Source organism: Streptomyces sp. NPDC031340 (genome assembly GCF_055569945.1).
This window is the reverse complement of record NZ_JBVIIE010000038.1, coordinates 1-41,067: the sequence shown is the minus strand read 5'-3', so window position 1 is coordinate 41,067 and position 41,067 is coordinate 1. Positions and strand designations below refer to the sequence as shown.

Here is a 41,067-nt window from a genome sequence, read left to right as displayed (position 1 = left end):
CGAGGGAAAGGGGTCAACACGCCGGTTCGGCGGGTGTGGGGTCCGCGGAGGGGGGGGGGGGTGGGAGGGGGGGGGGGGGGGGGGGGGGGGGGCGGGGGGGGGCCCCCCCCCCCCCCCCGCCGCAAGACCCTGCAGGTGCAGACGGGGCTTGTGGAGGACGCGTTGTGATGTCTCCGTGTCCGGACCGGCTCCCCGTGCGACGGTCCGCCGGCGGTGGGTCCTCGATGCGCTGGGGGAGGCACGGCTGCCGGAGGACCGCGGCGGTGACGGACGGGCCGGCGGGGACGGACGCGGTGGCGATCCCCTCAGGAGGCGGCCGGGGGACGCCAGTTGCGGGTGCGGCCCCGGGGGACGACCGCGGCCACGGCGGCGAGCAGGAGGACCGTCGCCAGGCCGCCGGCCGCGACCGCCAAGGAGCGGTCGCGGGGGGTGGGGTCGGTGGGGTGCGGCATCTGCGCGGGCGCCGGGGTCTGCCCGGCGGGCCTCGTGCGGTCCTGGACGAGGGACAGGGCCGCATACGGGTCGAGGCGGGGCACGTCCGACGGGTAGGCGGTGTCCAGCAGGCGGCGGGCGACCTCGGCCGCCGTGAGGTCGGGGTGGTAGGCGCGGACGAGAGCGGCGGCGCCGGCGACGCCCGCCGCGGCCAGCGAGGCACCGGAACCGATGTAATGGCCGGAGCCCTCGGGGCCGATGCTGACCATCGCGCCGCCGGGCGCGGACAGGTCGGGGTCGTGGGCGGGCGGCGCGTTCTCCTGCCGCGCGCCGTCCGGGCCGAAGTCCACCACGGCGAGCGCGGCGGGCACGGCGGCCGGCCAGTACGGGCCCTCGGGCATCTCGCCGTCGGGCCCCTTCTCCTCGCTGGGCACGGCGTCCGGTGCGGCCGGGGCGACGACCAGCGCGTCCTTCCGGGCGGCATGGGCGACCGCCGCGGTGAGTTCGGCCTTGCCGGTGCGCAGGGCCTGCCCGACGTAGATGACCCGTGCACCGCGGTCCGCCGCCGTCCGTATGCCGGCGGCCACGCGTTCCACGGAGGGCACTCCGCGGTCGTCGGTGCCGGACAGGGCGAGGATCTCCGCCTGCGGGGCGACCCCGCTGATGCCGCTGCCCTTCTCGGGTGCGGCGGCGATCAGGCCGGCGGCGAACGTGCCGTGGCCCACGCAGTCCGCGTCCGCCCCGCCCACGGCCTCCACTCTGCCGGACAGGCTGGGGACGCCGGAGGCGACCCCGGTGTCGACCACCGCGACGGTCACCCCGCCGCCGCGGGAGATCCGCTGGGCCCGGGACAGCCCGAGCGCCGTCTGCGACCAGGCCGCCCCGGCGGCCGTCTGCCCGGAGGCCCCGGTGCACGGGCTGCCCTCGCCGAGCCGGACGGGCAGCGGGGGCAGCAGCGTGGTCCCGGAATCGTCGGCACCGGGGCTCGCCGACGGTGCGGCCGGTGCGGCCGGGACGGCGGGGACGCCGAAGGCCGGCCCGCCCATGACCGGCAGGGCCACGGCGACCGCCAGCACGAGGCCCGCACTCCGGCCTTTCATGATATTCCGCATAGACCGCATGATATGCACACAAGATGCACGGCGCACAACGCCAACTACCGCACGGCACAAGGAGGTTCGAGGCGTGGCACGTCACATACTCACGGTTGGCCCGGAACGGTCGGACGGCTTCCGGACGATCGGTGAGGCACTGTCCCAGGCCCGTACCGGGGCGGTGATCCGGGTCCGTCCCGGCCGCTACGCCGAGAACCTCGTCATCAGGCACCGGGTGACGATCGTCGGCGAGGGCGAGGCGGGCACCGTCGAGCTCTGCCCGCGGGACGGCACCGCCGTCACCCTCATGGCCGACGCCGTGATGATCAGCGCCCTGACTCTCCAGGGCCGCGACAAGGAGGCCGCGGTCGTGGACGTACCGGCCGGTCAGGCCGCCCTCGACGACTGCACCGTGACCGGTGCCGGATGGACGGCGCTGCTGGTTCGCGGCAAGGGTTCACTGGCCGCCCGCGGCTGCCGGATCAGCAACCCCGGCGGCGCCGGGCTCGTCGACTCGTCGGAGTCCGAGAGCGTCGTCGACGGCTGCACGTTCGAGAACTTCGGCACCTCCGCCGTGGTCATCGGCGAGACCGCCGGCCCCCTGGTCCGCGACTGCCGCATCCGCGGCGCGCGGGCCAACGGCGTCCTGGCGAGCGGCGAGGCCCGGGGCACCGTGGAGGGCTGCGACATCTCCGGCACCGACAAGCCCGCCATCGCCCTGGAGGGCCACAGCTCGACCCGGGTGCTGCGGTGCGCCGTGCACCACACCTCGGTGGGCCTGCTGGTGACGAGCATGTCCCGCCCGGAGATCGAGGAGACGTCGTTCGAGTCCGTCTCCCAGAGCGGGATCGTGATCTCCGGCGGGGCCGACCCGATGCTGCGCGGGTGTGTCACCCGGCGCACCAAGCAGAGCGGGCTGCTCGTCCTGGACCGCTCACGCGGGACCCTGGAGCAGTGCTCCTTCCACGGCTCCGCCGAGGCCGCCGTACGGGTCGTCGAGGGCGGCGCCCCCCTGCTGCGGGACACGGTGGTGAGCGACTGCGCCGACACCGCCGGGGCGGTGCAGCTCGCGGACGACTCCAGAGCCGAGTTCGAACGCCTGGAGGTCCTGGACGCGGCCGGCGTCGGCATCTCGGTGCGCTCCGCCGCCGACCCCCTGCTGCGCCACGCCCGGATCACCGGCGCGGGCGGCCACGGCATCGAGTTCACCGACGACGGCCGCGGCCGGCTCGAACACTGCGAGATCCAGTCCGCCGGCGGCTGCGCGCTGAGCATCGACGACGACTCCGCTCCCGAGATCAGCGACACCGTGCTGAGCTCCGCCGCCCGCTCGGGCCTCCTCGTCGGCGAACACGGCCGGGGCACCCTGCGGGACTGCGAGATCGGCGACAGCGCCGAGGCGGGGGTCGGCGTGCGGGACGGCGCCGAGATCACCCTGCAGCGGGTCCGGGTGCACGGTTCGAGGGCCCACGGCGTCCAGGTGTCGCGCGGTGGCCGGGCCGTCCTCGACTCCTGCGAGATCACCGGCAGTACGGGCGACGGCGTACGGGTCGACAGCGCCGAACCGGTCGCCGTCACCCGGTGCGTCGTACGCGACAACCGCGGCGCGGGACTGCGTCAGAGCCGTGCGAGCGAGCGGCTCACGGTCGAACTGCTGACCAGCGCGGACAACGGCCTGCCGGACAGCTGGGGCGAGTCGGCCGAAACGGCCGGCGAGGACGGCGCTCCCGGCGGCTCCGGCAGGGAGCCGGAGCCCGAGGGCCCGCTGGCCGAGCTGGAGGCGCTCGTCGGTCTGGAGAACGTCAAGCACCAGGTGAACACGCTGGTCAACCTGAACCAGCTGGCGGAGCGCCGGCGGCGGCTGGGCATGCCGGTCCCGTCCATGAGCCGGCACCTGATCTTCGCCGGACCGCCCGGCACCGGCAAGACCACCGTCGCCCGCCTCTACGGCAGCATCCTCGCCGACCTGGGCGTGCTCAGGAGCGGACACCTGGTCGAGGTCGCCCGCGCCGATCTCGTCGCGCAGGTCATCGGCGGTACGGCCATCAAGACCACCGAGGCGTTCACCAGCGCGCTGGGCGGGGTGCTGTTCATCGACGAGGCCTACACCCTCACCGTCGAGGGAACGTCCAACGACTTCGGCCGCGAAGCCGTCGACACCCTGCTGAAACTCATGGAGGACCACCGCGACGACGTGGTCGTGGTGGCGGCCGGCTACTCCGAGCAGATGGAGTCGTTCCTGGCCGCCAACCCGGGTCTCGCCTCTCGGTTCACCCGCACCATCGAATTCGGCAACTACGCGGTGGACGAACTGGTGACGATCACCGAGAGCCTCTGCCACCGGCACCAGTTCGAGCTCGGGCCGCTGACCCGGGAGGCCCTCGTCGTGCGCTTCGAGCGGATGACGCGCGACGCGACCTTCGGCAACGGGCGTGCGGCGCGCGGCGTGTTCGAGGACATGGTGGACCGGCAGGCGCTCCGGCTCGCGGCCATGCCCGACCCCGCGGAGAACGACCTGACGCTGCTGCTGCCGCAGGACGTCGGCGACGCGGAGGCGGCGGCCGTCGGCGGTACGGCACAGGAGACCGGCGACGCCTCCGACCCGATGGCCGAACTCACCGAAATGGTGGGGCTCGCCGCCGTGAAACGGGAGGTCGCCGACCTGGTCAGTCTGCTCACCAATGCCCGGCAGCGGATCGCCGCGGGACTGCCCGCCCCCCGGATCAGCAACCACCTGGTCTTCAGCGGACCGCCCGGCACCGGCAAGACCACCGTCGCCCGGCTGTACGCGAGGCTCCTGCATTCGCTGGGGGTGCTCCCCCGTGACTCCCTGGTGGAGGTGGCGCGGGCGGATCTGGTGGGCCAGTACGTCGGCCACACCGCCCAGCGCACCAAGGACGTCTTCACCAGCGCGCTGGGCGGGGTGCTGTTCATCGACGAGGCCTACACCCTCACCCCCGAGGGCTCGTCGAACGACTTCGGCCGCGAAGCCGTCGACACCCTGCTGAAGCTGATGGAGGACCACCGCGACGAGATCGTGGTCGTCGTCGCCGGATACACCGAGGAGATGGAGCGCTTCCTCGCCTCCAACCCCGGTCTGACGTCCCGCTTCTCCAAGTTCGTGACGTTCGAGGACTACAGCACGGACGAGCTGGTCACCATCGTGTCCCGGCACGCCGCGGCCCTCGGGTACGAGTGCACCGAAGCGACCCTCGCCGCGCTGCGCGCCCATGTGGACGCCATCCCGCGCGACCGGTCCTTCGGCAACGCGCGGCTCGCCCGGCGTCTGCTGGAGACGATGATGACGAGCCAGGCCCGCCGGCTGGGCGTGGTGAGTTCGCCCAGCCTCGCCGACCTCACCACGCTGCTGCCGGAGGATCTGCCGCCGGCACTGCGGCGGGAGGCCGCCCTGTGACCGCCTGAGGACGAACGCCCGCCGGTCCTGATACCGGCGGGCGTTCGCCGCGCTGTCGCGGCCTCACACGGTGAACCTGACGGCCTCCAGCCAGTACTGCGGCTCCGTCGACCCGCCGAAGATCCAGCCCTGGGAGGACTCGCACGCCAGGCCGCCCCAGTCGTGCCCGCCGAGTTTGTGGTTCTGGCAGGCGGTGCCCGAGTCGACACCGATGGTGAAGCCGCTGAGGTTCGGCGCGTTCGAGGCGGCGCTTCCCAGGACCAGGTCCGTCCCGTCGACCGCGCCCGACCACCCGGTCGTCCATCCGTCCTTCTGGACGAACTCGTTGCCGTTCACCTTCTTCGCGTCGGCCACCGCGATGTTGATGGCCGTGATGGGCCGTCCCTTGCCCTCCTGGCCCGCGGTGGCCCCGTCGCACACGGGGTCGGTCCAGCCCACGCTCTTCACGTGAACCCGGTAGCAGATGTGCCGGCCGGGGTTCGAGGCGGCCAGCCGCTGCACGGCGTAGGCGGCGGTGTTCGGCGGAAGCTTGGGCGCCGTGTTCTCCTTCACCGGGTTCGCCGCCTTCTTCGGCGTCTCGGCCGGCTTGCTCGCCGGAGCCGAACTCGGCACCGTCTCCGCCTGGTGGGCGGCCGGGCTCGGCTCGGCGGACGGTTTCCCGGTCGACGGTCGCGGTGTCGGCGACGCCGGGGAGTAGTCGCCCTTCGGGTATTCCAGGGGATCTTCTTCGAGCAGCGTGTCGGACCCGTCGGCCACCGTCACGTGATCCTTCTTCTCCCGCGAGTCGTGCGTGGCCCAGATCAACAGCGGCACCGCGAGGAGGACGACGCCGGCGATGCCGGCGGCGGCGAGCAGGGGCTTCTTCGGGTTCCCGGACGGCGGTCCGTCCGCACCTGCGCCGTCCACGGCGGTTCCGCCGACACCGCGGGCCTCGGCGTCCGCGGCGGCCCGGACCGCGGTGGCCGGCCCGGCGAAGCTCTCGCTCTCCGTTTCCGGCCGCTCCTGCGCGGCGGACGCGACCGACGCGGTGGCCGTCGCGGCCGGTTCCCCGATGGCGGCGGGCGCGTCGGGGGCGGCCTCGCTCTCGGCGGCGGCCTCCTTCTGGGTGGCAGCCTCGCTCTCGGTGGTGTCCGGGGTCGTCGGGGCCGAGCCTGCCCTCTCCGCTCCCCCGGCCCCGCCCCGGCCCGGCTCCGGCGCGGCCGTACGCCGCGCGGCCGGTGCCAGCATCGGGCCGGGGTCGGCCGCCGCCGACCCGAGGGAGACGGCCCTGCGCACGGACGAACCGCCCCTGCCATCGGGCCTCTCGGAAGCGGGCGGCTTGCTCTGACTTGCCATCGTTCTCCTCGATCTGTACGGACTGTGAAGTCGCAGGCGGCCGTGCGTGCGACGCGGTACCCGCTCGCTATCCGTTCTGGCCGACGGGCCCGGAACAGCGTTCCGGCCACTGCGGGACGTCGCCGACGTGGAAGCCCTTGGCGAGTGCCTCTTCGAGGTGCGTGAGGGCCTTGAGATCCAGCCCGCTCAGTTCCTCCGACCCGTCCATGTAGGCGGTCGTGTTCCCGGGCAGCTCGCGCAGCAGCACGATGGGCGGGCCCTCGGGCGCGGTCCGTACGCCCAGCACGCGGAAGCCGGTCCCCGGCACGAAGACGATCTCTTCGTACGTCTCCCTGGAACCGCCCGGCCGGTCGAGCAGTTGTCGCACCTTGCGTCCGGTGACGGACCAGATCGCATAGCGCCCGGGGGCTCCGGCCGGGAGCGCCGATGATCCTGCCAGGGCGCTGACCGGTGCCGGATCGTGCAGCAGAGTACCGACCGCCGGTTCGGGGCCGTCCGCGTCCCCGCCGCGCAGCGCCACACCCCGATAGGAGGGCAGCCTGCGCAGAGCGGACGCCAGGCAGCCGGCGTAGGGCAGCAGGCGCCCCTCGCCGGTGTGCAGGTCCCGGATCAGCTCCCGGTGGTGCAGCGGCCCCTCTTCGGCGGTGAGGTAGGCGTGCGCGGCGATGAGGTCGGTCCGCGCCGCCTCCAGTTCGTGACCGCGCAGCGCGGGCATCCGGGTGAGCACCCGGGACACCGCGGCGGCGTGCCCCTCCCAGGAACCGGCAGCGAGGTCCCTGAACGCGGCACGCTCCGCGGCCCCGCTGACGTGCCCGGGCAGGAACGGGAGGACGGCACGGTACGGGGCGGGCGGTTCGGCGGCCCGCCTCAGCGGTCTCTTCACCGGCTCGGCAAGCGCGGCCCGGCCACCGTCCGGACCTGGACCGTCTCCCTCACCAGCGGCGCGCACCGCCCCGCCGACCCCGCCGCCGCCCGGTTCGCCATCGGCCCCGGTGCGCGCCCCGTCCGAGGAGGCGACCGCCGACCGGGCCCGCGCGGCTCCCGGACCGGCTCCGCCGTCCGGCGACGCCACGGGCGCGGAAACCCTCTGCCTGCTCCCGACATCGGCCCCGGTCTCCGGCGACGCGGCGGGCACGGCTCCTTCGCCGGGCCGCGCCTGCTGAGGGGGCTCCGAGGACGCGGTGGGCACGACCGCCCTGGGCTCCCTTTCCCCGGGCACGGCTTCCCCGGACACGACAGCCTTGGGCTCGACAGCCCCGGGCTCGGCTTCCCCGGGCACGACAGCCCCGGGCTCGGCTTCCCCGGGCACGACAGCCTCCGGAGGAGGTTCCGTGGGCGCACCTGCCGCGCCCCCGGGACCGGTGGCATCCGCATCGGTTTCGGCGGCCCCGCCTACCGGAAGGGAATCCGGCGCGGGAACAGGCCCGCCCTCCCGAAGGGACACCGGCGGCACAGGTGACCCGGCACCGGCGGCCGGCCGGCCGGGAGCACCCCCGTCCACGCGGGGACCCGGGGGCGCGACGGGCTCGGCCACCGGAGACTCGCCGGCCACACCGCTCACTTCGGCGGTCCCGCCGCCCCGGAGGGCATCGGGACGCGCGGCAGGCGTGGGCGCCGACACCCCGGGCCCGGCAGTCGGGAGGGCGACGTCCGTACCGGACGCATGCGGCGGCATCCCGCCGGCCGGTGAGAGCCGTCCGGGCTGCCCGGTCGTGACCGGCCGGCCGGCCGCCGTGCCGGGGCGCGGGGGCCGGCCGGTGGTGACGTAGCGGATGTTCGGCACGCCGTGTTCGGCGGCCAGGCGGCGCAGGGCGCCGTCGCCCGGCAGGAGTCTGCCGCGGACCAGCAGGGTGGTGCGGGACCGGATGTCGGTCCCGAGGCCGTGCAGGAGGCGGGACAGCGCGGGCAGCAGAGAGCCGTCCAACGGCTGTCCCGGCATGCCCAGTTCGATGGCGCACGTCTCCGGGTCGACGGTCGGTCCGAGCGGCCCGGGACGGGGGCCGTCCGGTGCCCACAGGGCGAGGCCGGCCCGGGTCACCGTGGCCTGCCAGCGGTCCGTCAGCCGTACCGTCCCGCGTTCGCCGCCGCCGAGTATCCAGTCGGGCGGGTGCACCTCCGTCGGCCTGGGTACGGCGGCCCGGCCCTTCGAGTCGACCGGCCCGCAGACCACGGACGACACGAACGGCCGCCAGCTCGGCCTGCCGTCCAGCCCGACCAACGTGGGCCGGGGAGGCGCTCCGGGCGGTGCGTGGTCGTCGAGCAGGGGCAGGCCGGTGAGTACCTCCACCTCGGCGGCCAGCAGGTCGGCGACCGACTGCCCGAGCCGCAGCAGGTCGCGCCGGCCGCCGGGCGCGAGCCGGGCGCGGGCGCGCTGCGCCTGCGGCAGCCCGGCGAGAACGGCGGCGACCTCGCCGGCGGCGACGTCCTCCGCCTGTGGGGCGCCGACCAGTACCGTGAGGCGCTCGAAGTCGACGGGCACGGAGTAACACAGGTCGTCGGGAGCCGGGCCCGGTGCCTGAGCCGGGCGGATCACCACGCCCGCCGGCACACGGTCCACGACACAGCCACCGGTGCGCTCGGGCACCGCACCCAGTGCGTCCTCCCAGGCGGGCGCCGGGGCGCGCCTGCCCAGCTTCCGGGGTTCCGCACCGGGCGCGAACCGCCACCAGCCGCACCCGGGGCGGGAGTCGCCGTGGACGAAGAGCGCGCCCCCGGGCGTGATCAGGACGGCCCCGTCCGGAGCCGTCACCTCCAGTTCCCAGGCGTCCGCGATCCGGCGGGCGACGCAGGGCCGCTCCGGCCGGTCGTCACCGGCGCCGGACATGACGAGCCGGACCCGCTCGGTGCCCCGTGCACGGAGGGAGTCCAGCAGCGCGCCCAGCCGTGCCCAGAGGTCGACGTCGGGCGCCCCGCCCCCGGCGGTGGAGCCCACGATCACCGTGACGACGTCCTTCTCCCTGCCTACGGCGCCCGCCACTTCGGCCACCATCTCCAGCGGGAACGAGTCGTCCTCGACCGAGCGCACGAGCAGCACGCCGTCGACGTCCTCGACGGGCGGGCCGCCGATGCCCCGGTTTCCGGTGCCGTTCGCCCCGTCGGCCGGGAGCGCCGTGCCGCGGCGGCCGGTACCGGAGCCGGACCTGCGTCCCCGGCCCGGCACCACGGAAGACCAGCGCCTCACGCGTCCGCCCCCCGGACCGGGTGAACGGCCTCGGTCAGCACCCGCGCGGTGGGGCCGGCGGGCGCGGCAGCGGCCGGCCGCTCCCCCGTACCGTCCTGGACCGAGTCCCGGACCGCGTCGCGTACCGCGGCCGGGTCCAGCAGCATGCTCACCGCGGCCGAGGGGTTCAGATACAGCACGTGCCCTTCGGGAACGCGCGCCAGAAGCTCCTCCACACCGACCAGCTCGAAGGCGAAGCGCCCCGTGGTGTGCAGGAACACCGACGAGGTGAACACCGGCACCACCGGCGTCCCGTCCGGCGCCGCCGCACCGAGCAGGCCGCCGCCCGGCCCCGTCAGCACGGCCACCTCGCGCCCCACCAGCGCGGCCGGCACCGCCTCGCCGGGCCCGTAGCCGGTCGACGCGAACTGGATGGCGCGGTCCACCTCGTCCTCCGGTTCGGGCCAGCCGAGCGCACGCGGGGAGGGCCGGTACTCGGGGTTGTCCTCCCATGCGACGATCTCGCCGTCGAGGCCGGACCGCCACCGTCCGGTCACGGCCCACTCCGGGGGCCTCCCCGCTCCGGACCACATCGGGTCGACCACCCCCAGCCAGTGGTCCGGGGCCAGGCGGCCCGCCTCACGTATGTCGTCCGGAACGGGCGGAAGCGCCTCGTCCTGCTGCGCCTCGTCCTGCTGGCTCATCGCTGTCCTCATTCGGTGAATCGGGGCGCCACCGCGGTCCGTACCGTGTCGTCCGGGTCGTCGTGCCGGAGGAGACGGCGCGCGGTAGCGGCGTCCGTGACGACTCCGGTGAGCAGTCCGGACCTCAGTACGGCGCGGACCGCTCCGGTGCCGCGTCCACCGGCCGTGACACCGATCAGCTCCGTGATGCCGCGGAGTTCGGCGGCACCGACCGCGATGGTGCGGGCGTTCACCTCGGTGGGCAGCACCTGGCCGACGGCGTCCAGGACGTGGCCGGCCACGTCGGCGCACGCTCCCGCCGCCCGCAGCGTCTCCCGCTCCCGCTCGGACATCGCGCCGTACACCGGGGAGTTCGGGGCGTCCCACGCGCCGATGCCGACGACGGCCTTGGTGACCAGGCCGAACCGGTCCAGCGTCTCGGCAGTGGCGGGCTGGCTGCGCAGCACGGCGGCCGTCGCCGCGTCGGGCAGGAGGAACGGCGTGTGGAGCGGGAACGCCCTGCCACCGCCCGCCGCCGCCATACGGTGGACCGCGGTGATCGCGGCGTCGCGGGCGAGGTCCCGTCCGTGCACCCCGGTCAACTGGACCACGTCGCAGAGCGGCAGCCGGGTGACCGCCTCGCTCAACGCGTCCACCGCGTGGCTGCCGTCCAGTCCGAGGACGTCACCCTCCTCGGCGATCTCCGAGAGCAGCCGGGCCGCCGCCGTGCCGAGCCAACGGCCGCTCTGACGCTGGTCCGCGGGGGACGCCGTACCGCCCTCGTTCCGCCCCAGGTCGACAACGATGCCGTGGCGCAGTCCGAACCGCTCGGTCAGCGCCCGTCCCAGCGGGACGTCGATCTCGGCCGGGACCATGATGTCGATCCGCACGATGTCGTGCGCCACTGCCGCGTCGAGGAGGCGGGCCACCTTGAACCGGCTGATGCCGAGCTCCTTGGCGATCTCCACCTTCGACCGGTGCTCCAGGTAGAAGCGCCGGGCGACGGCGGCGGCGAGAAGCGTGTCGATCGGCGCCGGTAACGCCGCCACTTCAGCCGATTCGGCCATGCCACTCTCCGCGCTTTCATCATTCGTCAACTCACGCCACTCTGCGGCAAGTTCATCCGTGCAACACGATCATAAGGTGACGAAGAAGCGACGCCTAAGTGACACCAGGGGCCTCAGTGGCCACTGAGACCGACGAGGATCATGTTCTGAGGAGAAAACCCGAAGGCTGCCTCCATGGTGGCCGCACGCACTCCGCTACCCAGAACTATGTGGTCCCCGCACATACGCCTGTGACCTGCATCTTCCTACGGTGTGCCGACACGTACCCGTCCCCACCGCACACGAGGAAGTGGCGCACATGGCCTCCGCAGAAGCATCCGCTCCACCGACGCCGACCAACCTCAAGCGCATCGTCGCCGCCAGCCTGATCGGTACCACCATCGAGTGGTACGACTTCTTCCTCTACGGTTCCGCCGCGGCCCTCGTCTTCAACAAGCTGTTCTTCCCGGACTCCGACCCGCTGGTCGGCACGCTGCTGTCGTTCCTGACGTACGCCGTCGGATTCGCCGCCCGCCCGCTGGGCGCCCTGGTGTTCGGGCACTACGGCGACCGGCTCGGGCGCAAGAAGCTGCTGGTGCTGAGCCTGCTGCTGATGGGCGGGGCGACGTGCGCGATCGGTCTGCTGCCCACGCACGCGACGGTCGGCAGCGCCGCTCCGGTGCTGCTGACCACGCTCCGCCTGGTGCAGGGCTTCGCGCTCGGCGGCGAATGGGGCGGCGCGGTGCTGCTGGTGTCCGAGCACGGGGACGCGCGGCGACGCGGGTTCTGGGCCTCTTGGCCGCAGACCGGCGCGCCCGCGGGGCAGCTGCTCGCGACCGGCGTGCTGTCCGCGTTGACGGCCCTGCTGTCGGACGACGCCTTCGTCTCATGGGGCTGGCGGATCCCGTTCCTGCTCTCCGGCGTGCTGGTGATCGTCGGTCTGTGGATCCGGCTGTCCGTCGACGAGTCGCCCGTCTTCCGGCAGGCGCTGGCGCACGCCGAGGCCCGCAAGGCGGCCCGCGACGCGGAGCCGGAGAAGCTGCCGCTGGTGTCCGTGCTGCGCCACCACTGGCGTGACGTGCTGGTGGCGATGGGCGCCCGTATGGCGGAGAACATCAGTTACTACGTCATCACCGCGTTCATCCTGGTCTACGCGACGACGTCGGCCGGCGTCTCCAAGCAGACCGCGCTCAACGCCGTGCTGATCGCGTCGGCCGTGCACTTCGCGGTCATCCCCGCCTGGGGCGCGCTGTCGGACCGGGTGGGACGGCGTCCGGTGTACCTGCTGGGCGCGGCCGGCGTCGGGCTGTGGATGTTCCCGTTCTTCGCGCTCGTCGACACCGGGAGCTTCGGCAGCCTGGTCCTCGCCGTGACCGTGGGCCTGGTGCTGCACGGCGCGATGTACGCGCCGCAGGCCGCGTTCTTCTCCGAGATGTTCGCGACCCGGATGCGCTACTCCGGCGCCTCCATCGGCGCCCAGTTCGCCTCGGTCGCGGCGGGCGCCCCGGCCCCGCTGATCGCGACCGCGCTGCTGGCCGACTACGACAGCTCCACCCCGATCGCCCTGTACGTCATCGCCGCGGCCGTGCTCACGCTCGTCGCCGTGGGTGTGGCGCGGGAGACGCGTCACCGGGACCTGGCCGACGTGGCCTCCCCGGCCGGCGAGGAGCAGGCGACGGCGCGGGCGGCGGAGGGCGCGCGCACGGTGTGATCCCCCGGAGAACCGGACAACCGGATACCGGCACCGGCCCCCGTACGCGGCGTGCGTGCGGGGGTCAGCGCCGTTCGGGCGCCGACAGCCGGTGCAGCCGCAGGGCGAGCTGGATCTCCAGGGCGCGGGCGGGGCTCTGCCAGTCCGCGCCGAGCAGGCGGCCGACCCGCTCCAGGCGCTGGGCGACGGTGTTGACGTGGACGTGCAGGTCGTCCTTGGTGCGGGCGGGGCTCATGCCGCAGGCGAAGTACGCGTCCAGGGTGCGGACCAGGTCGGTGCCACGGCGCGCGTCGTACGCCAGGACCTGCCCGATGGTGCGCTCGACGAAGCCGGCGATGTCCCGGTCCCCGGCGAGCAGCAGGCCGAGGAAGCCGAAGTCCTCGGCGGCGGCGCCGTCGCCGGAGCGGCCCAGCAGCGCCAGGGCGTCCAGGCAGCGGCGCGCCTCCTCGTAGGCCGCGGCCACCGCGTCGGGGCGGTCGGCCAGCTCCCCGACGGGTGCGGAGGCGCCGACGGTGATCGCCTCGTTGACCGCGGTGCCCAGGTCGCGGGCGGTACGGCGGGCCAGGTCGGTCGCGGTGGCGTCGGAGGTGAGCGGCAGCAGCAGGACGGTCCCGCCGTCGCGGGCGGCGGCCAGGCCCTGGCGGGTCGCGGCCAGGTGCGAGGCGGCGGACCACAGGCGCCGCCGGGCGTCCGCCGCCTGGTCGGCGTCCGCGGTGACGGCGTCGAGGCGGGCGGCGAGGACGACGTGCACGGCGTCGAGGTCGGCGCGCAACCGGGAGGCGCGGTCGCGCAGCAGGCGGGGGTCCCGGTCGCGGGCGTCCAGGAGGTCGTCCAGCAGCTCGCCCCGCACACGCTGTTCGGCCTCGGCGGCCGACCGTCTGGCCAGCAGCAGCAGCGAGGTGACCATCGCGGCGCGCTCCAGCGTGCGCTGGTCGACGGGGTCGAGGCCGGGGTGGCCGCGCAGGACGAGCGCGCCGAGCAGTTCGCCGCCCGCGGCGACGGCGGCGATCCAGTCGTCCCGGTGCCGTACGGCGTGGCCTTCCGCGCGGGACGCCGCCAGGGCGGCGGCCGGCGCCGCGGCGGCATCGGCGAACTCGACCGTGCCGTCGAGGACCTCGGCGACGGCCGCGGCCACGTCGTGGACCCCACCGCCGCGCAGGACGAGCTCGGCGAGCCGGTCGTGGACGTCGGAGGCGCGCTCGATGACGGCGCTGCGGTCCCGGATGATCTCGTTGGCCCGCTCCAGCCCGGCGAGGGCGGAGCGGGTCTCGGTCAGCAGGTTCGCGGTGTCGATGGCGGCGGCGGCGAGCGCGGCGAACGAGCCCAGCAGCGCGATCTGCTCCCGTTCGAAGACCCGGGCCCGCCGGTCGGCGGCGAACAGGACGCCGATGACGTGGTGTCCCAGCATCAGCGGCACGCCGAGGATGGCGACCAGGCCCTCGTCCCGCACGCCCGCGTCTATGGAGTGGGTGTGCTGGAACCGGCCGTCCTTGAAGTAGTCGTCGGTGACGTAGGGGCGGGCGGTCTGGGCCACCAGGCCGCCGAGCCCCTCCCCCATGCCCAGCCGCAACTGCTGGAAGCGGGCGGCGACCGAGCCCTCGGTCACCCGCATGTAGGTGTCGCCCCGCACCGGGTCGTTCAGGCTCAGGTAGGCGACGTCCGTGCCGAGCAGGGAGCGGGCGCGCTGCACGATCGCCCGCAGCACGGCGTCCAGGTCGCGCAGGCCGGCGAGGTCGTGGGCGGTCTCGAAGAGCGCCGACAGCTCCGCCTCCCGCCGACGCCGGCCCTCCAGCTCCGCGCGCACCCGCAGGGCGAGCAGCTTGGCGTGTTCCAGCGCGGCGACCGTCTCCGCGGGACGTCCCTCGGCGCGGGCGAGCAGCACCGGCTGCTCGTAGGCGTCGACGGAGGCGCCCCTGGCCAGCAGTTCCAGGAACGGCGTCTCGACACCGGCGGTCGCCGGACCGGGGCCTTCGACACCGGCGGTCGCCGGGCCGGGTGGTTCGGCGCCGACCCGCTCGGCGGACTGCACGTGATCGCGAGGCATGCTCACAGGATCACCCATCGCACGGCCGCCCCGTCAGCCCTGTGGACAACTCGGCGGCGCCGGGGAACCGGGCCGCTCAGTGCGCGGTCCAGCCGCCGTCGAGGACGAGCGAGGTGCCGGTCACGAAGGAGGCCTGCGGGGTGCACAGGTACGCCACGGCCTCGGCGACCTCCTCCGGTTCGACGAGCCGTTTGACGGCGCTGTCCTGCAGGAGCACCTCCGTCAGCACGCGTTCCTCGGGGATGCCGTGCGCGCGGGCCTGGTCGGCGAGCTGCTTCTCGACCAGGGGGGTGCGCACATAGCCCGGGTTCACACAGTTGGAGGTGACGCCGTGGGGCGCCCCTTCGAGGGCCGCGGTCTTGGACAACCCCTCCAGACCGTGCTTGGCGGAGACGTAGGCCGACTTGTAGGCGGAGGCGCGCAGGCCGTGCACGGAGGACACGTTGACGATGCGGCCCCATTTCTGCCCGTACATGTGGGGCAGGGCGCCGCGGATCAGCCGGAAGGGGGCCTCCAGCATCACGGTGAGCACGGTGTGGAAGACGTCGGGCGGGAACTCCTCGATGGGGCGCACCAGTTGGAGCCCGGCGTTGTTGACGAGGACGTCGGTGCCGGCGGCGGCCTGCTCGGCGGCGTCGAGGTCGGTGAGGTCCAGCACGTGCGGCTCGACGCCGCCCGCGAGGCCGGCGGCACGGTCGGCGAGCGCCTCCAGGCCGGCGGCGTCCCGGTCGACCGCTCTGACCTTGGCCCCGGCGGCCGCGAGCCGCAGCGCGCAGGCGCGGCCGATGCCACCGGCGGCACCGGTGACGAGGGCGGTACGACCGCCGAGGTCGAGGGAGGACGCGTGGGGGGCCGCAGGCGCGGTGGGCGGGGTCATGCCTCGACCCTAGGCAGCGCCGTTGCCCCGCCACATGTGGTCAACACCCACACTTCATTCATCACTCATGGGCTGGAACCATGTGGGTTCCTCGGACAGCGCCTGCTTGATCCGGAAGTGCTGGTACTCGCTCATCTCGGGCAGGGCGTCCAGCTCGAACCAGCCGACCTCGAGGGACTCGTCGTCGTTCACGCACGCCTCGCCGCCGACCGCCCGGCAGCGGAAGCAGATGTCCATGAACTGGCAGATGTCGCCGTTGGGGTAGGTGACCTGTCGGCCCGACTTCACCGCGACGACGCGCTCGACGACGCACCGGACGCCCGTCTCCTCGTAGACCTCCCGCACGACGGCGGCCGCGGGCTGCTCGCCCGGGTCCGGGATACCGGAGATCACCGTCCACTTGCCGTTGTCCGCGCGCTGCCCCAGCAGGATCCGGCCCTCGTCGTCGAAGACGACGGCGCTGACGCCGGGGAGCCAGAGCAGCTGGTGGCCGGCCGTGGTCCGTATCCGGCGGATGAAGTCAGGAGTAGGCATGATTCCGACCTTAACCGGCGGACCGCGCCGCATCCGTGCGACGCGAGGGGCGTGCGTCCGGCGTACCGCTACACGTCCCCGGCCCGCCGCCCGCGCACTCCGGCCGTGATCGCCCAGCCCAGTCCCCCGGCGGCGACCAGCAGCAACAACATCTCCGGGAGGACGCCCAGCCGGGTGGCCGGCGTCTCGGAGGAGCGCAGCGGCACCTTCTGGACCAGGTGGCCGGGCACGAACATGCCGGTCTTCTGGGTGATCCTGCCGTCCGGCATGATGATCGCGCTGACGCCGCTGGTGACCGGCACGGTGACCGTCCGGCTGTGCTCGACGGCGCGGACCCGGGACATGGCGAGCTGCTGGTAGGTCATCTCGCTGCGGTCGAAGGTGGCGTTGTTGCTGGGCACGGAGATCAGCTGGGCGCCGTCGGTGACCTCGGAGCGCACGGCCCAGTCGAAGGCCGCCTCGTAGCAGGTGACGAGGCCGACCTTGGCGTTGTCCATGGTGAACACGCCCGGCTCGGTGCCCCGGCTGAAGTCCTGGCGGACCATCGAGGTCCAGTCGCCGTTGATCGCGCCGATGAGCGAGCGCAGCGGGAGGTACTCGCCGAACGGCTGGATCTGCCGCTTGTCGTACGTCTGGGTGGGGCCCTTGACCGGGTCCCACAGGATCTGCTCGTTGTACAGCTTCCCGCCCCGCTCGACGACGCCGCCGACCGAGATCGGCACGCCGACGGCCTTGGCCGCCCGGTCGATGACGGCGCGCGCGTCGGCGTAGACGAACGGGTCGATGTCGGAGGAGTTCTCCGGCCACAGCACGAAGTCGGGCCTGGCGATCCGGCCCGCGTCGACCTCGGCGGCCAGGCGTTCGGTCTCGCGCGCGTGGTAGTCGAGCACGGCCCGCCGCTGGGCGTTGAACTCCAGCCCGGAGCGGGGCACGTTGCCCTGGATGACCGCGACGGTGGCGTAACCGTCCTCCGCCGCGTCGCTCACCAGGGAGCGGGCGGCCACCGCGCCGACGACCGGGACGGCGACGCTCAGCAGCGCCACGGCCGCCGCGGACCGCCGCACCGCCCGGGTGCGGCGCACCGGCAGCGCCAGCCGCACCGCCTCGCACAGGCCGAAGCCGCACAGGACGACCCCGAAACCGAGCACCGGGGTGCCGCCGACCGCGGCGAGCGGCAGGAAGACTCCGTCGGCCTGTCCGAACGCGATCTTGCCCCAGGGGAAGCCGTGGAACGGCACGCGCGCGCGTGCCGCCTCGCCGGCGATCCACACCGCGGCCGCCCAGACGGGCCAACCGGGCAGCCGCGACACCGCGGCGATGCCCGCGCCGACCAGCGCGACGAAGACCGCCTCGATCGCCACCAGCGCCAGCCAGGGTCCGGGGCCGACCTCGACGCCGGTCCACACCAGCAGCGGGAGCAGGAAGCCGAGGCCGAAGAGGTAGCCGAGGCCGAGGCCCGCCTTCCAGCCGCGTCCGCGCAGCACTGCGCCGAGGACGGCGAAGGCCGGCAGGGCCAGCCACCACACGGTGCGCGGCGGGAAACTGATGTAGAGCAGCACTCCGGAGAGCGCCGCGGCGAGAGCCGGGACGAGACGGACCAGCCGTGCCGCACGCCACCCGGGGGCGATGCGCGACTGCGACGGGGTCGACTCGTCCACGGAGGTTGCGGTGACGGTCACCCTGGGGAGTCTACGGCGGGCGACCTCGGCACCGACAGCGGCGGTCGGTGCCGGCGGCGCGGCCGGGACTCCGGCCGGTCAGGCGTCCCCGTGGGGGCGCCGCGACCCGGCAGCACGACCCAACGGCGCGCATGGCAGCGCGACCCGGCGACGCGCACGGCGGCACAACCCGGCGGCGCGACCCGGCGACGCCCACGGCGGCACAACCCGGCGGCGCGACCCGGCGACGCCCACGGCGGCGCGACCCGGCGACGCCCACGGCGGCGCGACCCGGCGACGCGCACGGCGGCACGACCCGGCGACGCGCACGGCGGCACGACCCGGCGACGCGCACGGCGGCACGAACCAATGGCGCCACCCAGCGGCGTAATCCGGCGGCGTGTGATCCGGCCCGACCCGTCCACAGAACGCCCCCCAGCCGTTACGGTGTGCCGGGGCCCCGGTGGCCCGGCCGTCGCGGCCGGACCGGTCCGGGGCGTGCGGGGTCGGGACGGCGGCCGGTTTCGGGGGGCGGGGTGCGTTCCACGGGGATGACGTCTGTGGCGGGTCCTGGGGAGGACGGCGACAGACGAAACGTTTCGGACGCGACGGGTGTGCTGGTGCTCGGGGCGTGCGCCGCCTGGTCGCTGATCACGGCGGGCGTGCACGGCGGCCGCCCGGAGGGTGTGCTGCTCGCGGTGCTGGCCGTGGCCGCCGGCTATGCGACGGGCCGGATCTGCGGCGCGCTGCTGCCGGTCGCCGCCCCGTGCGCCGCGGCGCTGGCCGGGGCCGGGCTGACGGTGACCGTCCCGCGGCTCGCCCCGGGCCCGCAGATCGCCGTACCGCTCGGACCCGCCGGGGCCACCGCCGCGCTGCTCGCGCTCTCCACGGGCGCCGCGTGCTGCGCCGCCTGGGCCGCCGCCGCGCCGGGCGTACGGTCGGCGCTCGGCGCGCTGGCGGCCGGCATCACCGTCACCGCGGCCGTCCTCGGGTCGCCCACCGGGTTCGTCGCCTGCGCCGTCGTGCTGCTGTGCTCGCTCGCCGCCGGCCGGGTGCGCCGCCGCGGCCCGGGCATCGCGGGCCTGGCGCTGAGCGCGGCCCTGATGACCGCGGGGACCTGGGCGGTGGCCGGGGGCGCGGTGCCGGGCGGGCTCGCCGGCTCGCTGGAGGGCCCGCTGACGCCGTACCGGATCGGGCTGTGGCGCGACGCCCTCGGGCTGGCACGCCGGGACGCCGGCCTCGGCGTGGGCCCGGGACGGTTCGGCGACCTGAGCCCGACGACGGCCCGGACGCTGCTGTCGGACGGCAAGCCGCACTCCGCGCCGCTGCAGCAGGCGGCGGAGCAGGGAGTCGTCGGCGTGCTGCTGCTGGCGGCGGCGTTCTGCTGGGTGCTGTACGCGCTGTGGCGCTCCGCCCGGCCCACGCCGGTCGCGCTCAGCGCGGGCGCGGCCCTGACCGTGCTGGCGGGCATCGCCTCGGTCGGCAACGCCCTCAGCTTCACCGCGGTCTCGGCCGGCGCGGGTGTCCTGGCGGGCCTGGCGACGGCCCGCCCGCTGACCGACGACCCGGCCGGACGTACCGGCCGGGAGGGGCCGTGACCCCGCCGGTCAGTGCGAGGCGGCGGACGGTCCGGGACGCAGGCGGTCCCGGATGACCCGGACCGCGGACTCCGCGTCGTCCACGGTCACGGTGAAGGTGTGCCCGTCCCACAGCCGCAGTACGACGCCCTCACCGCGGCGCACCACCACGGCGGTGCCCTTCTCGGGCCGCCAGCGGTAGCCCCAGCCGCCCCAGTGACGCGGCGTGACGTGCGCGTCGTACTCCGCGCCGGCGACCTGGGAGAGGGGGATCCGGCGGCGCGGCACGCCGATGTGGCCGCAGCGCACCTCCACGCACTCCCGGTCCAGCCGCAGGTCGACGTGGACGAAGGCGAGGGTGCCGAAGAGGACCAGCAGCCCGGCGGCGATGCAGCCGACCACCGACATGACGAGCGGAGCGGCGCCGGACGACCACGCCGAGTCGACGGCCAGCTCGATGCCGAGCGCCATGCAGGCGGCGCCGCCGAGCGCCAGCAGCCACTGCATCCGGTTGGTGGCGCGTCCGGTCCAGACGTCCGGGGGCTTGGCGGAATGGCGGTGGGAGTGGTCCCTCATACCTACGAGGTTACTCAGGTTTCACTGCGGGGACACCGGGTCGCGGAGAGTGACGCGACACACCGGCGGGAGAACCGGCCGGGCAAGCCGGGAGAGTGCCGACACCCGCCGGAGCCGGCGCGGACGGCCGGGTTCCGGACCGTGCCGCCGGTCACCCGGCGGGCGTGACCGCGTGCAGCAGCCGCCCCTCGTCGTAGGCCAGGGCGGGTTCCGGGAGCCCGCCCTCGCGTCCGCTGAGCAGCACGGTGAGGGTGCCGGAGGCGACGGCCCCGGCGGCGGGCTGCTCGCCGAGCCGGCGCAGCGCCTGCGCGGCCACGGCGCCCGCGGAGCCGTGCAGGACGAGCGGCGGGCGGCCGGGCCGCTGCACGGCGGCCCGGATGCGTTCGGCGACGAGTTCGTAGTGCGTGCAGCCCAGGACGACGGTCGTCACGTCGTCGGGGGTCAGCGCGGCCGCCGCGGCGACCGCGCTGTCGATCGCCGCCTGGTCGGCGTGCTCGACGGCCTCCGCGAGACCGTGGCACGGCACCTCGGTGACCTTCACGCCGTCGGCGAACTCGGCGATCAGGTCGCGCTGGTAGGTGCTGCCGGTGGTGGCGGGGGTGGCCCAGATCGCGATGGGGCCGCCGCCGGAGGCGGCCGGCTTGATCGCCGGGACGGTGCCGATGACGGGCACGCCGGGTTCCAGCAGGGCGCGCAGGGCGGGCAGGGCGTGGACGCTGGCGGTGTTGCAGCCGACGATCAGGGCGTCGGGCCGGTGCGCGGCGGCGGCCTCGGCGACGGCCAGGGCGCGCGCGGTCAGGTCCTCGGGGGTCCTGGGGCCCCAGGGCATGCCGTCGGGGTCGAGGGACAGGACGAGATCCGCGTCGGGCCGCAGGCGCCGTACCGCGGCGGTGGCCGCCAGCAGACCGATTCCGGAGTCCATGAGCGCGATCTTCACCCGGCCACGATAGACGATGGGCTCTCGGCGGCCCTTCGGCTGGGGCAGACTGCGGACGTGAGCCCCATCGCGTGGACCGCCGCCGTGTCCCTCGCCGCCTGGCTGTGGCTGCTGCTGTGCCAGGGGTTCTTCTGGCGCACGGACGTGCGGCTGCCACCTCGCGAGGAGCCCGGCGACTGGCCGCCCGTGTGCGTCGTCGTCCCCGCGCGCGACGAGGCCGCCGTACTGCCCGAGAGCCTGCCGTCCCTGCTCGCGCAGGACTACCCGGGGCGGGCGGAGGTCTTCCTCGTCGACGACGGCAGCCGGGACGGCACCGGGGAACTCGCCCGCGAGCTGGCGGGCCGGCACGGTGGTCTGCCGCTGACCGTCGGCTCCCCCGGCGAGCCCCCGGCCGGCTGGACGGGCAAGCTGTGGGCCGTGCGGCACGGCATCGCGCTGGCACGCGCGCGGGACCCCGAGTACCTGCTGCTGACGGACGCGGACATCGCGCACGCGCCGGACAGCCTGCGGCAGCTGGTCGCCGCGGCCCGCACCGGCGGGTTCGACGTCGTGTCGCAGATGGCGCGGCTGCGGGTGGAGAGCCTGTGGGAGCGGCTCGTGGTGCCCGCCTTCGTCTACTTCTTCGCCCAGCTGTACCCGTTCCGCCGGATCGGCAGGAAGGCGGCGCGGACGGCGGCCGCGGCGGGCGGCTGCGTCCTGCTGCGGGCGGACACCGCCGAGCGGGCGCGCGTCCCGGACGCCATCCGGCACGCCGTGATCGACGACGTGGCCCTGGCACGCGCGGTCAAGGCGGGCGGCGGGCACGTCTGGCTCGGGCTGGCCGAGCGGGTGGACAGCGTGCGGCCGTATCCGCGCCTGCACGACCTGTGGCGGATGGTGTCGCGCAGCGCGTACGCCCAGCTGCGGCACAACCCGCTGCTGCTGGCGGGCACGGTCGCCGGGCTGGTGCTGGTCTACCTGGTGCCGCCGGTGACGCTCGTCGTGGGAGCGGCCGCAGGCGACGCGGCGGCCGCGGCCCTCGGCGGCCTGGCGTGGCTGGTGATGGCGGGGACGTACGTCCCGATGCTCCGCTACTACCGTCAGCCGCTGTGGCTCGCGCCGCTGCTGCCGTTCACCGCCTTCCTCTATCTGCTGATGACGGTCGACTCCGCGGTGCAGCACTACCGGGGGCGCGGCGCGGCCTGGAAGGGCCGCACCTACGCCCGCCCGGACGCCGTGCCCGACGCCTTGCCCGACGAGGGGTGACGGCGGGGTCCGGCGGCTACTTGCGGCCGGGCGTCCAGTTCATGCCCCAGCCGTAGGCGTGGTCGACGGTCCGCTGCGGGCTCACCCCGCGCTCGGGCACCAGGTAGCGGGCCTCGCGCTGGACGACCAGGTCCTGGCCGGTGTTGGTGATCAGGGCGAGCGCGCACACGGGCGAGGGGACCGTGCACTCGTCGAGCGAGAAGTCGATCGCGGCGCCGAACTGCGGCTGGAGGGTGACCGTGGCGTGCAGGTCGGCGAAGGAACGGGCGCCCTCGTAGATCGTCACGAAGACGAGGATCCGCCGGAAGGCCTGCTTGTGGTCGAGGTTGACGGTGAGGTTCTCGCCGGTCTCGACGGCGCCGGTGCGGTCGTCGCCGTCGAGGTGGATGTACGGCGGCTGATGCAGGGACCCGAAGGCGTTGCCGAGGGCCTGGACGACGCCCTTGCTGCCGTCGGTGAGCTCGTACAGGGCGCACAGGTCGAGGTCGAGGTCGGAGTGCATGGCGACCGCGCGACCGCGTTTGCTGCCCCAGCCGGAGAACTGTTTGCGTACCTGCCAGTTGAGGTTCACCCGCATGGCGCCCGAGGTGCCGCCCTGCTTGGCGAGCGAGACCGCGGGGGCCGCCTTGGTGAGCGTCACCTTGGTCAGCCGGACCGGCGCCGCGGGGACGGTCGGCTGCGGCGGCGGGGGCGGGGTGACCGGCGGCGGCATCGTCACCGGGGGTGCGACCGGCGGGGGCATCGTCACCGGACGGGCGACCGGCGGGGCCGCCGGAGCGGGGGCGGGGGCGGCCGGACGCGCGGCGTGCTGCGGCTCGTCCACCGTGATCCCGTAGTCGGTGGCCAGTCCCTCCAGGCCGCTGCCGTAGCCCTGGCCCACGGCGCGGAACTTCCACGCTCCCTGACGGCGGTAGAACTCCCCGAGCACGAAAGCGGTCTCCACGCTCGCGCCCACGCTGTCGAACCGGGCGACCAGGCCGCCCCGCGCGGCGTCGCGGACCTCGATGTACAGGCCCGGGACCTGTCCGAACGTGCCGCCGTCCGCGGAGGCCGCGACGACGACGGTCTCGATCGCGGGCTCCACGCGCGCGAGGTCGACGAGCAGGGTGTCGGTGACGCCGCCGGCGGCGTCACGCTTGCCTTCGTGGCGGACGGCGCCGGAGGCGTGCAGCGGCTGGTTGTAGAAGACGAGGTCGCCGTCGGAACGGACCTTGCCGCCCACCAGCAGCAGCGCCGAGGCGTCCACGTCCGGCACGCCCGGTCCGCCGCGCCAGCCCAATTCGACCCTCAGTGCCGTGGTCGGCACCTGAGTATTTGATCCTTTCGGCATTGACATGTCCGCCCCCATCACGTGTCAGCGCGCGAGTCCGCGTCCCGGCAGCCCTTCGGTTCTCCCGGACAACCTATTCCCTGGGGCCGTCAACGCCCATGAGAAGGGAGGGAGGACCGGCGACCGACCCGCCGGTAACCCGCCCGGAACTTGGGCTTTACCCGATCAGAACCGACCCGGACCCGGATCCGCGTCCCTTTTTGCCGACTTCGATCGCATTGGACGTCGGGAGTCACTGCCGACGCGGAAAACAACCCTCTTATCGGTCTCCCCAACCAGCACATCGTGGGCTTAACTTATGTGCCATGACCTCCCCCCGCTCCACTTATGGCGGCGGCTACTACTCCGCCTCCTTCCCGGACACCCCGATCTACGACTCGCTCGTGGCCGAGCGGGGCACCCCGCAGATCGCACCGATCCGGGTCCCCGCCGCGTACGACATGCCGAGCAGTCACCTGCCGGCCCTGCCGTCGGCTCTGCCCGCCCTGCCGTCGGCCCCGTCCCAGCCCTCCTACGGATACCCGCAGGCGCAGCAGCCGGCTCCGCTGCAGCAGGCGCCCGCGGCCTACATCCCGCAACAGGCCTCCCCGCAGCGCGGTTACCCCGGCCCGCAGCCGCCGCGCCCGGTGGCGGCGACCGGCATGGGCTACGAGGCGATGCGGCCCGCGGCTCCGCGGCCCGCCGCGCCCTCGTACCAGGACCCGTACAACAACCAGCAGCAGTACCGCGGCTACTAGGACCGCCGGTACCGCTGCTCGGCTGCCGCGCACCGCGGTTCCGGCGTGCGCGCCGGACGGGTCCGGCCGCCGTCCCCGGCCGTCGGCGCCGCCTGGCACGATGGCCGCATGGGGAACGCGCTGCTGCAGTCGATTCACGTCCATCCGGTCAAGGCGTTCCGGGGCGTCTCGCCCCGGGAGGCCGTGGTGGAACCCTGGGGGCTGGCCGGAGACCGGCGCTGGGTGCTGATCGACCACGGGGGAAAGGTCGTCACCCAGCGTCAGCAGCCGCGCCTTGCGCTGGCCGCCGCCGAGCCTCTGCCCGGCGGCGGCGTTCGCCTGTCCGCGCCCGGCACCGGCCCGCTGAGCGTCGCGGTCCCGCGCCCGGACGGCACCGTGCCGGTGGAGATCTTCGGGGACAAGGTCGAGGGCGTCCCGGCCGACGACCCGGCCGTACACGCCTGGTGCAGCGCCTTCCTGGACGCCGACGTGCGCCTCGTGCACATGGACGACCCGGCGACGCGCCGGCCCGTCGACCCGGCGTACGCCCGGCCCGGCGAGACGGTGAGCTTCGCCGACGGCTACCCGCTGCTGCTCGCCTCGGCCGCCTCGCTGGACGCCCTCAACTCCCTGATCGCGCAGGGCGACCACCCGGCCGAGGGCCCCCTGCCGATGAACCGGTTCCGGCCGAACGTGGTGGTGGCCGGCGCCGACGCCTGGGCCGAGGACGACTGGACGCGCCTCGCCATCGGGGACGTCGTCTTCCGTGTCGCCAAGCCGTGCGGGCGCTGCGTGGTGACCACCACCGACCAGGAGACCGCGCGGCGGGGCAAGGAGCCGCTGCGCACGCTCGGCCGGTACCGCCGCTTCGGCGGCGGCCTGCTGTTCGGGCAGAACCTCGTCCCGCTCACCCGCGGCACCCTCCACGTCGGCGACCCGGTGCGGATCCTCGACCCGGCGGCCTGACGAACCGTTTCCGGACACGGCCGACGGGCCCCGGAAGGGACGAACGGGCGGCCCCGGTACGGCGAACCCGCGACCCGGTGACGTCGACGCGGGGCCGTGGCCGGAAAGATCCGGACAACGTGCGGCGGCCGGGAACCGGGGCCGGGTGCATGCACGTTGAGTCGTCGTGAGGAGTCCGAGGAAGCCCGAGGAAGCCCGAGGAAGCCCGAGGAAGCCCGAGGAGTCCTGAGGAGTCCTCAGACGTCCTGATCGGGGCCCGGTCGGTCGGCAGTGATTTCGCTCTCCTTCGACCGGGTTCCGCGGGTGAGCGGCTCCGCAGGGGGTTGTCACGGAGCGGGAGGGGGTGCGAGACGGTGCGAGCTATCGGCGGGCTCCGGCGCTGGCGGCGCAATCCGCTGCGCCGCACGACCGACCTGGCCGAGGCCTGGGTGGCCCTGGTCGCCCTGCTGCTGATGCTGGCCGTCGCGCCCCTGATCGGCCTGTTGGCCGGCGGCGCCGCCCAACAGGCCCTGCAGCGGTCCGTGCGGGATCAGCACCGCGCCCGCCACCTGGTGACGGCCACCGTGGTGCGCAAGCTGAACCGCTCCCCACTGGACACCGACCCGGAGACCTCCTCTCCACGGGACCTGCGCAGCCGCGTGCTCGCCGAGTGGACCGGACCGGACGGCTCAGCGCACCGCGAAGTGGCCATCGCCGGGCTCGTGTCACCGCACGCGGGCGACCGCTTCGCGATATGGACGGACCGTCAGGGCCGAATAGTGGCCCGGCCGCTGGACTCGGCCACGGCGACCACGCACGCGGTCCTCGCCGGCGTCGGCGCCGCGCTGCTGACCGCCGGCACGGTCGAGTGCGCCCGGCGGCTGATCGTCTGGCGCATGGTCCGCCGCAGGTACGCGCGTTGGGACCGGGCCTGGGAGCAGGCGGGCCCGGACTGGGGCAGGACCGGCGCCGGCAGCTGACGGCCTTGGGGCTCTGGTCAACCCACCCCCCGCGCGCACGCTACGGTGGACCGGCCGAAGCATTCGGCGACAAACCCGCGTCGACACAGGTGGGGGCACAGCAACGCCATGGCACAGGGCACGGTCCAGGTGACGCACACCGGCACATCGCGGTGGCGGCGCCGCACGGGTGAGTACGCGTCGCTCGCCGCCGCCCTGGAGGCCGCGGCCGACGGTGACGTCCTCACCGTCGCCCCCGGCACCTACCGGGAGAACCTCGTCGTCCAGCGGGCGGTGACGCTGCGCGGCCCCGAGGGCGCCCCCGGCTCGGTGCGGATCGCACCCGTGGACGGGGTGCCGTTGACCGTGCGTGCCTCGGCGGTGGTGCAGGACCTGTACGTGGAGGGCCAGGACGCGGCCGCGCCCGCGCTGCTCGTCGAGGAGGGCGCGCCGGAGCTGACGGATGTCCGGGTCGTGACGCGGTCCGCGGCCGGCATCGAGGTGCGCGCGGGCGCGCGTCCGACCGTGCGCCGCTGCACCGTCGACAACCCGGCGGGCATCGGCATCGCCGTGGTCGACGGCGGTGGCGGGGTGTTCGAGGAGTGCGAGGTCGTCGCGGCCGGGCAGGCGGGCGTCGCGGTGCGCGGCGGCGGGCACCCGCGTCTGGAGCGCTGCCGGATCCACCACGCCTCCGGCTCGGGTCTGACCGCCACCGGGGAGAACTCGGCGCTGGAGGCGGTGGGTTGCGAGGTGTACGAGGTCCGTGGCAGCGGTGTCCAGGTCACCGGCCGCGCCACCGCGCACCTCACCGACTGCGATGTGCACCGCACCACGGCGGACGGCGTCACCCTCGACACGGAGGCGGTGCTCACCCTCGCCGACTGCCGCATCCACGACATCCCGGAGAACGCGGTCGACCTGCGTTCCCGCTCGGTGCTCACCCTGACCCGCACGTCGGTGCGTCAGTTCGGGCGCAACGGGCTGTCGGTGTGGGACCCCGGCACCCGCGTCGACGCCAACCAGTGCGAGATCTTCGACAGCACCGGCGACTACCCGGCCGTGTGGGTCAGCGACGGCGCGACCGCGGTCCTCGACTCGTGCCGGGTGCACGACGTGCCGGACGCCCTGTTCGTCCTGGACCGCGGTTCCCGGGCGGACGTCGTCGACAGCGACCTGTCGCAGGTGCGCAACACAGCGGTGTCGGTGAGCGACGGCGCGACCGCGCAGCTCGACGACTGCCGCATCCGGGACGCCGCGACGGGCGCCTGGTTCCGCGACCACGGCAGCGGCGGCACCCTCAACAACTGCACCGTGGACGGCACGCAGACCGGCGTGATCGTCACCAAGGGCGCCGACCCCACCATCGAGCGGTGCACGGTCGACTCCCCCGCCGAGGCCGGCTTCTACGTGTCGGCGGGCGGCCGCGGCTCCTTCCTGAACTGCCGGGTGACGGGCAGCGGCGGATACGGCTTCCACGTGATAGACGGCTGCCGTACGACGCTGAAGAAGTGCCGCACGGAGCGGTGCACGCGCGGCGGCTACGAGTTCGCGGACGCCGGAGCGGACGCTGCGCCCGGGGCCGGTCCCGTGGTGGAGGACTGCACCAGCGACGAGAGCGCGGGCGTGCGGCCGCCCTCGGCCCGGGAGACCGTCACGCAGACGACCGTCCCGTCCGGAGGCCTGCTGGGCACGGTCCCCGGCCCCCGCGGCGGCGACACGGCGCCCGTGGCCGCCGCCACGGAGCCGGAGCAGCCGGCGCGGGCCTCGCAGGACGTGCTCGGCGAACTCGACGCGCTGGTGGGCCTGGAGAGCGTCAAGCGGGAGGTGCGCGCCCTCATCGACATGATCGAGGTGGGCCGGCGCCGCCGGCAGGCGGGTCTGAAGGCGGCCTCGGTCAAGCGGCACCTGGTCTTCACCGGCTCTCCCGGCACCGGCAAGACCACGGTCGCCCGTCTCTACGGCGAAATCCTCGCCTCCCTCGACGTCCTGGAGAAGGGCCACCTGGTCGAGGTGTCCCGGGTCGACCTGGTCGGCGAGCACATCGGCTCCACGGCGATCCGCACCCAGGAGGCCTTCGACAAGGCGCGCGGCGGCGTGCTGTTCATCGACGAGGCCTACGCGCTGTCCCCGGAGGACGCCGGCCGGGACTTCGGCAAGGAGGCCATCGACACCCTGGTGAAGCTGATGGAGGACCACCGGGACGCGGTCGTCGTGATCGTCGCGGGCTACACGGCCGAGATGGAGCGGTTCCTGGCGGTCAACCCCGGTGTGGCTTCACGCTTCTCACGGACCATCACCTTCGGCGACTACGGTCCCGAGGAGCTGCTGCGGATCGTGGAGCAGCAGGCCGACGAGCACGAGTACCGGCTCGCGCCGGGCGCGTCGGAGGCCTTGCTGAAGTACTTCACCGTCCTGCCGAAGGGGCCCGCGTTCGGCAACGGCCGTACCGCCCGGCAGACCTTCGAGGCGATGGTGGAGCGGCACGCGAGCCGGGTCGCGCAGCTGGCCGAGCCGGACACCGACGACCTGACCCTGCTCTACGCCGAGGACCTGCCCGAGTCCCCCTGAGGGCGAGGGCCCGGCAGTCCGGGCCGCAACCGGGCCAGCAGCCGCTCGCGTTCCTCGGCGAACGCCGGGTCCGCCTGGTAGTCGGAGTGGCCGAGGATCGGGGCGGGCAGCGGATGCCGGGCGGTGCGGCCGTAGGCGAGCGGGTCCTTCAGCGGGGGCCGGTCGACCTCGGGCCCGCAGTCGCCGGGCAGCCGGACCGGGCCGCCGATGGGGTCGGTGGGCCGGTAGAGGTTGCGCCAGCAGTCGACGTCGTGGTGCAGGGCGGTGAGCGCGGCCGGGCCGAAGTGGGCCGGGAACCAGCGGCCGTAGAGGCGTTCCAGCGGGGAGCCGTAGGTCAGCAGGGCGATCCGTTTGCGGTCGTAGGGTCCCAGCTGCCAGGCCGCGGCGGCCGCGAGCACGCTGCCCTGCGAGTGGCCGGAGAGCACGAGCCGGCCGCCGGTGGCGCGCGTCCAGGCCGCCATCCGCCAGGTCAGGTCGGGCACCGCGCGCTCGGCGTAGCAAGGCGGCGCGAAGGGGTGGGCGGCCCGGGGCCAGAAGGTGCCGACGTCCCACAGAATGCCGATGGTGCGGCGCGCGGAGGGGTCCTTGTAGGCGCGTCTGCCCCAGGTGACGAACAGTATGAAGCCGAGCCCGATCAGCCAGGAGCCCAGCGCCTGCGAGGTCGCCGCGGCGCCCTGCACGAACGTCGGGGCGTGTCCGGCGGCCTGGCCGGGCGCCTGCTCGGTGAACTGCGCGCCGAGCAGGGCTCCGGTGCCGAGGACCAGGGTGGCGGTGGAGACGACGGCGACGACCAGCGGGCCGCGGTCGGTGAGCGTGGCCATCGCCCGGGTGGTCGCGATGCGGCGGGTGCGCGCCGTGTCCTTGGGCTCGCCGGGGTAGTCGTGCTCCACCCGGGCCAGCTCGGCGCGGCGCAGCAGCCAGGTCCGCCGTCCCAGCCAGGCGCACAGCACCAGTACGACGACGAGCAGCAGGGGAATCACGGACGCCTGCCAGGTGAGCAGGACGGGCGGGCCGTCGATGGAGGCGCCCGTGCCGTCGAGCCAGTCGGACACCCGCTGCGCCACCCCGCCGGACATCACCCCGCCGAGCGCGCAGGCCAGCAGGGCGACGGCGGGCCCGCCGAGGCCCCGCATCGCGGCGCGGGGGTCCGGGTGGGTGCGGTACAGCAGATGGGCGGTCACGCCGAGGGCGATCACGAGCAGGCCCTGGAGCAGGGCGATGCCGCCGAAGGTGGTGTGGCCGCCCGCCAGCCGGCCCGCCGACCGCCATCCCGGGCGCTCCCAGCCGGCGTAGACCACGGTCAGCGCCAGCAGGGCCAGCGCGGTGAGCGGCAGGCGGCGCACCAGGTGCTCGTCGAGGTGGCGGTCGAGGCGGTTCTCGCTGCGGCCGCGGCGGCAGACCACCCACAGCACGACGGCGCCGGTGGCGACGAGCGCCGCCTGCAGACCCCGGCCCAGCACGTCGAGCACCGCCGGTCCGCCGGGTGCGCGGTCGAAGCGCGCCGCGGCCGAGCCGACCGCGGCGGCCACCGTCAGCAGGCCGGCCGCGGTGTGGGCGGCGCGCAGCCGGGCGACCAGCCGCCGCCCGTACCAGAAGCCGGGACGGCCCAGCGCGGTACGGCCGGTCTCCTCCTCCGGCTCCTGGGTCCGGGAGATCGGCTGCTGCGACTCGTACGCGCTCCAGGTGCGGTGGGAGAGGTACCACAGCAGGCCGGTGAGCGCGGCCGGCACCGCCGCGGCGAGGGCGAGCCTGCGTCCGGGCCGGCTCCACCAGCCGGCGTGCGCCGCGTCGGGCGAGAGGAAGCCCAGCCAGGAATGCCGTGCGGCGCACGCGCGCGTGCCCGCGCACTGCCAGGCGGTGAGGTCGAGGGCGACCTCGCAGGCCGCCGCGACCAGCAGCACCGTCAGGGTCAGTCCGGCGAGCCGCACCAGCAGGCCGTAGAGGCGGACGGTGCGGCCGCGTCCGCGGGCGGTGGGGCGCATCCAGTGCGCGAGGTTGACGACCATGAACGGCAGCAGCAGGAGCCACAGGGCACGGCTGCTGTTGCCGGAGGTGAGGTTGCACCAGACGTACGCCTCCGGCACGGGTCCACCGCGGTGGTCGCCGGGTCTGCTCTCCGCGTCGGCGTCGTCGGCGCGCCGGAAGACGGCCGCCGTGTGGTCGCCGGTGATCCGCACCGTGCGCGGGTCGTCGAGCATCTTTTCGGGCGTGGTGCCGCCGACTCCGTGCACCAGGAGTTCGAGGGCGGCTGCGGATTCCCCGGACCGCTCGGCGGGGCCGTCCGTCCCGCCGGCCGGGGCACGTTCCTGCGCACGTTCCACTGTCGCACTTCCCCGTGACGCGCCGTTGCGTTGTGCGTGCGGGCACAGGATCTCCGCTGGGAGGGCGGTTCACACCTGTCGTTATCGAATCTCGCCTGTCCGGGTGACCGGAGCGGGACGCGTGGGACGCGGGTGGCGGGTGCGCTCGGGGACCGCCGGTGGCGCCGCTGTCGGTGCGGCGTGCGAGGATGGGACGCCCGCGCACCGGGGACGGGAGAATGTCCTGGTCGACGAGGGTCCCCCGGGTTCGGGCGGAGCCGAGGATCCGGGGAGGATGCGCAGGGTGTGGCGGACCGCTTGGACGAAAGGACCGGAGCGTACGTGAGCGAGAATCAGAACCTCCTCGCGGAGCAGCGGCGCGCCCTGATCCTGGACGAGGTGCGACGCCGGGGCGGCGTGCGGGTCAACGAGCTGACGCGCAAGCTCGGCGTGTCGGACATGACGGTGCGCCGCGACCTGGACGCGCTGGCCCGGCAGGGCATGCTGGAGAAGGTGCACGGCGGAGCGGTGCCCGTGGTGGAGGCGAGCACCCACGAGCCGGGTTTCGAGGCCAAGTCGGGGCTGGAGCTGACCGCCAAGGAGGACATCGCGCGGGCCGCGGCCCAACTGGTGGCGCCGGGCACCGCGATCGCCCTGTCGGGCGGTACGACGACGTACGCGCTGGCCCACCATCTGCTCGACGTGCCGGACCTCACCGTCGTCACCAACTCGGTGCGGGTGGCCGACGTCTTCCACGCGGCGCAGCGCACCTCGGGCCCCCGGCAGGGTGCGGCCACGGTGGTGCTGACCGGTGGCGTGCGCACCCCGTCCGACTCGCTGGTGGGCCCGGTGGCCGACCGGGCGATCGGGGCGCTCCACTTCGACCTGCTGTTCCTCGGGGTGCACGGCATATCGGTCGAGGCGGGTCTGTCGACGCCGAACCTCGCCGAGGCCGAGACCAACCGCCGGCTGGTGCAGTCGGCGCGGCGCGTCGTGGTGGTCGCGGACCACACCAAGTGGGGTGTGGTGGGGCTGAGTTCGTTCGCGGAGCTGGAGCAGGTCGACACCCTGGTGACGGACGCGGGGCTGCCCGCGCCGGCCCGCGCGGAGATCTCGGAGCAGCTGCGGCAACTGGTGGTGGCGGGCGAGCCGGAGGACTGATCCGGCCGACGTTCGGGCATCCGGCCGGCCGGTGCGGACACCCGGCCGGACAGCGGGGTCGTCCGGCCGGACGGTCTCGGCGCGGCCGGACGGTTCGGCCCATTCGGCCGACCGGTGCGGGCATTCGGTGCAGACATCCGTCGGGCAGCCGGTTATCGTGCCGCCGACAGGCCGACCGCCCTTCTGGTCAAGGGAGTTGTGTCCATGCCGCGCCGACTGCGTCCCGTCGGGCTCGACTTCCTCGAGACCGCGCCCGTCCGGCTGGTGTTCGTCCGGGAGATCCGCGCCGCCCCGGACGCGGTCTACCGCGCGCTCGCCGAGGACGTGCCGGGCTGGGCGGAGTGGTTCTCCGCGGTGACCGCGGCCCGGCCGCTCGACGACGGCGCCCGGCGTGAGATCCGGCTCAGGGGCGGCACGCGCCTGGAGGAGACGGTCCTCGCGGCCGAGAAGGCGCGGCTGTACGCCTACCGCGTGGACGCGACCGGCGCGCCGGGGCCGCGGGCGCTCGTGGAGGAGTGGCGGCTCGTGCCCGCGGACGGCGGAACGCGCGTGCGCTGGACCTTCGCCGCGGACGGGGCCGCGCCGTTCCGGCTGGTGATGAGGGCCGCTCGGCCGGGCCTCGGCCGGGCCTTCCGGGACGCGGTCACCTCGCTGGACCGGCGCCTGGCGCGCTGAGCGCGCCGAGCGCTCAGCCGGACCAGACGCCGGTGCGCAGCAGGGACTCGATCACCGCCGTGTACGGCGCGATGTCCAGGCCCTGTTCGGCGAGCCAGGCGTCCGAGTAGTACTTGTCCAGGTACCGGTCGCCCGGGTCGCACAGCAGCGTCACCACGCTCCCCCGCCGCCCCTCGGCCACCATCTCGGCGACGATCTTCAGCGCGCTCCACAGCCCGGTGCCGGTCGAGCCGCCCGCCCGGCGGCCGATGACCCGCTCCAGGGCCCGTACGGCGGCGACGGCGGCCGCGTCGGGCACCTTCATCATCCGGTCGATCGCGCCGGGCACGAAGCTCGGCTCCATGCGGGGGCGGCCGATGCCCTCGATGCGGGAACCGCAGTCGCAGGTGACGTCCGGATCGCCGGTGCTCCAGCCGTCGAAGAAGCAGGAGTTCTCCGGGTCGGCGACGCAGACGCGGGTGTCGTGCTGCATGTAGTGGACATAGCGGGCGATGGTCGCCGAGGTGCCGCCGGTCCCGGCCGTGGCGACGATCCAGGCCGGCTCGGGGAACCGCTCCAGCTCCAGCTGGCGGAAGATCGACTCGGCGATGTTGTTGTTGCCGCGCCAGTCGGTGGCCCGTTCGGCGTAGGTGAACTGGTCCATGTAGTGGCCGCCGGTCTCGGCCGCAAGCCGGGCCGACTCCTCGTACATCATGCGCGAGTCGTCCACGAAGTGGCACTGCCCGCCCTGGAACTCGATGAGACGGCACTTCTCGGCGCTGGTCGTGCGCGGCATGACCGCGACGAAGGGCACGCCGATCAGCTTGGCGAAGTAGGCCTCCGAGACGGCCGTCGAGCCGCTGGACGCCTCGATCACCGGGCGGCCGGGCCGGATCCAGCCATTGCACAGGGCGTAGAGGAAGAGCGAGCGGGCGAGCCGGTGCTTGAGGCTGCCGGTCGGGTGCGTCGACTCGTCCTTCAGATACAGGTCGACCCCCCACTTCTCGGGCAGCGGGAACCGGAGCAGGTGGGTGTCGGCGGAACGGTTGGCGTCCGCCTGAACCTTGCGCACCGCTTCTTTCAGCCAGCCGCGGTAGGCGTCGTCGCTGCGGTCGATGTCGAGGGTCACGCCGTTGTCGAGGGTCGCGCCGTTCGGGATCTGCTGGGAAATGGTCACGGCGGTGCTCCTCACGCGGGGCCGCACACGGGGGGAAGTGCGGCCGACGCACCGATCATAGACACCTCGCGCACGCTTCTCACCTGCATAAACACTGCTTTGAGCGGCCCAAAGGACAGCCTGGGGCACGGGGGGCGCAAGGGGGTAGGGGCGCGTTCGCGCGTGTGCTCCGGGCGCGCGGGGGGAGGCTCCCGTGCGCACTGGTGCTCGACGCCGGGCGCGGGCAGACTGCAGCGGACGGAGACACACTGGATCACCATTCGAGCTGGACCGGGGCCGCCCAGGCGTGCGGTCCGGCGCACCGGACACGTACGAGGGGGTGGGGCGGCATGGCCGAGCCTGAGTTCAGGGCCACGGGCGTGCGGATCGGGAAGCGGCTGCGTTCGCTCACCCGGGCCGGACAGGTCCGGATCAGTGGCGGCAGGGTCGAACTGCTCACCAGCTACGGCAGCGAGATCGACAGCGCGCCGGTGCGGGCGGTGCGCGCCTCCCGGCCCTGGTTCGCGCCGCAGGACCGGGCGCTCGCGGACCTCGGCGGCAAGCGGTACCTGCTGACCCTGGGCGATCACGACCCCGCTCCGGGCGAGCCGGGACCGCCCGCGGCACGCCGGTTCATCGAGGCCGTGCGCGCCGCGGCCCGGCGCGGCGGCTGAGCGCGGTCGCGCCGCACCGGCGGGCGGCGTGGGACGCGCGGGATCCGCGGACGATCCGCGCGAGTTGCGGGGCCGCGCCCCTTGCGTCACGCTGGTCACACGTCACTCTGGGTTTACCGGCGATAACGCTGCGAACCAGCCCGCCGGGCACTACAGCAGGCGGCCGTTCCCACTCCGGCGCTGCTGGATCCGAACTCCGTGTTCTTCCGGACCCTTCAAGTCGGGGAGTCGCAGCCGTGATCAGTCACCCAAGCAGGCACTGCACGGTGGAGCTGCAAGCCCTGCCGTCGCGGATCGGCCAGGTCCGCAGAATCCTTTCGGCGCAGTTGCGCTACTGGCATCTGGACACCCTCATCGACCGCGCCGTGCTCGGTGTGACGGAGCTGTTGACCAACGTCCACCGACATGCCCAACCCGACAAGGTGTGCACCGTCGAGATAGAGCTGCTGCTGGACCGGCTCATGGTCTCGGTGCGCGACCACGACCCCCGGCTCCCCGAGGTACGGGACGTCGACCCCGGCGCCACCAGCGGGCGCGGGCTCGCCATGGTGGCCGCCATGAGCGAGAGCTGGGGCGCGCGCCCGGACGGCGAGTCGGGCAAGATCGTCTGGTTCACCCTCCCTACCGCGCCGGTCACCGCCGCCGCCCGCCCCCCACGCCGCACGGCCGACACCCCGGCCCACCGGTTCGCCGAGGTCGACACCCTGGCCGACGACCACAGGAACGCACACGCTCCCGCCCGGTCCGCCGTCGCAGGCTGACCGGGCGGTGAGACATCCCGGCACGCGCCCCCGCGGCTCCCCCGTGGGGGCGCGCGGGGGACGAGGCGGCGTCGTACGGCCGCCCCGTCACCGCCGGGATCGTCGGTCGGCCGGTACGTCGCGCCGGTACGTCGCCGTCACTCGGCGGCGATGGCGCGCAGGACGTCCAGCCGCGCCGCCCGCCGGGCCGGGCGCAGGCCCGCCAGAACGCCGGCCGCGAGGCCCACCAGGACCACGGTCAGCAGCCGCACGGGCGGGACGGCGAAGGCGAAGGCGCTGTCGCTCGCCCCATCGGAGGCTTCGACCAGGACCCAGCCGAGGAAGGTGCCCAGGACGAGGCCGTTCACGGTGCCGAAGGCGGCGACGAGGACGGACTCCCAGCGGACCATGGCCCTCAGCTGGCGGCGGGTCTGGCCGACGGCCCGCAACAGGCCCAGTTCCCGGGTGCGTTCGTGGACCGCCAGGGTGAGGGTGTTGGCGATGCCCAGCAGCGCGATGAGGACCGCGAGCGCGAGCAGGGCGTAGACCAGGGTCAGCATCATGTCGATGCCGCCGGCCGAGGACCGCGCGTACTCGTCACGGGTCTGCACCTCGGGGTTGCCGTAGCGCGCGGCGACCTTCCGCACCGCGGCCTTGCCCGCGTCCGCGCTGACACCGTGCTTGAAGGTGACCGCGACGAGCGTGTCGGCGTCCTGCGTGCGGTGCGGGGCCCAGGCGACGCGGGTGATGACGTAGTCGCCGGCGAGTTCGGAGCGGCCGTAGACGGCGCGGACGGTGAACGTCCTCGTCCGGCCGTCGGCGAAGGTGAGCCGCGCGGTGTCGCCGGTGGTGAGGTGCTGCCGGCCGGCCTCCTTCCCGGTGACGGCGATGCCGTCGGCGCCGACGTGGCGCAGGGAGCCGTGCACCTCGCCCAGGTCGAAGGTGCGTTCCAGGGCGACCGGGTCGGTCACGGTCAACGCCCTCCCCTTGCCGTCGACTTCGGCGACACCGCGGCCGAGCCCGACGGCGGTGTCCACCTCGGGCAGGCGGCCGATCGCCCCGGCGAGCCGGGGGCTGAGTCCGCTGCCGCCCGCGCCGAAGGACGGTGTGCTCACGGCGACGTCGCCCGCGAAGGAGCGGGACACGGTCTGGTCCATGGTCGCCTTGAGGGAGGCCGCGAAGACCGTGAACAGCGACACCACGGCCACGCCGATCATCAGGGCGGTGGCGGTGGCGGCCGTCCGCCGGGGACTGCGCAGGGCGTTGCGCCGGGCGAGGGAGCCCGTGACGCCGCGCAGCCGGCCGAGCGGGCCGCCGAGGGCGCGCACCGCCGCGGTGGCGACGACCGGGCCGAGGACCACGAAGGAGACCAGCGCGAGGACGGCCCCGGCTCCCGCCGCCCAGAGGGAGGGTGCGGCCAGGACGCCGGTGAGCGTGACGGCGACGGCGAGGACGGCGAGGCCCGCTCCGGCGACGGCGCGCGTGCGTGAGGCGCCGGAGCGGTCGGCGGCCGTCTCGCGCAGCGCGGCCAGCGGGGCGGTGCGCCCGGCGCGTACGGCGGGCAGCAGGGCGGAGCCGAGACAGACCAGGACGCCGACCGCGAGCGGCAGGGCCAGCGACACGGCGCCGATCACCAGGTGGCCGTCGGGGAAGGGGAAGCCGAGCGCCGGGAACAGCGCCTGAAGTCCCGCGGCGACGCCGATGCCGCCCGCCAACCCGGCCGCCGACGCGGTCACGGCCACGGCGCCCGCCTCCAGGAGGGTCGCTGCGGTGATCTGGCGGCGCGCGGCTCCGAGGGCCCTGAGCAGGGCGTTCTCGCGGGTGCGCTGGGCGGTGACGATGGCGAGGGTGTTGTGGATGGAGAAGGTCGCCACCAGCAGGGCGACGCCGGAGAAGACCAGCAGGAAGGTGGTGAAGAGGGTGAGGAACCGGCTGGAGACCATTTCGGTGTTCTCCCGCGCCGACTCCTGGCCGGTGATCGCCTCGACGCCCGTGGGCAGGACGCGGGTCAGGCGGGACACCAACCGGCCCTGACTCAGGCCGGGTTCGGCCCGCAGGAGGATCCTCGCCGCCTGGCCCGGCCTGGCCGTGAGGTACTTCTCGGCGTCGGCGCGCGTCATGCCGGTGTAGGTCACCTGCGCCATGCCGTCCTCGCCGCCGAAGGTCGCGAGGCCGACGACGGTCACCCGGACCGGGTCGGGCGTGCGCAGGGTCGTGGTGTCGCCGATCCGCAGGCCGCCCTGCTTGGCGGCGCCGCGGTTGACGACGACCTCGCCGGGCTTCTCGGGGGCGTGGCCCTCGGCGAGCCGGTAGGGGTTGAGTTGCGGGTCGGCGATCCAGTTCCCGGCGACGGTGGGCGGGCCCTGGCCGCCGACGGGCTCTCCGTCGGCCCCGACGAGCTGGCCCGCGCCCTGGATGTCGGGCTCGGCGGCGGCCACGCCCGGCACTCCGGCGAGGGCGTCGGCGAGGTGCGCGTCGACCGGCCGGCGTACGCCCTGGCTCTCACCGGGCGCGGTGATGGCGTCGGCGCCGCGGACGACGGCGTCCGTCCCGCGGGCCGCGTCGCCGAACATGGTGTCGAAGCCGGCGCGGAGCGTGTCGCCCATGACGAGGGTGCCGGCCAGGAAGGCGACGCCGAGGAACACGGCGAGGAAGGTGCCGGCGAAGCGCCGCTTGTGGGCGCGCAGGGAGGCCGCGCCGAGGCGGAGGGAGGCGTTCACGAGCCTGCCTCGAAGGACTTCAGCCGGTCCAGCACCCGGTCGGCGGTCGGCGAGTCCATCCGGTCGACCAGGCGTCCGTCCGCGAGGAAGACGACCTCGTCGGCGTGGGCGGCGGCCACCGGGTCGTGGGTGACCATGACGACCGTGCGGCCCGTCCGCCGCACGGCGCGGCCGAGCAGGGCGAGGACCTCCCCGCCGGAGCGGGAGTCGAGGTTGCCGGTCGGCTCGTCGGCGAAGACGACGTCCGGGCGGCCGGCGAAGGCCCGTGCCACGGCAACGCGTTGCTGCTGGCCGCCGGAGAGCTCGGCGGGCCGGTGGTGGAGCCGGTCGCGCAGGCCGACGACGTCGACGAGCGCGTCGATCCACTCCGGGTCGCCGCTGCCGCCCGCGAGGTCCAGCGGCAGCGTGATGTTCTCCCGCACGGTCAGCGTGGGCACCAGGTTGAACGCCTGGAAGACGAAGCCCACCCGGTCGCGGCGCAGCCGGGTCAGGCGGCGGTCGTCGAGGCCGCCCAGGTCGGTGTCGCCGACGAAGGCGGCGCCCGAGGTGAGCGTGTCCAGGCCGGCCGCGCAGTGCATCAGGGTGGACTTGCCGGAGCCCGAGGGGCCCATGATCGCGGTGAACCGGCCGGCCGGGAAGTCGACGCTCACCCCGTCCAGGGCCCTGACCGCGGTGTCGCCGCGGCCGTAGACCTTGACGGCGTCGACGACCCGGGCGGCCGTCCGGGTGACGGTCGTCGTGGTCATGCCGCACCGCCCCTGCCGGTGCGGCCGAACTGCTCGTCCAGGACGGACAGCCGGCGCCAGTACTCGTCCTCGTCGATCTCACCGGAGGCGAAGCGGTGGCCGAGCACGGTGATCGGTGAGTTCTCCTGGACGGTGGGTCGCCCCGGGGCGCCGCCGCGTCCGCGCCTCACCGTGCGGCGCAGCAGGGTGACGGCGCCGGTCACGACGGCCGCCCAGACCAGGGGGAACAGCAGGATCCACGGGCCGGGCCCGCCGTCGCCGAAGTGGGCCAGGGTCTGCATGTCGGTTCAGCTCCTCGGGGTGCGATGGAGGTGACGGAGGCGGTGGCCTCGTCGTCCGGTCGCTTCCGAGGGTCGTCCCCGAAGGGGGCCCAGGTCGTCGTACGGCCAGCGGCACCGCGCCTACCCCGGGGGGAGTACGCGGGCGGCGGGCGGCTGCTTCCCGGTCCGGCTCAGCGGGGGGCTCAGCGGGGCGTGACGTCCCCGTGCCTGATGAGGTAGTGGAAGGTGTCGGAGTAGCCGATCGACGGCGTGATCAGCAGGCTGACGTCGACCGGTGCGGGCTCGGTGCTCGCGGTGGCGAACTCGCGGACCGCGTGCCTGCCGGTCAGCGGGTACCAGAACCAGCCGCCGGCCTTGCCCACCGTGATGCGGTCGGACTCCTTCCAGGCCCCGCCGTCGCGGACGAAGACCTGCATGCGCACGGTGGCGGCGTACTTGTCGGACGTGGACCGCAGGGCGGTGAGCGTGACCTGGTAGTCCGTGCCGAGTACGGATGTCGCGACGACCTGGGACTGCGGGGCCGTCCGGGCGGGCGTCGACGCTCCGGCGTCCGCGGTGGCGACGGAGCCGGTGGTGGTCAGGGTGGTGAGTGTGAGCGCTGCGGCGGAGAGTGCGACGGTCCGCCGGCGCGGACCGCGCGGTGTCTTGTCTGTCGTCATGTCGGCCTCCCTCACTGAAGGGGACACGCGGGCGGCGACCGGCGGTTGCGGACCGTTCGGCCCTGGGCGCGGCGGCCCCGTGGACGTTACCTACCAGTATGTACAGTTCCGCACCTTAGGGCCTGCGCGGAGCCGCCATGGGCGTACGCGGCGAGGACACGGCGGGAACGATCCGGCGGGCCGCTTCGTTGGCCCGGACCCATCGACATCGAGATCCCTGGGAGCATCGTGCCCGAGACCTCCGCCGCGTCCAGCACCTCGGCCACCTCAGCCACGTCGGCAGCACCCGCCACATCCACCACCACCGCCACCTCCGCGACTTCCGCCGTTCTGCCGGCACTCCCGGCGCTGAGCGCGCAGGCCGAGCGACTGATCGAAATGGGGGTGCACGAGCGAGCGGGGCTGTCCGCCGCCCGGCTTCGCGCCTTCGCCGCGGCCACCGAGGCCGTCGTGGGCGGGGAGGGCGCCCTGCTCACCGTTCACCCGGACCGCGCCCCCGCCTCCGCCCTCGCCCCGCTGCTCCGCCATGACGGCAAACCCGGATTCATCGTGACCGACATGTCGGACGTCGACCTCTTCGCCCCGCTCGACAGCGTCGTGCTGCCGGACTCCCCGCTGCAGGTTCTCACCGGCCTGGACCGCGGCGACCACATGGCCGGCTGGAGCCCGAACGAGGCGCTGCCCGCCCTCACGTCGGAAGCCCGCACCCCGTTACTGCTCACCGAGGGCATCCACTGGGTGCTGCAGCAGCCCGCCGTCCTGGAGCGCAACCACTGCTTCATGACCATCGGCTCCCGGCTGCGCAAGGCGGGCGGCGGCCTGGACGCCCGTACCCCGGCGATCTGGATCAGCAACGGCACCGGGCGGGACGGCCGCGAGCGCCGCGACGCGCCCAAGGTCGGCTGGTGCTGGGCGGGCAACCGGCACACCTGGCTGGGCTTCGCCTCCGCGGCGGACCGCCGGGGCGAGGACGGGTAGGGCCGCCCGCCGGGGCGAGGACCGGTAGGGCCGCCCGCCTCGCCGGGACGCTCAGCGTGCCGGCCCCGGGGGGGGGGGGGGGGGGGGGGGGGGGGGGGGGGGGGGGGGGGGGGGGGGGCGGGGGGAGGGAGGGGAGGGGGGGGGGGGGGAGAGCGA

Annotated in this window: 31 protein-coding genes; 13 read left to right on the top strand and 18 right to left on the bottom strand. The window is 74.6% G+C overall.

Annotated elements, in window-relative coordinates:
- Window positions 1-305: 305 nt before the first annotated feature.
- Window positions 306-1,544 (bottom strand): S8 family serine peptidase, encoded by a 1,239-nt coding sequence (locus ACZ5GT_RS26995; RefSeq protein WP_469031468.1) that lies wholly within the window; start codon window positions 1,542-1,544, stop codon window positions 306-308.
- A gap of 73 nt (window positions 1,545-1,617) precedes the next feature.
- Here ACZ5GT_RS26995 and ACZ5GT_RS26990 point away from each other — a divergent pair, with 73 nt between their 5' ends.
- Entirely contained in the window at window positions 1,618-4,941 is a 3,324-nt protein-coding gene (locus tag ACZ5GT_RS26990; RefSeq protein ID WP_469031465.1) for a right-handed parallel beta-helix repeat-containing protein, read from the top strand.
- A 63-nt stretch (window positions 4,942-5,004) separates the two neighbouring features.
- Here ACZ5GT_RS26990 and ACZ5GT_RS26985 read toward each other — a convergent pair whose 3' ends face one another.
- The 4 genes from ACZ5GT_RS26985 to ACZ5GT_RS26970 all read right to left on the bottom strand — a co-directional run bounded on the left by ACZ5GT_RS26985 (window position 5,005) and on the right by ACZ5GT_RS26970 (window position 11,186).
- Window positions 5,005-6,276, bottom strand: a complete 1,272-nt coding sequence (locus ACZ5GT_RS26985; RefSeq protein ID WP_469031463.1) for a hypothetical protein — start codon at window positions 6,274-6,276, stop codon at window positions 5,005-5,007.
- A 67-nt stretch (window positions 6,277-6,343) separates the two neighbouring features.
- Entirely contained in the window at window positions 6,344-9,457 is a 3,114-nt protein-coding gene (locus ACZ5GT_RS26980; protein ID WP_469031460.1) for a hypothetical protein, read from the bottom strand.
- Window positions 9,454-10,140 carry a type VII secretion system-associated protein gene (locus tag ACZ5GT_RS26975; RefSeq protein ID WP_469031458.1) on the bottom strand — a complete coding sequence of 229 codons (687 nt, stop codon included), beginning with the start codon at window positions 10,138-10,140 and terminating at the stop codon, window positions 9,454-9,456. The genes ACZ5GT_RS26980 and ACZ5GT_RS26975 overlap by 4 nt, the downstream gene beginning before the upstream one ends.
- Window positions 10,141-10,148: 8 nt before the next feature.
- On the bottom strand, window positions 10,149-11,186 hold the full coding sequence (locus tag ACZ5GT_RS26970; RefSeq protein ID WP_469031455.1) for a sugar-binding transcriptional regulator: 1,038 nt from the start codon (window positions 11,184-11,186) through the stop codon (window positions 10,149-10,151).
- Between the two features lie 298 nt (window positions 11,187-11,484).
- On the opposite strand from ACZ5GT_RS26970, the gene ACZ5GT_RS26965 reads away from it, so the two are divergent.
- On the top strand, window positions 11,485-12,876 hold the full coding sequence (locus ACZ5GT_RS26965) for an MFS transporter (RefSeq protein WP_469031450.1): 1,392 nt from the start codon (window positions 11,485-11,487) through the stop codon (window positions 12,874-12,876).
- Window positions 12,877-12,940: 64 nt separating this feature from the next.
- On the opposite strand, the gene ACZ5GT_RS26960 is transcribed toward ACZ5GT_RS26965, so the two are convergent.
- The 4 genes from ACZ5GT_RS26960 to lnt form a co-directional block, all read right to left on the bottom strand.
- Complete coding sequence (locus tag ACZ5GT_RS26960; protein WP_469031446.1) at window positions 12,941-14,920, bottom strand: helix-turn-helix domain-containing protein; 1,980 nt, start codon at window positions 14,918-14,920, stop codon at window positions 12,941-12,943.
- A gap of 76 nt (window positions 14,921-14,996) precedes the next feature.
- Complete coding sequence (locus ACZ5GT_RS26955; protein WP_469031444.1) at window positions 14,997-15,797, bottom strand: 3-hydroxybutyrate dehydrogenase; 801 nt, start codon at window positions 15,795-15,797, stop codon at window positions 14,997-14,999.
- A 54-nt stretch (window positions 15,798-15,851) separates the two neighbouring features.
- Window positions 15,852-16,331, bottom strand: a complete 480-nt coding sequence (locus ACZ5GT_RS26950) for an NUDIX hydrolase (RefSeq protein WP_469031442.1) — start codon at window positions 16,329-16,331, stop codon at window positions 15,852-15,854.
- A gap of 68 nt (window positions 16,332-16,399) precedes the next feature.
- Window positions 16,400-18,010, bottom strand: a complete 1,611-nt coding sequence (gene lnt, locus ACZ5GT_RS26945; RefSeq protein WP_469031440.1) for an apolipoprotein N-acyltransferase — start codon at window positions 18,008-18,010, stop codon at window positions 16,400-16,402.
- A gap of 530 nt (window positions 18,011-18,540) precedes the next feature.
- Here lnt and ACZ5GT_RS26940 point away from each other — a divergent pair.
- Complete coding sequence (locus tag ACZ5GT_RS26940; RefSeq protein ID WP_469031438.1) at window positions 18,541-19,587, top strand: O-antigen ligase family protein; 1,047 nt, start codon at window positions 18,541-18,543, stop codon at window positions 19,585-19,587.
- A 9-nt stretch (window positions 19,588-19,596) separates the two neighbouring features.
- Here ACZ5GT_RS26940 and ACZ5GT_RS26935 read toward each other — a convergent pair whose 3' ends face one another.
- Complete coding sequence (locus ACZ5GT_RS26935; RefSeq protein ID WP_469031436.1) at window positions 19,597-20,142, bottom strand: hypothetical protein; 546 nt, start codon at window positions 20,140-20,142, stop codon at window positions 19,597-19,599.
- A 151-nt stretch (window positions 20,143-20,293) separates the two neighbouring features.
- Window positions 20,294-21,079 carry a glutamate racemase gene (locus ACZ5GT_RS26930; RefSeq protein ID WP_469031434.1) on the bottom strand — a complete coding sequence of 262 codons (786 nt, stop codon included), beginning with the start codon at window positions 21,077-21,079 and terminating at the stop codon, window positions 20,294-20,296.
- A gap of 57 nt (window positions 21,080-21,136) precedes the next feature.
- On the opposite strand from ACZ5GT_RS26930, the gene ACZ5GT_RS26925 reads away from it, so the two are divergent.
- A complete protein-coding gene (locus ACZ5GT_RS26925; protein WP_469031431.1) occupies window positions 21,137-22,324 on the top strand; it encodes a glycosyltransferase in 1,188 nt (395 codons plus the stop codon).
- A gap of 16 nt (window positions 22,325-22,340) precedes the next feature.
- Here the strand turns inward: ACZ5GT_RS26925 and ACZ5GT_RS26920 are convergent, their stop codons facing one another.
- Window positions 22,341-23,672 (bottom strand): TerD family protein, encoded by a 1,332-nt coding sequence (locus tag ACZ5GT_RS26920; RefSeq protein ID WP_469031429.1) that lies wholly within the window; start codon window positions 23,670-23,672, stop codon window positions 22,341-22,343.
- A gap of 287 nt (window positions 23,673-23,959) precedes the next feature.
- Here ACZ5GT_RS26920 and ACZ5GT_RS26915 point away from each other — a divergent pair, with 287 nt between their 5' ends.
- The 4 genes from ACZ5GT_RS26915 to ACZ5GT_RS26900 all read left to right on the top strand — a co-directional run bounded on the left by ACZ5GT_RS26915 (window position 23,960) and on the right by ACZ5GT_RS26900 (window position 28,842).
- Window positions 23,960-24,391, top strand: coding sequence for a DUF6643 family protein (locus tag ACZ5GT_RS26915; protein ID WP_469031427.1), 432 nt, complete (start codon window positions 23,960-23,962; stop codon window positions 24,389-24,391).
- 108 nt (window positions 24,392-24,499) lie between these two features.
- A complete protein-coding gene (locus tag ACZ5GT_RS26910) occupies window positions 24,500-25,336 on the top strand; it encodes an MOSC domain-containing protein (RefSeq protein WP_469031424.1) in 837 nt (278 codons plus the stop codon).
- A 353-nt stretch (window positions 25,337-25,689) separates the two neighbouring features.
- Entirely contained in the window at window positions 25,690-26,295 is a 606-nt protein-coding gene (locus tag ACZ5GT_RS26905) for an Rv1733c family protein (protein WP_469031421.1), read from the top strand.
- A gap of 108 nt (window positions 26,296-26,403) precedes the next feature.
- Window positions 26,404-28,842, top strand: a complete 2,439-nt coding sequence (locus tag ACZ5GT_RS26900) for a right-handed parallel beta-helix repeat-containing protein (RefSeq protein ID WP_469031418.1) — start codon at window positions 26,404-26,406, stop codon at window positions 28,840-28,842.
- On the opposite strand, the gene ACZ5GT_RS26895 is transcribed toward ACZ5GT_RS26900, so the two are convergent.
- Complete coding sequence (locus ACZ5GT_RS26895; RefSeq protein ID WP_469031416.1) at window positions 28,812-31,163, bottom strand: hypothetical protein; 2,352 nt, start codon at window positions 31,161-31,163, stop codon at window positions 28,812-28,814. The genes ACZ5GT_RS26900 and ACZ5GT_RS26895 overlap by 31 nt on opposite strands.
- A gap of 321 nt (window positions 31,164-31,484) precedes the next feature.
- Here ACZ5GT_RS26895 and ACZ5GT_RS26890 point away from each other — a divergent pair, with 321 nt between their 5' ends.
- Window positions 31,485-32,303, top strand: a complete 819-nt coding sequence (locus ACZ5GT_RS26890) for a DeoR/GlpR family DNA-binding transcription regulator (RefSeq protein WP_469031413.1) — start codon at window positions 31,485-31,487, stop codon at window positions 32,301-32,303.
- A gap of 204 nt (window positions 32,304-32,507) precedes the next feature.
- Complete coding sequence (locus ACZ5GT_RS26885) at window positions 32,508-32,978, top strand: SRPBCC family protein (RefSeq protein ID WP_469031410.1); 471 nt, start codon at window positions 32,508-32,510, stop codon at window positions 32,976-32,978.
- A 13-nt stretch (window positions 32,979-32,991) separates the two neighbouring features.
- On the opposite strand, the gene cds1 is transcribed toward ACZ5GT_RS26885, so the two are convergent.
- The gene (gene cds1, locus ACZ5GT_RS26880; protein WP_469031524.1) at window positions 32,992-34,116 is read right to left on the bottom strand and encodes an L-cysteine desulfhydrase Cds1; all 1,125 of its coding nucleotides are present in this window, start codon (window positions 34,114-34,116) and stop codon (window positions 32,992-32,994) included.
- A gap of 347 nt (window positions 34,117-34,463) precedes the next feature.
- Between cds1 and ACZ5GT_RS26875 the strand changes: the two genes are divergently transcribed.
- Window positions 34,464-34,787, top strand: a complete 324-nt coding sequence (locus tag ACZ5GT_RS26875; protein WP_469031407.1) for a hypothetical protein — start codon at window positions 34,464-34,466, stop codon at window positions 34,785-34,787.
- Between the two features lie 236 nt (window positions 34,788-35,023).
- Window positions 35,024-35,548 (top strand): ATP-binding protein, encoded by a 525-nt coding sequence (locus ACZ5GT_RS26870; RefSeq protein ID WP_469031405.1) that lies wholly within the window; start codon window positions 35,024-35,026, stop codon window positions 35,546-35,548.
- A 137-nt stretch (window positions 35,549-35,685) separates the two neighbouring features.
- Here ACZ5GT_RS26870 and ACZ5GT_RS26865 read toward each other — a convergent pair whose 3' ends face one another.
- From ACZ5GT_RS26865 to ACZ5GT_RS26850, 4 genes are all read right to left on the bottom strand, one after another.
- Window positions 35,686-38,247 (bottom strand): ABC transporter permease, encoded by a 2,562-nt coding sequence (locus ACZ5GT_RS26865; RefSeq protein ID WP_469031402.1) that lies wholly within the window; start codon window positions 38,245-38,247, stop codon window positions 35,686-35,688.
- Window positions 38,244-38,993, bottom strand: a complete 750-nt coding sequence (locus ACZ5GT_RS26860; RefSeq protein ID WP_469031399.1) for an ABC transporter ATP-binding protein — start codon at window positions 38,991-38,993, stop codon at window positions 38,244-38,246. Before ACZ5GT_RS26860 ends, ACZ5GT_RS26865 begins: the two co-directional genes overlap by 4 nt.
- The gene (locus tag ACZ5GT_RS26855; RefSeq protein ID WP_469031396.1) at window positions 38,990-39,274 is read right to left on the bottom strand and encodes an SHOCT domain-containing protein; all 285 of its coding nucleotides are present in this window, start codon (window positions 39,272-39,274) and stop codon (window positions 38,990-38,992) included. Before ACZ5GT_RS26855 ends, ACZ5GT_RS26860 begins: the two co-directional genes overlap by 4 nt.
- 182 nt (window positions 39,275-39,456) lie before the next feature.
- Complete coding sequence (locus ACZ5GT_RS26850) at window positions 39,457-39,933, bottom strand: hypothetical protein (RefSeq protein ID WP_469031394.1); 477 nt, start codon at window positions 39,931-39,933, stop codon at window positions 39,457-39,459.
- Between the two features lie 378 nt (window positions 39,934-40,311).
- On the opposite strand from ACZ5GT_RS26850, the gene ACZ5GT_RS26845 reads away from it, so the two are divergent.
- Window positions 40,312-40,911 carry a DUF5701 family protein gene (locus ACZ5GT_RS26845; protein ID WP_469031523.1) on the top strand — a complete coding sequence of 200 codons (600 nt, stop codon included), beginning with the start codon at window positions 40,312-40,314 and terminating at the stop codon, window positions 40,909-40,911.
- Window positions 40,912-41,067: the final 156 nt, after the last annotated feature.

Excerpts from the sequence above, each read along its gene's own strand:
- ACZ5GT_RS26995 (WP_469031468.1), bottom strand. The coding sequence starts at position 1,544 with ATGCGGAATATCATGAAAGGCCGGAGTGCGGGCCTCGTGCTGGCGGTC.
- ACZ5GT_RS26985 (WP_469031463.1), bottom strand. The coding sequence starts at position 6,276 with ATGGCAAGTCAGAGCAAGCCGCCCGCTTCCGAGAGGCCCGATGGCAGG.
- ACZ5GT_RS26975 (WP_469031458.1), bottom strand. The coding sequence starts at position 10,140 with ATGAGCCAGCAGGACGAGGCGCAGCAGGACGAGGCGCTTCCGCCCGTT.
- ACZ5GT_RS26970 (WP_469031455.1), bottom strand. The coding sequence starts at position 11,186 with ATGGCCGAATCGGCTGAAGTGGCGGCGTTACCGGCGCCGATCGACACG.
- ACZ5GT_RS26965 (WP_469031450.1), top strand. The coding sequence starts at position 11,485 with ATGGCCTCCGCAGAAGCATCCGCTCCACCGACGCCGACCAACCTCAAG.
- ACZ5GT_RS26960 (WP_469031446.1), bottom strand. The coding sequence starts at position 14,920 with ATGCCTCGCGATCACGTGCAGTCCGCCGAGCGGGTCGGCGCCGAACCA.
- ACZ5GT_RS26955 (WP_469031444.1), bottom strand. The coding sequence starts at position 15,797 with ATGACCCCGCCCACCGCGCCTGCGGCCCCCCACGCGTCCTCCCTCGAC.
- ACZ5GT_RS26950 (WP_469031442.1), bottom strand. The coding sequence starts at position 16,331 with ATGCCTACTCCTGACTTCATCCGCCGGATACGGACCACGGCCGGCCAC.
- ACZ5GT_RS26940 (WP_469031438.1), top strand. The coding sequence starts at position 18,541 with ATGACGTCTGTGGCGGGTCCTGGGGAGGACGGCGACAGACGAAACGTT.
- ACZ5GT_RS26935 (WP_469031436.1), bottom strand. The coding sequence starts at position 20,142 with ATGAGGGACCACTCCCACCGCCATTCCGCCAAGCCCCCGGACGTCTGG.
- ACZ5GT_RS26920 (WP_469031429.1), bottom strand. The coding sequence starts at position 23,672 with ATGGGGGCGGACATGTCAATGCCGAAAGGATCAAATACTCAGGTGCCG.
- ACZ5GT_RS26915 (WP_469031427.1), top strand. The coding sequence starts at position 23,960 with ATGACCTCCCCCCGCTCCACTTATGGCGGCGGCTACTACTCCGCCTCC.
- ACZ5GT_RS26910 (WP_469031424.1), top strand. The coding sequence starts at position 24,500 with ATGGGGAACGCGCTGCTGCAGTCGATTCACGTCCATCCGGTCAAGGCG.
- ACZ5GT_RS26900 (WP_469031418.1), top strand. The coding sequence starts at position 26,404 with ATGGCACAGGGCACGGTCCAGGTGACGCACACCGGCACATCGCGGTGG.
- ACZ5GT_RS26885 (WP_469031410.1), top strand. The coding sequence starts at position 32,508 with ATGCCGCGCCGACTGCGTCCCGTCGGGCTCGACTTCCTCGAGACCGCG.
- ACZ5GT_RS26875 (WP_469031407.1), top strand. The coding sequence starts at position 34,464 with ATGGCCGAGCCTGAGTTCAGGGCCACGGGCGTGCGGATCGGGAAGCGG.
- ACZ5GT_RS26860 (WP_469031399.1), bottom strand. The coding sequence starts at position 38,993 with ATGACCACGACGACCGTCACCCGGACGGCCGCCCGGGTCGTCGACGCC.
- ACZ5GT_RS26855 (WP_469031396.1), bottom strand. The coding sequence starts at position 39,274 with ATGCAGACCCTGGCCCACTTCGGCGACGGCGGGCCCGGCCCGTGGATC.
- ACZ5GT_RS26850 (WP_469031394.1), bottom strand. The coding sequence starts at position 39,933 with ATGACGACAGACAAGACACCGCGCGGTCCGCGCCGGCGGACCGTCGCA.
- ACZ5GT_RS26845 (WP_469031523.1), top strand. The coding sequence starts at position 40,312 with ATGGGGGTGCACGAGCGAGCGGGGCTGTCCGCCGCCCGGCTTCGCGCC.